Raw genomic sequence first — 55,119 nt, forward strand, 5'->3', positions numbered from 1 at the left:
AATATCCAACCAGAAGCCGTTGAAAATGCAATTTTAGAATTAAAACAAACTAACCCTAATTTCCACATGGATGGAGCCTCATGGACTAATCATATTAGTTGGATTAAGGGCTATGAAAATGTCTTATCTCCTATGTATGAATTAAGTAGTTCATTTCACGATCGGGTCGATAAGTTATTAGTTGATTCTCCAACTGCACTATCTCTGACTAAACAAGATAATTATCGCCAGTTACTATTACTTAATCTTCTATTACAAACTAGCTGTTTTCGCTATTGGGGACAGGGTACTTGGACTGATTACGCCAAAGAAATTTATCGTCGTGGTGAAAATTTATTGTCAGATAAATTGTAAATGTTCCCAACTTTAGGGGTGGGGTTTACCTGCTTTGATGATTTATACGTTTCTTAAACGCAAAGGTACGCTAAGGTTAACGCATTCGCCCTTAGGCGTTCCCGCAGGGTAGGTACGCAGAGTTTTTGCGGAAATTAGGATTCTTGTAAAAGGTATATTGATATGATTAAGGGTAAAATCACCAAATTTACTTTTAATCTTCAGAAAGAAATAACATTATGTTCAGGCAAAGGTGGCTGACTGGTTTAGGAATAACGCTAATATTTTTACCATTCGCTAGCGTTTATATAGGAGAAAAATATCTTAATATTTCTTTGTTAGCTACTGCAACAGCAGTTAAGATACCAAAAATTACAAGTAAGTTAACAAATATTAATCAAAATTTCCTGCTGAATTACAAGCAAAAAAACTTACTTGCACAAAATAATTCTAATATTCAACGCCAATATCGCACAGCATTGGTCATCGGTAATTCTAATTATAAATTAGCGACAGAATTAAACAACCCTATCAATGATGCAAACGCGATCGCTAACTCCCTACGCCAATTAGGCTTTGATGTCACACTGCTCAAGGATGCAGATTTGCGACAAATGGAACAGTCTATTGAAGATTTTAATCGCAAGTTGCGTCAGGGGGGAACAGGACTATTTTACTTTGCTGGACATGGAACCCAAGTAGATGGCGAAAATTATTTAATTCCTATAGATGCGCGTTTAGAACGAGAACAGGATGTGCGATATGAAACTTTACCTTTGGGCAAAGTTCTTAATATTATGGAAGATGCAGCTAATGATGTAAATATTATTATTTTAGATGCTTGTCGTAATAATCCCTTTGGCAGAAAATGGCGTTCTGTTTCAGGAGGTTTAGCCGCACCAACGCAAAGTGTTAAAGGTACTTTAATTGCTTATGCAACTTCGCCGGGTAAAGTTGCTTTAGATGGCAAAGGTAATAATAGTCCTTATACTACAGCTTTATTGCGCCACATTAAAACTCCTAATTTAGATGTGGAGCAAATGTTTAAGCAAGTACGTGCAGATGTGGTACAAGAAACCAAAGGTAAACAAACACCTTGGGAATCTTCCTCACTTATTGGTCAATTTGCTTTCAATTTCAAATCTAATGATAGTAGTAATTCTAGTAATAATGTAGCTACTACAGTCACTCAACCATCACCAATTCCTTCACCAATTCCTTCACCAATTCCTTCACCAATTCCTTCAGTTACACCAGCAGTTACTAAACCCTTACCAACTCCATCACCAGTTAACTCGCAAAAAATCACATATTTTACCCAACCTCCACGTTTAGTAAAAACTTCGACTAGCTACAATCGAGTCAATGAAGCAGCCGCAGTTTACTACTTTACAATTAACTTACCTGATAATTCTGGTGAGCCATTGGCAAAAATTACGATTCAACAACGACAAAGTGTAGAATCTATTCGCTTTAACCTAGATAAGAGTTTTGCCTATGAAGGTACATATTCGCGAGAAGGACAGAAGTTTGCCTTAAAAGATATTAACAGCGATCAAAAAACGCAAACTGTAACCCTAACTTTTAATCCCCCAATATCACCTGGTAAAGATATTACCATTGCTTTAAAACCAACACAAAATCCTCAAATTAGCGGGGTTTATCTTTTTGGGGTGACAGCATTTCCCCCAGGGGAGAAACCCCACGGACAGTTTCTCGGTTTTGGGAGATTACAAATTTATCCTATCTAGTTTAATTCGTAATTCGTAATTCGTAATTCGTAATTAATAGAGGGGAATGATATTTTCAAGAGATTCATTAAAGTAAAGGTAATAAGATTTCAAATTCTGTACCTTTACCAAGTTGCGATCGCAAATTTAATTTACCACCATGTTTAGCAGTAATAATGCGATAACTAACAGCTAAACTAGTTGCCTTATCAACCCTTTTTTCTGTAGAAAAAGATTCAATAATTTGCTGTTGTAAATCTAAAGACATACCAAGTCCATTGTCAGCAATACAAATACAAACCCAGCGAGAATCAGGCGCTTGTTCTTTAACTGCTACTTGAGAAATAATTTTGGTAGTAATTTCAATACGCGGTTTTTCTTTAAAATTGGCATTTTCTGGATGTAATTGATGGCGTACAACTTCATTCAACAAATTATCTATAGATTCTGTAAACAAATTCATGAAAACTTGGCTAAGTTGCCCCATAAAGCAATAAACTGGTGGCAAGTGACCATAGTTTTTAACTATTTCAATTTCTCCTTGAATCCGGCTGTTAATTAACAAGACAATACTATCTAAACAAGCGTGTAAATCTCCTGGTTTAGGATAAACCTCATCAATATGACAGAAATTTTGTAAACTAGTGACGAGTTTTTTTAATCTTTCCGCACCAGTCCGGATACTAGCTAGTGCTTTTGATAAATCTTCTTCTAAAAAATCAAATTCAATTTCTTCTTTGAAATTACTAATGTAATTGGAAGTAGGAGATAACTCTCGATCGTAAGCGGCTATGAGTTTGAGTAAATCCTGACTATAGCTAGAGACATAAGTTAAGTTACCCCAAATAAAACTCACAGGGTCTAAAATTTCGTGGGCGACTCCATCTACCAATCGTCCCAAACTCGCCATTTTATCATTTTGGATCATTTGGGTTTGGCTGCGTTCATAGCGTACTTGCGTTTCAATACCGCGAATTTGCCAAGATACAAGATTTAGTTCCGAGATATCTAACAACTTATAACTATCAGGTGCAGTTTCTACCACCACAGGTTCAGCGACAAGTTCCGGCGATCGCCTCAACGTCAGTTGCATCGCTGTTAAAATTGGTGTTGTCTCCGGCAACTGCAAAATAGGTATTTTGACATAGCTGTAAAGCATCGCCAGCGGTTCCCGGAAAAATAATTCCTTTCCATAGGGACGAATCCAAAATTCCAGCAATCGCCGCCGTGAAATCATCCCGATAAATTTCCCCTGTTCTCGTAAAATTGCACCAGGGAGCAAAGGGTATTTTTCAAAAATCCGTGCAACTTCCATCGCTGTACAGCTAAGTTCCACTTGAAAGTCGTACATTGACAGTTCTTGGAGAGTTGACTCTAAACCGAGATCGCGATCGCTACCCTGAGATAAAACTGGTGGTGATATTTGGTAACTGAAATCTTGTGACACTGGAAACTCGGAAATTGTATAAAAACTAGCAACTGATAAGTTATCATTTTAGCCCCTGCTCATCTTAGTTCAATACCTAGCTTGAGCTATCGATTATCAACGCTAGGGAACCTATAATGTTAAATCTTTGCCTAATAGCTAGATTTAGTCATAAAAATTGCCATAAACCCACACTCTTGGAGATCGCCGACTGCTCAAATTTCCCAATGTTTAAAAACTGTGAACTAAATCGGATTCTTATAGTACAGTAGGTGGTTACCCTAAATAATTGGAACCATTTATCAACTTCGATATTCTTAAGAATGGTAATAGTCAGTAAATTCACTCAAGTAAACATAACTATATTTGAGTATCTATGGATTTCTTGTGTGGAAGCGCTAATATAAATCCCATATCTAGTTTTGGTCAAAATGAGCTTAAATTATCCTTATCTGCTTTTGATCCCCATTCCGATAAAATGACTAGGCATAACTTAAAAACTCCAAACCGCTTTTGACTGCGACACTCATGAATCAACTGAACAATGGTTTTACGATATTTCTAAGTCTGCTAGTCGAGGCGATGCCTTTCTTGCTTCTAGGAGTGTTATTCTCCAGCGTGCTGCTGTTTTTTGTAGATGAGCGCAAACTGGTAGAAAAAATGCCCAGAAATCCATTACTAGGAGCTTTGGTTGGTAGCACAATCGGCTTTTTGTTTCCGGTGTGTGAGTGCGGTAATGTGCCGGTAGCACGGCGCTTACTGATGCAGGGAGTACCCACACCAGTAGCAATTGGTTTTTTGCTAGCAGCACCAACAATTAATCCAATTGTCATTTGGTCAACTTGGTCAGCATTTCGCGATCAGCCGGAAATAGTGGTATTGCGCGTCATCTTTTCTTTAGCGATCGCCACAATTATCGGTTACATATTCAGCTTTCAAAAAGACTTGAGTCCGATTGTTCAACCAGCGATCGCCCGTTACCTCAAGTTTAATCCGCCAGCGCCGCCAGAAACCACAAGCCGGGGGCGACGTTCGCCAACACAACAGAACAGCAAAAATTCTGGTTTATTGAAATCTGGAACTTATATCCTCGGTGGCAGATCCGGTATCACCACCAGAATCGATAATAATTTAATCCCCACAACCGCCCCATCATCTCCTAGCCAAAAACCCCTACCCGATAAATTACGGTTGTTATTAGATAACCTCGTCCAGGAATTACGGGAATTAGGCGCAGTCATGGTTATAGGAAGTGCGATCGCCGCAGCTATCCAAGTACTAGCACCCAGAGAATTAATTTTAAGTCTAGGCGCAGGCCCCATTAGCTCAATTGTCGCCATGCTGGTATTAGCAGCAGTAGTATCAATCTGTTCAACAGTTGATTCATTTTTTGCCCTATCTTTTGCTTCTACTTTTACCAGCGGTTCCTTGTTAGCTTTCCTCGTCTTTGGCCCCATGATTGACATCAAAGGTGTAGGTTTGATGTTATCAATTTTCAAACCTAAGGCTTTATTTTATTTATTCGCTTTAGCTGCATTATTAGCTTTCTTATTCACCCTGTTTTTGAATTTGCACATCATGTAAATCAATTAGTCATTAGTCATTGGTCATTGGTCATTGGTCATTAGTCAATATTCCAATAATCAAGTACAAATTGTGAGCGGAATATTTAGTCATACAAGCAAAGCATTATGGCTCAAGCATCATCAATTTTTAGGACAACTGACAACACCTCTTGTAGCTCTGGGTGCATCGCTGAGAACTGACAACTGACCCTTACGAGTTCGGCAGTTGCTACAAGTCGGGGAACCCGCCCAACACACTGCCTCACAACTGACAACTGACAATTGATAATTGACTCTTTACCCATGAAATCTAAACCTAAATCTAAACTTAGCAATCCCTTAGCACCTTGGCTAGATGTTATCGCTATTACAGCTTGGGGAATTTTAATCTTAAAATACTGGGTCACAGGCAAGCTAAATTTGTTAATTCATCCCGATTATTTTGGATTAGCAATTGCTGGTGGTATAGGCTTGCTAATTATCGGTTTTTTCAAAGCCAAGCAAGTTTGGCGACAGCGCCGCCAAGATAATAATGTCAGCAACCCGATGCATATTAATGTATTTCCGCCTGGCTGGGGTGCGACTTTGTTATTAATTACGGCGATTTTAGGTTTTATGATTACACCGCAAGTTTTCGCCAGTGATAAAGCACTCCAGCGTGGTGTCACCATTGATTCCTTGGGAAGTTCGCGCCTCAAACCCCAAGCATTTCGCACTACAGTTCGTCCAGAAGAGCGATCGCTTGTAGACTGGGTACGCACCCTGAATGTCTATCCCGAACCAGACTCATATACAGGACAAAAAGTCAAGGTGCAGGGATTTGTTATCCAACCCCCAGAGTTAGGAAAAGAATATATTTTCTTAGCTAGATTCGTTTTAAGTTGTTGTGCTGCGGATGCTTATCCTGTAGGCTTACCCGTCAAACTCCAAGCCGAACAAGAACGCTATGCAGCAGATACTTGGCTAGAAATCGAAGGACAAATGATCACAGAAACCCTTTCTGGAAAACGCCAACTCACCATCGCCGCTAGTTCCTTGAAAAAGATTCCCCAACCCAAAAATCCCTATGACTATTAGTCAGTGCTCATTAGTCATTAGTCATTAGTTTTCAACACAGGATATAGGACAACTGACAACTAACAACTGACACCTAACAGATGACTAATTCTAAATCATTTATTCAACCAATAGATCGAGTAGCGATCGCCTTTATGCTGGTGCTGAGTTTACTAATTGGTTTACTCATCTGGCATGGTGATGGCGTCAAATCGCGAGTCCGCAACTTTACCTGGGAAAATCAGCAAATAGGCTCGGAAGATTTATCCTTTTCCTTGACTTTTAGTCGGCCAATGGAACCGACAAGTGTAGAAGAAAACTTAAAAATCGATCCGCCCCTAGCAGGAAAAATCAGTTGGGCAGGGCGACGCATGGTATATACACTTTTGACCCCAGCGCCCTATGGTACTAATTATAAAGTCCAGTTAGAGACAGCCACAGATAAATTTTCCCAAAAAGAAGGTAAAAAGGGAGGAATACAGCCCTTTACAGGTAACTTTCGGACACGCGATCGCGCTATCCTTTATATAGGAGTCAATCCAGAAGAAAAAGGGCGGTTAATTCTCTATAACTTAACCCAAGAACAAAAAAAGATACTGACTCCCAAAGATTTAATTGTTATGGACTTTGAGCCATTTCCCGATGGCGATAAAATTGTCTTTTCAGCTCGCACTAATACAAATCCAGACTTACTTTCGTCTCAGTTATACACAGTTACCACAGGTATTTCTAATAACCCTGATAAAAAAGCCCAACCACCAGGTAAAGTTGACCTAATTTTAGATAGTAAAGAATACCAAAACCTGAAATTTGACTTATCCCCAGATGGAAAAACCATAGTCATTCAGCGCGGCAAAAGATCCAATCCTGGCGAATTTGGGCTGTGGATAATGTCACCAACTAGCGACAAACCTGGAGAACAACCCACTGCTAAACCCCTAAAAAGCCAGCCTGGGGGAGACTTTATGATTACACCAGACAGTAAAGCTGTAGCCATTGCTCAAGGACAGGGGGCAGCAATTGTCTCTCTAGAGGGAGATACTAACAAACCTTTAGACTTTCTACCACAGTTTGGTTTAGTCCAAGCTTTCTCGAAAGACGGCGCGCAAGCAGCAATGGTAAAATTTAATACAGATTACACGCGAGATTTATTTTTAGTCACCAACCAAGGCGTTCAAAAACCCTTGTTAAAAACCACCGGATCAATTCTTAACTGTCAATTCGATCCAGCTTCGCCTACCCTTTACTGTTTGCTAACCCAGTTAGTCTCTAAAGAAGAATATATAGAACAGCCTTATTTAGTCGCAATTGATCTAAAAACAGCACAACAAAAACCACTGTTACTATTGCCCATTGAACAGCGCAACGTCCAAATGAGCCTATCTCCAGATGGTTTAGGCTTATTATTTGACCAAGTAGTAGCCCAGCCACTTAATGCACCATCTGCCAATGTATTAAAAACTGACGATGGAGCGTCAATTAATAGTAGTAGCCTATGGTTAATGCCCTTACTGCCCATCGCTGACACCACTACTGCCCAAATTAAGCCAGAGAAGCTTCCCCTAGATGGATTTGCCCCTTATTGGTTACCGTAAGACAACAAGGACAAGGGAGACAAGGAAGACAATAAATAACTATTGACAACTGAGAACTGACAACTGACAACTGACAATTTGTCATACCACTTGCGTCTGAGGGTAGGGTGTTTGCTAAATTAGATACAGTGCTAACGCTTCCCTTGTGATGAGTTTCCGCCTATAACTGACTACTAATAACTATTTGATTAAAATCAAGCAAGAAAGCACCTAAAACCCGCATCTACGCTAGATTACGCCCTCATTCGCATATTGGCGGAGAATAACTTCATAATGTTATAACGTCATCAGTTATAGATGCAAAATGGGGAATACTGAATCAATGATTAACTACTCATCCTGGAGGAGGGCTACCCTTGGTTTTTAGAGTGACTCTCCCCACGGCTCAAACCAGGGGCTTGTCAGGTTTCCCCGAGCTACTTGCGTCAAACCCGATTCGGACACTGTCGATAAGCAATGCTAACGCCAGCACTGCTGAACATTCTTAAGCAGGTGGGTCAAGAGTGATGAATGAAGCTGAACCCTCAAACAATGGGGCTTTTATTGAATCCTTAAATTCTGCTAATTCGCCACAAGTTGAGCAGGCGAGTTGTCCGTTTTATTCTGTTGTCCCGCATGAGAATGTGGTAATTCGGCAATTACCACTTCTTCAGCCAGCAAAAGACGAACAGCCCGAAATTCAAGTCCAGGATATCCCTGAAGATGCAACCAAGCAGGACTGGGTAGTTGAACCAGATTTAGACAAACAAGTATTGGTAGATTCTGAATTTCAGAAACTGCTGACATTGAATGAGGAATTGCGTTCTGCTAATGATGGCTTGTATGAGCAGATAGAAAAGCTCCAAAATGACCTAGCTGCGTCAGATAAGGTGATACAGTGGCAAAAAAGACGAGCTAGCGTCACTGAGTCCATGCTTAACCAACAAACTCAGGAACTCACCGCAGCTCAAGAACAAATCAAATCTTTATTCCAAGAATTAGAAGCTGCTGTGCAAAACGTTCAGCGCCAAGAACTTTGCATTGAAACATATAAAGCACAGCTACAAATTAGTCAACAACGTCTCGCCCAGTTAGAACGGGAATGTTCCCTGCTGCAAACTAACTACAGCGAACAATCTCAGCAACTATTGCAATCAGAAAATTCCTGTCGCGAATTGCGTACCAGGCTGATGCGGCAACAACGCCAGACTCTACAATTTAAAGCAGCTCTGGAAAAATGTTTAGAAACTCCTGTTCCTGGTGATGATTCCTTAGATGATGCTGCAACTCCTAAGCGGGAGAAAATTACTAAGCAATCCAGATTTGCCAAAAAAGCTCGGTCTTTGTTCCCCAACGCGCAGCCAATTAAGCCTTGGTCAGCAGAAACAGATGCTTTGACTGATAATTTAGATAGTTCTTGGAGAGAATCAGCTTCAACTCCTGCTACTCCATCTTCCCCTTGGGATTGGTCAGACAAAGAAGAACAGCTAAAATCAGCAAAATCAGATATTTCTTTAAATTCATCACCTATCATTGATGATTCTTTAGCTACACCAGAAGTAGTTTCATATGTGGGAACTCCGAACATTGATGAGCAAATTGATAATCTCATGCAAATGTTCTTTAATGCCCAACCTGCATCTTCATCTTCTGTGTCTAAAATGGACAAAGATTTAGACAGCAATCAAGCTGATGTATCTGTTTGGGATACTTCTGCAACTACGATTACGGATGATGAATCAGAAGAAACTTTACCGGAAAGCAATACCCCTATTAGTTGGGTAGTAAATAACGCCACTGCATCAGCTAATCATTTACCGCTATCTCCGGCTGCGGCGATTGTACAAACAACCGAGCCAGCAGAAAATGAAGACTATTGGTCAGATATTTCCCAAGTTAATCAGGTGAATTTGTCTTTGTCAGATATAGCAGCAGACGCATCTGGTAACTCTACTACCGACGATAAATCACCTTCACCAGTAGTTTATCCCAAACGTCCACCAAAGGGGCGCAAGTCTTTAGCGTCTGTAGAGTTACCAAATTTCCGTCAGAATAAGAGTTAACAGCCAACAGTCATTAGTCATTAGTCATTAGTAAAAACAACTGACAACTGACAACTGACAACTGACTAATTCAAAATTTGCGCTTCTGAGTTTTGCATTGCTTCTTCTGGGTTAATATTAGCTATTTGATTAGGCGATCGCGGTTTGCCTGTGATAATAGCGTAGTTAATGGCTAATAGTCTTAACCACAATCCGGGATAGCGGGGTTCTAGCCAAGGTTCTATTTGATTGAGAAAGCGCTCAAACCAGCCACTCAGCAATGCACTCACAAGGGCATAACCACCAAAGTTAAGATAATTACTTACCCATCTGAGTAAATCTTTAGGCCCGGCTAGTTCCCAAATCCACAATAATAATGCTGGGTTTTTCTTGGCGGCTTTAATGGCGAGGCGATTAAAGGTGAACCAGTCGCAACGGTCTTTAATGAAATTATCTGCGACTTCTGGGGGTTCGTCGGCTAATAGCCCAAAGAAGGTATTCAACATGGCGTTGATTCTTTGGGGTGGTAAAAATTTACCTGTGGGAACCATCATCCCTTTGGAAAATAGCCAGGTGATAGATACGTTACTTTGGTAGGCGCGAATTTGGTTGAGGTGGCGAAAACTTAAGAGATTATGCTTGAGGGCGATATCTAAAAGTTTAGTAAGGCGTTCTAGGTTGCGTACCAGGGAACCAAAGCCAGTAAATACCAACGGTGACTGTAACGATGCAGCATCACCGATCGCAATTAATCTATCAAAAGCTATGGTGCGATCGCTACTGCTGACGCTAAAATGTCCGGGAATATAGCCAAAGGTGGGTTTTTTCCACACCAAATTATCTACATCACAGCGCCGATATTCTGGCAAAATCGTGAAAAAGTCCTCGTACATCTCTAACAAGGAACCGGGATTTTGCGGATGGACTTCGTGATAATGAAACAAATAAATTGTTAATTCTTCGCCAATTCCGGGGAATAATTCCCAAATTAGTTGTCTGCCGCGAGAAATATCGCCGTGGCTATACAGAACGTCGCCATACTGGGAATCCCAAACTTGGGGTTCAAATCCCTTGTCTATGACCGCCCCTACTGTTGGACAGACGCTATCAAAAGCGCGACCGCCATTTAATTGCCAAGCAATGGGGGAAGCTGTACCCATCGCATCCACTAGCAACCTCCCAGTTACACGTTTCTCAGATTGGCTGGGTAAATGCTTGACATTAACTTCAACTTGTGATAAATAAATATCTGCGCACAGAAACTCTGTTTCATCCCAGATTTCACCACCTGCGGCACGGAGCTTTTGCCCGCACATTTGCAGCCATTTATCGGAGTCAAGAGCGATATTCAGCACTGTGGGAGTATGTAAAACAGGCGATCGCAATCTCACCGGATTATTGGCATCAAAAAATTTATTGAAACCGTCTTTGTACTCACGAGCGATAACGGTTTCTAGCTCGCTACTTGTCACTAAACCGAGATTAATTAAGCTTTGCAGTTCATCACGAGAAATATTCCATTCTCGATTCATTCGTCCAAAAGGCATTCGCTCTATCAGTAGCACTTTATAGCCTAATTTCGCCATCACTGCGGCATGAATGGCTCCTAATGCACCACCGATATAGATGATGTCGTAGGTGGCGGATGAGGACGCTGCGGGGACGCGAGGACGCGGGGACGCGGAGAGTTTTTTCTCGGTGTCTTTTCTAAAAACCACTTGACGGGGTTGTTGGGGATTGCGTACACCCTCACGCCATCGTTGCTCCCACCAATAAGCCCTGGTTAAATCGTATTCCCCATTGGGCATTTTCTGGAAATACTTTACCGTTTGGGGGTAATAGGGTGCTAAAGCCGCAAATATTGATTGTTGGGATAAATCAATAGCTGGGGGTTCAGGATATTTATAAGGAAAGCTGTTTCTGATATCCACAGTCAGGCGTTGTAAAATTTGTCCTTCTTGGGGAAAGGGCTGATTTCCCCAACGGAAGACTTTTACATAGGTAGTACGCTGCACCGACCAAACAAATATGGAAAGTTCTCTCGGTAAATTTTCGGAAATAGCGGCCTCAGCATTTGTAGTTTCAGCAGTTACTCTGAGGCGAAATCCGTCAGGAGTGATTATTTTTTCACCAGTTCCCGGTTGAAATTCTGTTTGCAGCCAACTGCAAACAGATTGTGTATCTGAAGTCGGAATTTCTAAATAAAGTAGTTCTTTCATGGTTTTCTGACATCTCCGCTAAATCTACTCACTAAGACAGATTTCAAGAAGGTATGAAATACGCTAAACTCCGCCCTATCAGTTACATAAAGATTTGGTGAAGAAAGTTTAATAATTTATCAAACTTATTGTTCATTCTGAATTTCTGTAAACCCACGCCATGAATTATCCCATCCCAGACAGCCCCCAAGATATTGTTGCCCTGCAACAAAGACCTGTTGATGAAGAATTGGTTGCATCTGCGATCGCCGGAGTCATTAAAATTGTCCGCGCTCAAGGTCAATCCTTGGAAGAATTAACCGCCCAGGTGCTAGCTGATGACCACATGCTGGATCAACAGCAGCGACGCTGGCTGAGTAAATTGGTTGCTCAAGCCTGGGATAGTTTCTCATAACAGCAGTGCGAGTAAAAATAAGTAGCTATATTTCGTGTTTCCCCAAATTGCCAATCGGATTTATTTGGTGTGGGAAGTAAAATGATGCTTGATTGAGATTGGCAATTACGCTGCTGTTAATAGAAATAATTCTGGGCAGCTAAAATCTTTTTTAAGACAGCAAATATTAGGATTCAGAAACCGTTGTGTTCTGAGATTTTAACTTTTCACTAGAGATAAACAAAGCTTTTGGTTGCGAGTACAGCAGCAAACCATACTCCAACCCTGCAACTACAGCTTGATAGGAAGCTTCCAAAATATTTGTGGAAACGCCTAAAGTAGTCCAGCGTTGATGTCCATTACCTGATTGTACCAAAGCTCGCGTCTTGGCGGTTGTGCCGGTATTGCCGTTAAGAATGCGGACTTTATAATCTGTGAGTTCAAACTCTGCTATTTGGGGATAAAACTTGACTAAAGCCTTGCGTAAAGCTGCGTCTAAAGCTGCTACCGGGCCTATACCTTCCGCAGCTTCTAAAATATTTTCCCCATTTACAGATACTTTAATTGTCGCTAAAGAATTTGTCGTTTCTTTGCCGGCGATTAAATCGCAGTGTACCTGAAAGCCGTTAATTTCAAAGAATTGCCGGCGTTTTCCCAAGGCTTCATACATTAACAAAGCAAAACTAGCTTCTGCGGCTTCAAATTGGTAGCCTTCACTCTCCAAATCTTTCATTTTTTGGAGAATTTGTCTGGCTTCTGGTTGACGTTGATCTAATTCAATTCCTAAAGTCCGGGCTTTGGCTAAGACATTACTCAGTCCAGACTGTTCGGAAATAACGATGCGGCGACGATTTCCTACTTGTTCTGGCTGAATGTGTTCATAAGTCAGGGGATTGCGTTCGACTGCGGAGACATGAATACCACCTTTGTGTGCAAATGCTGACATCCCCACAAAGGGCGCATGTTCATCAGGGGCGAGGTTGACTACTTCACTGACAAAGCGACTGGCTTCTGTAAGTTGGGCTAGCTCGTCTTCACCGATACAGCTATAACCTAACTTCAATTGTAAATTAGGAATCAAAGAACAAAGATTGGCATTGCCACAACGTTCACCGTAACCGTTGATTGTACCTTGTACCATCCTCGCCCCAGCCATGACAGCAGCTAAAGCATTCGCCACGGCTAAATCGGAGTCATTATGGGTATGAATCCCAATTTGGGGAATTTCCATCTGGGCTTTGTCAGCAACCAATGACGAATGACGATTGACTGCTTGGACAATTTCCGTAACTTCATGGGGTAAAGTTCCGCCATTGGTATCGCAGAGAACTAGCCATTCTGCACCAGAGGCGATCGCGGCTGCTAATGTTTTTAACGCATAATCGGGATTATGCTTGTAACCATCAAACCAATGTTCTGCATCGTAGATTACCCGCCTCCCTTGGCTACCAAGGTACTCAATGGTATCGCGGATCATCGCCAAATTCTCTTCTAAGGTCGTTTTTAGCCCTGTGGTGACATGTAAATCCCAGGATTTACCAAATACTGTCACCCAGCGCGTACCCGCCGCGAGAATGGCTTGCAGCATCGGCTCTGATGCAGCATTGGTGTGAGGGCGACGGGTAGAACAAAAAGCGACAATTTCGGAATGTTTCAGCGGATCTTCCTGTAATTGCCAGAAAAATTGTACATCCTTAGGATTGGCACCAGGCCAACCCCCTTCAATAAAGGGAATTCCTAGTTGATCTAGTCTTCTGACGATGCGTAACTTATCTTCTATAGACACCGATAGTCCTTCGCGTTGAGTACCATCCCGTAGCGTAGTGTCATAGAGCCAAAGTTGAGGTGAAGAATTTGTAGTCATATTTTTAGGCATGTGCCAAGATACAACAAAAAGCCAGTTTACTAATTCCCAAATGTCCACACAACTAGCTTTAAATAGCAACTGAGATTGTATGCGATCGCCACAGCAGTTATATTACTCAACAACCGAGGCAAAATAGTGTCCATTAGACAGCCGATTTCCGCGAAACTTTGGTGCAAAATGGTATTGACCTCTACAATGGCGGTGTTAAGGTAATAAACTATCACTCTGTTGGCAGATGTGGTAACTGAGTAGTTAAGGTAAAAGGCGAAGTTTTTTCTGCGATCGCTTCTGCTTATTCTCCTACAGCAGACCTACATCTCGCCTGACAAACCAATTGAGGTTTTAGACAAACAATAGTATGAAATAAAAAATTTGCTGAATTTCACCAAATTCGCAAATCAACACAAAAACACAAACTTAATGAGGAGCAAAGCAACATGGGTAGATGGACACCGCTAATTCTGATGGCTGGAGGCTTGGCTATATTGCTAGGTACATTACTAGGCATTAACTTTCCAATGGGGGGACAAAGCGCTAGTGTCCCAACAAATAGCAAAACTTCAAAAGTCCTCCCAGCTAATATTAACGTTAATAGCACAGAAGCGGGCAGAAATAACGGTTCTGCCAGCGAAAGCAGAAGCAATGTGGCACAAAATAATAATTCCACTGGTGATTCAGCCACAGATACCGAAAATTCCGACACAACTACTACAGATACTCAATCTACAGATAGTCAATCTACTGAAGAAAATTCAACTTCACAACCCATTCGTGCCTTGTGGTAGAGGTTGCTAGTCAATGGTTACGAGTTATAAGTTATAAGTTATGAGTGATGAGTTATTAGTTATGAGTTGTTAGTTATGTACTAATGATAAATGGCTAATAATGTATGACTAATGACTAATGACTAGTGACATTTTAATTATTGGCGGCGGCGTTATTGGTTTGGCGATCGCCGTAGAACTCAAACTGCGCGGGGCAAATGTCACCGTGCTTTGCCGTGATTTTAACGCCGCTGCTACCCATGCGGCGGCTGGGATGTTGGCACCAGATGCGGAAAAATTGACAGATGAGGCAATGTATGATTTATGCTGGCGATCGCGTGTTTTATATCCCGAATGGACTCACAAACTTGAAGAACTTGCTGGTTTACCCACACTTTATTGGCCTTGTGGCAGTTTAGCACCTGTTTATCAACCGCAAGAGCAGAAAAATCCCCTTTTGTCACCATCAGCGCGGGAATCACCTGCTTATTGGTTAGATAAAACCGCAATCCAGCAACATCAGCCAGGATTAGCATCTGAAGTAGTTGGGGGTTGGTGGTATCCCGAAGACGGACAAGTGGATAATCGCGCCTTAGCAAGGGTGCTGTGGACGGTGGCTGAGTCCTTGGGTGTGGAAATCAAAAACGGCGTTAGGGTTGAAGCCTTGTTACAACAGCAAGGTAAAGTATTGGGCGTACAAACTAGCGCTGGCGTTTTTCGCGCTAGCCATTATGTATTAGCCACTGGTGCTTGGTCAAATGAATTACTACCATTTCCCGTGTGTCCTGTCAAGGGGCAAATGTTGCGGCTGCGCGTACCGGAATCTTTACCAGAATTGCCCCTCAAACGGATTTTATTTGGCGAGAATACTTACATAGTACCCAGACGCGATCGCACAATTATTATTGGTGCAACAAAGGAAGATGTTGGTTTTACCCCAAACAATACCCCAGCCGGAATCCAAACATTACTCCAACAAGCTACCCGCCTTTATCCCCAATTACAAGATTACCCAATTGAGGAATTTTGGTGGGGATTTCGTCCCGGTACACCTGATGAATTACCAATTTTGGGAACTAGTCCCTGTGCAAATTTAACTTTAGCGGTAGGACATTATCGCAATGGGATTTTGCTAGCACCCATCACCGCAGTTATCATTGCTGATTTAATTACCCAAGAGAAATCAGATCCTTTATTATCTCACTTCCATTATTCGCGCTTCCTGCCGCAATCTACCCCCATGTTTACTCACTCTGCGAATTTCACCAACGGGCATCGTCCTGTTGCGACTTTAGATAACTTAGATCACAATGTCATTACCACCGAAGACTCACCATTAATCATTGCAGGTAAAACCTTCCGTTCTCGCCTAATGACTGGTACTGGTAAATATCGCAGCATTGCAGAAATGCAGCAAAGTATTGTTGCTAGTGAATGTCAAATTGTTACCGTCGCCGTGCGTCGAGTCCAAAGCAAAGCTGCGGGACATGAAGGTTTAGCCGAAGCACTCGATTGGCAGAAAATTTGGATGTTACCGAACACAGCCGGCTGTCAAACCGCAGAAGACGCGATTCGGGTAGCGCGGTTAGGGCGAGAAATGGCAAAACTTTTGGGACAGGAAGATAATAATTTCGTCAAATTAGAAGTTATCCCCGATCCTAAATATTTATTACCAGATCCCATTGGTACATTGCAAGCCGCAGAACAATTAGTTAAAGAAGGCTTTGCTGTATTGCCATATATCAATGCTGACCCGATGTTAGCCAAGCACTTAGAAGAAGCTGGCTGCGCCACAGTGATGCCCTTAGCCTCGCCCATCGGCTCCGGACAAGGCTTGAAGACTACAGCGAATATTCAAATCATCATTGAAAACTCCAAGATTCCCGTCGTAGTCGATGCGGGGATTGGTGCGCCATCAGAAGCAGCCCAAGCAATGGAACTAGGTGCAGATGCTTTATTAATTAATAGTGCGATCGCCTTGGCAAAAAATCCAGCTGCAATGGCACGCGCCATGAATCTAGCCGCCGTCGCTGGTCGTCTCGCCTACCTCGCCGGGAGAATGCCAATTAAAGACTACGCTAGTGCTAGTTCCCCACTCACAGGGACGATTAGTAGTTAGTCAGTGGTCAGTGGTCAGTTGTCTATTGACTATTGACTATTGATTCTGGACTATACCGAAAGTAACAATTATTTACTTTTTGTGAATAGGTACTATAAAGTTTATGCAACAATTAAACAAACGATAAGAACAAGGAATTAGTTCATGCCGTATACAAATGAAGAAGGCGGTCTTCTGAATAATTTTGCTCGCGAACCCAAGATTTATGCAGCAGAACCTCCAAATGCTGGACAAAAGCGAACCTATGTTGTTCTAGGAGTTGTCGCTACCGTCTTGGTTGGTGGTCTGATTTTTGTCGCCTTCTCTGTTTCGTAACCTCAGGTAAACGAAAAGAATTTTAATAAAATTTAATCTTTTCTGCTTTCAGGTGTCCATTTGCTAGGAGCCTGATTTTTTATTACAACAAGATAATTAAGTGATACCAATTCAAATTTATTTGAAAAGTCTCTGTTCTGCAATATTTATATCTTAACTATACAATAAATCAGGATTTTTTTACGTATAAATATTTAATTTGTGCGTGTTATCTATAAACTGTATACAAAAATCTCATCAAAAATGCCTGTGGCTTTGGCGATCGCTGTCAAAAATATAAAAAAATTATAAACTTAAAGTAAGTTAAGCAAAAAGCGGCGTGGAGGATGCTCTTACCAGCTTTTGAGTCTTAATAGCCAGAATGCGTTATCATGCTCAGTTAATGCGTGATTGCGTATATAGGCTGAAACTTGGTAAATCAGGGAATGTAGAGCGATCGCATTCACCAAGTAACCAGCAGTATCATTTATTTAGGGGATTGTAATTTTGGACTTTGAATTCCCCTAAGGGGTTGAGTACTTAGATGTACCCTTAAAGAGAATGTAAACTGTGTATTGGCTTTGTAGCCGCTATGAGCGTGAATGATACTGCACACACAGACAATTTTGCTTGGAATCGGCAAGTATATCACCGATTAAAACTTGCTTTGAGTCTGAACTTACGAAGACAACTGTTTCTCGCTGTTTGTGATGATTTACACTTAAGAAATCAAATAGCAGCGCGGTTGCATTCTACCTTGGCTTATCCGGTTGGGCAAGTGTTATATCAGCCAGATGATAGCCTAGAAAGTAGTACACCAGCCTATCCACGCCTAGCAACCTTACGTTTAAATCTCAGCGATCCTAATCCGATAGCCCAGATAAATCAATGGTTGGCGAATTATCCACCGCCGATTATTGGAGCATCAAAAGATACCCCAGGTAGACCTTTACCCGTACCGGCGTTTCAAATTGTCGGTGTAGAACTACTCACTAGACAGCCAGTAGCTATCCAGCGGATGTTTTTACACCATCTGCGCTTAACTGAGGAATTTTTATCTAGTCAACAAGCCAGCAACTTTTTAGAAGCGAGCATACTTTTATGGGTACCACGTCCTTGGTTATCGGCAATTCAGCAGTCAGCACCAGAGTTTTGGCATAGCCGTACTGGTGTATTTTTCTTTGTTGGAGATCCTACACCAACTGTACAAAATCCAGAATACTCAGAGCGATTTGCAGACTCTAGAAATTTAGATTTTGATGATTTTCAAGCCTCTATTTTAGAAGAAGCACCTATCCCCGCGGAACTAGAAGCCGCAGATGACAGTAAACTCGACTTGGAAGAGGATTTTGAATTTCCTACAGATGAACCAGTAAATAAGCAACAGCCACCACAGGAAGATTCTCTCCCAGCGGAATTACTAAAAGTCGAGGTACAGCAGGAATCAACCACGGTAAATACCAGCGAAAATTATTTTGAATCGCTGCCATCTTTGGCTCATATTAGTAAACAGTTATCCGATCTGGTATTAACAACAATTAATACCAAAATAATTGAGGATGATGAAGAGATTTCCCAAGCTCAGAAAATGCTAGCGGAAATTGAGCGATTACACTCACAAAACGCTTCGGGAGAATTGTTAGCCGCTGCTTATCATAAGTTAGGAAATTTTTATCGCCTGCGAATTGAACAAGGACAGGTAACTGTAGAAAATCTCATGGTAGCTATTATTGCTTATCAAGAGTCAATCACTTTTGATGATACTTCACCTCAGTTACCAGATATTTTGAATGATTTGGGTACGCTTTATTGGATGTTATACCGGACTCCATCGGCAGCGGAAGAGGGACAAACTTATATTGAGCAGGGAATTGAATTTTATAAGTTAGCTTTAAAGCTGATATCACCACAAACGCACCCAGAAACCTATGCGCGGGTGCAAAATAATTTAGGCACAGCTTATGGAGATTTAGCTCGGTTTGCTAACCCACCAGATTGTTGGCAACAAGCAGTTATAGCTTATAACGAAGCTTTGCGCTATCGTACAGTGGCGATGGAGCCGTTAAAGTATGCAGCTTGTCAGAATAATTTGGGTACGGCTTACTGGCACTTGGGGCAATACAATCAACCAGTTGTGAATTTAAAGAAAGCGATCGCATCTTACAACCTGGCGTTGGCTCACTACAACCCTCAAGATGAACCGCTCAAGTATGGCATGATTCAAAATAACATCGGCACAGCTTATTGGAATCTGGCACAATACGAACAACCCGCACACAATCTGCGGATGGCGATTGATGTTTATTGTGATGCGCTCAAATATCGCACAGCCGCCATTGTTCCTAGTGGCTGCGCTGCAACCCAAAATAACCTAGGTACGGCTTATTGGCATTTAGCTAACCTTTCACAAACACCGAAAGAAGATAGATATAATTATTTGCGATTGTGCATTACTGCGTATGATGAAGCTTTAGCTTTAGCACATTCACTTAATCCTGCTGCTTTAAGTTTTGATGTGTTATCTACTCACAATAATTTGGGTTTAGCCCATTATCAAATAGCCACAGATCAATATTTCAATGGTGATAAAACAAAGCGTTCTCAGCATTTAGAAGCAGCATTAAATAATCATTTACAAGCTTTAAATGGACTGAGCAAACAACCAGAAGCTTATCAAACTACATTTTCTTATGTGGTAAAAACTGTTCGCGCTTTCCACAGCGAATTAGGAATTCAAGGACAAAATTTCGCTTTATCCAAAGTTCCTGCTCAGATGTTACCGGAAATTTTACCTAAGTTGTAGATCCAGCAATTTGCTAGCGCTAATGTAAGGGTTTAACCATTGCTAAACCCCTACATTAGCTATGTTTGTCTATAATTCATATTTTGGATTAATTGTCAATAATTAAAAATTACTTTATAACTTATCTCTTAACCATGTCTTACCCATTTATTAAAACTAAATTACTATTTTTATGGAATTATAAAAAAAAATACCAATTATAAAAATTCACAGCTAAAGCAGGGAAGACAAATTTAGATTAATTCTGCAATTTATGGTTCATAATTCAATTTCTTCAAGTGCTTCTCCACAGAATTTGACTAATCATCAAGCTGATAATGCTCCTTTAGAAGTAGATGCGGTTGATTGGGAATTAAAAATAGCAAAATTAGTCGGTTTTGCGGAAGAATCTTTAGCTGATGATACCGAATTCTTAGAAAAATCAGCTAATCAAGAACCATCCCCGCCTCAACCAACAGAAGAGAAAACGGAACAGCCATTATCAACAAATCCCTTTGCAAAGTTAGGTTTGGTAGGTACTGCAACTTTAGCTGTAATTTTATTTGCTGGTGGGTTTTTAACTCAGATTATGAGCAGTAATGAACAACAACCCAGAAATAAGCAAATTGCAATTCAACCAACCCAATCACCCAATACACAACAATCCACAGAAGCAGAATTAGAGACAAAAGTCGAGACTTTGAAAACAAAATTAGCCTTGACTGAACAAGCACAGGCAGTGAAATTAGCACAACAACAACTCAGAAATGGAAAACAGATAGCATCTGCTGAGTTGGATGGTTCTAGTTCTAGACGAAGTACGAGCATCCAAACACCGATACCAACATCAACAGTTTACGTACCTCGGACAGTGACAGTTGAGCGGATTGTCAAATCTCCCTCTGTACCCATAGCTGCAATACCACCATCCCCACCAATCATTGCTAACCCACAAACTCCACCAATAGTGAGCGTCATTCCTTCAGCATCACCAAACCCAATGCAAATTTGGCAAGGTTTAGCAAAGTTAGGGAGCTATGGCGAAGTAGGTAATAGCGATCGCAATTATGAAAATACAACACCTCAACCACCAGCAAACAGCGATCGCGAGGAACAACAAGCAACCAACCCCGAACCGGAAGCAACACCAAAGCAGCAAGCGCCTAGAGTCAGTCAAGCAGTACGCCAAAGTCCCAAAACTCTAGCTATTGGGAGTCATGCAAAGGCTGTGTTGGCGACAGCTGTATTTGGCGAAACCTCTGAATCCGCAGATAAAGATAATGCAAATATTTTTGTAGTGCGGTTGCAAGAACCATTAAAAGGCGTAGATGGTGCGATCGCTATTCCTGCAAATACGGAACTCTTAACGCAAATGAGTTCTTTATCTGAGCAAGGTTTAGTCAAGCTAGAGGTAATGAAGGTAATTGTACCAGTTCAAGGACAACTGACAGAAAGAACTATACCGCAAAATGCCTTAATGATTCGTGCGCCTCAAGGTAAACCTCTCATCGCTAACCAATTTCCTAACCGAGGATCGTCTATTGCGAGTATGGATGTCGGATTATTTATCTTAGGCGGTCTTGGTAAAGCAGCCGAGTTAATGAATCGTACTGATTCGCAAATTGTGACTACAACTGGTTCTACTACTATTGTTAACAGTAACAATCCCGATCGTAACATTTTGGCTGGAGTTTTTGAAGGTGGGATGAATACTGTAGTACCGCAAATTGCCCAACGCAATCAACAAGCCATTTCCCAAATGTCGCAACGCAGTAATGTTTGGTTTCTCCCAGCAGGTACAGCAGTAGAAATTTATGTTAATCAATCTATACAATTTTAGTTTTTGATTAAGAAAAAAGCATCCATAGTTAGGATGCCTTAATAATATTTATTATTTATGTATCACACATTTTGCTAATGCGCCGATAGATCTGTTATCGGTCATAGCGATCGTATCTGTCATATCTGTCTCGTCTATCGTAGCGATCGTATCTGTCGTATCTGTCTCGTCTGTCATTTCTTCTGTTATATCTCTCGTATCGGTTGAATCGGTTGAATCCGCGATCGCCCATAACAAACTGAGCGCGACAACCATTTCTCACCCAAATACGATTTCTGTTGAAACCCCAATTGTCTCGACAACTGGCGTTAGATAACTGCCTAATTAACCTGACTCTACCTCTTGTGGGTATGGCACAACTATTACCCCGATTATTGTAGCTTTCACAAGTGATTACCTGTTGTGCTGAAGCTGGAGTAGGAACGCCCAGAATTGTACCAATAGTAATACTGGCAGCTATGAAGCTGGCAGCTATTAATGGAAACCGGGTAACCATATTAAATGTTAAATCTTTGGGTTGGAAATTTTTTATTTTTATAGATAAGCTTTATTTTAATTTGAATTTTGTAATTAAAAATCTATCTAAAGGTCAGACTTTTGGTAGATGCTTACTAACAATCAGGTTGTCTTTCCTAAAACAGAAAAAAATCCCATAAAAGCCAGATTTTGAGATAATTATTCAGCAAATTGCAACATATCGCTGGTAAACTCAATTTCAGTCATTGAGAAAGTTGTAATGAGATACAAACTTTTAGGTAAAAGTGGGTTAAGAGTTTCGGAACTCTGCTTAGGAACAATGACCTTTGGGGAAGATTGGGGTTGGGGTGCTTCTAAAGATGAAAGTCGGCAAATTTTTGATACCTTTGTGGAAGCTGGCGGTAATTTCATCGACACCGCTAATGGTTATACAGATGGTACCAGTGAAAAAATTGTGGGTGAATTAATCGCCAAGGATCGAGAACGTTTTGTGGTGGCGACTAAATATTCCTTTCCTTTGCGAATGAACGACAATAGAAACGATCCAAATGGTAGTGGAAACCATCGAAAAAATCTCATTCAATCTTTAGAAGGCAGCTTAAAACGGCTGAATACTGACTATATTGATTTATTTTGGCTGCACGCTTGGGATTTTACTACACCAGTAGAAGAAGTGATGCGATCGCTTGATGATGTCGTGCATCAAGGAAAGGTACTTTATGTAGGTATTTCTGATGTACCAGCTTGGATTATTGCTCAAGCTAATACTATCGCCCAGTATCAAGGTTGGACACCATTTGTCGCTTTGCAAGTAGAATATAGTTTAATTCAGCGCACGCCAGAACGGGATTTAATTCCAATGGCGAAAGCTTTAGATTTAGCCGTCACACCTTGGTCACCTTTAGGCGGTGGTGTCCTCACAGGTAAGTATAACAAGTCACCTCAACCAGGGGAAGAAGCAGGAAGATTAGCCAATCCCGCAACTGGGAATATTTCTGAACGCAGTTTAGCGATCGCAGAAGTAGTAACTCAAGTAGCAGGAGAAATCGGCCGCACCCCTTCTCAAGTGGCGATCGCTTGGTTACGCGCTCAAAGTGGTGTCATCATCCCGATTGTTGGCGCACGCAAGCTCAGTCAGTTTCAAGATAACTTAGAAGCTTTAGATGTCACCTTATCACCAGAACATCTGCAACGCCTGAATGAAGTTAGTCAAATTGAACTCGGATTTCCCCATGACTTCTTGCAAAATAATGTCATTCGTGATCGCTTATTTGGCGGCACATTTAGTGCCATAGATAACCATCGAGTTTGAGTGAGCTATTTTGCTTATGAGAAAGATAATAATTGATGAATGCTGAAAATCCCTCTATCTCTGGGAAGTTCCCCAGACTAAAGCACTATTTGTAGACTTGTTGTGACAAGCCAAGCAGATACGACAAATGAGCGACAATAAACTTGCATCCCGTCTTTATCCCACCCGCATTGATATTCCTGCTGAAGTGCGATCGCAAATTGTGGTACTTCTCAACCAAACTTTAGCAGCTACTTTAGATTTAAAAACCCACGCCAAACAAGCCCATTGGAATGTTAAAGGGACTGATTTTTATCAGCTACACGAGTTGTTTGATGAAATCGCTGGCGAACTCGAAGAATATATCGATATGTTTGCAGAACGTGTCACCGCTTTAGGTGGTTACGCCGTAGGTACAGCTCGCGCTGCTGCTAGCAATTCAATTCTTCCAGAATATCCCTTTGATATTTTAGATGGCAAAGACCATGTCACTGCTTTAGCAGATCGCTTTGCACCTTATGCGAAACATCTGCGCCAAGCGATCGCCAAAACTGATGATTTAGGTGACGCTGATACCGCTGACCTTTATACTGAAGTATCTCGTACCATTGATAAACGTCTCTGGTTCTTAGAAGCTCATCTGCAAGTAGCAGAAATTAAAGCGGAAAATGGCGCAGCTGGTGTTAAAGCTAATAAACAGCCCGCAACCGTCAAGTAATCTTCAAAGGCGATGGGAAACCCACTCTTTCAAAGGGTGGTAAGCTTGTTCTCACCATCGCCGTCAGTAGTCAGTAGCCAAAACAACTAGCTGCCAACTACTGCCCAACTAAAGTAAAATTTTACCTTCTATCCACCTTTTGACAGCGAGTAGTAACTTTTTGGTAAGTACGCCACTTTCAAGTGCGTACTTTTCATTTTGTATTTATATACCTTACTATTTAAATAGTTCACCAGCAAACTTGAAATAAAACAACAAAACTATAAGTCCTGAAATTTATTGATGGACTTTTAATTTTGAATTTTGCATACTTCTCCTGGCGGAGAGGCTACGCCAACGACAAGCAGAGTAAAAGTCTTGAATTTTTAATTCCCCCCAGAAGTTGACAAGGGTATTGGCAGTTTGATTTCTGGCAAAATCTATAATGATTACGCTAGATAAATTAGATATTTAATTCCAACTCTCTTGCAGACAAAGCTAAAGAATAATCATTATTTAGCATTGAATTTACTAGATTTCAAAACTCAGAAAATCAACTAAAAACGAGGTAAATTTATGTCTCAAAATACCAAAACTCTTGTTGTTCATCATGGCAAATCACGCGGTCATACTAAAATTAGTTGGCTCGATAGCTATCACACATTTTCTTTTGGAAATTTTTACGATCCTAACTACATGGGATTTCGTTCTCTCCGCGTAATTAACGACGATACAGTAGTTCCTGGTGCTGGATTTGGCACTCACGGACATCGTGATATGGAAATTCTTACCTATGTTTTGTCTGGCGCTTTAGAGCATAAAGATAGCCTAGGTACGGGTTCGGTGATTCGTCCTGGTGACGCACAGATCATGAGTGCGGGTACTGGTATTACCCACAGTGAGTATAATCATTCGCAAACTGAACCAGTACACTTTTTGCAAATCTGGATGCTACCCAATCAGCAAGGATTAAAACCCAGATACGAGCAGAAAAATTTCTCAGCCGAAGAAAAGCGGGGAAAACTACGTCTAATTGCGGCTAAAGATGCCCGTGATGGTGCGGTAAAAGTTTACCAAGATTTGGATTTATACGCATCTATTCTGGAAAAGGGTGATGTTGTGAATTTTTCAGTCAAGAGCGATCGCTATGCTTGGTTACATGTAGCTCAAGGTGTAGCCACTGTTAATGGCAAAGAACTCACAGCAGGTGATGCAGTACAAGTCAGTGGTGAAGAAACACTCGAAATCAGCACCAACGCCAGTGGGGAAATCTTGTTGTTTGATTTAGCTTAATGTCAATTTTGGCTCATATCAAGCAATCAAGTTCAAATTGAGAGCGTTTTAGCAGACAGCAATACAATCGTTTAATTTAGCTCTGTGATTGACTCACAGGGCTATTTTTTTCAAAAAAAATACCAAATTAGCCTAAGTATTATTATTAGATAATCTGTTAATCCTTTTTGATAAAGGATTTGATATTTTTCCTACTAAATATTCATGTGACAAATAACACAATTAGAAGATTAAAATCAGTCTTTCCAGTGCCCCATAATCAATGACGGCAGTTGCTTTAAGCCGGGAGACCCGTCCAACGCACTGCCTCCCCCATGCCCAAAAATATTTATAAACTAGATTTTATCACTGACCTTTCGGTAGATTAGCGTAAGTTATAAAAGCAGTATATTTATAAGTGGGATATTACATAATTTTTCAACAAGCGTCATGCTCAATCAGTAAATTAATGAAGCCAGCTTTTATTGTTCTAACTCACTTGTAGTTAAATTCTTCATAGGTTGCCTGCATACCATGACATCCCCTGAACACCAAACTGATTTTGACGAACGCCTTCCAGATTCGTCCTTTGAGCCACCCCCACAACAACGGCGGTGGCTTCGGTTATTACTAGCCGGAATATTATTGCTGGGTGGTGGCGCAGCTGTAGTCTGGCGTCTAGTCACTCCTCAACAACAAGCAGTTGCACCTGCTGCACCCAGCGGAGTAAGAGTGAAGATAGCACCAGTAGAAGCAGGCACAATTGAGGAAAGTTCTGACTTTATTGCCAATCTAGAATCTCGGCGTTCAGTTAGGTTACAACCGAGAATTGAAGGACAAGTGACGCAAATATTTGTGCGATCGGGAGATACCATTACTCAGGGAACGCCAATCATTCAAGTAGATCCCAGACAGCAACAAGCTACTGTGAGTGGGTTAAACGCTGGGGCTGAAGCAGCACAAGCACAACTGCAAAATGCTCTAGCAACACTCAAATCGCTACAAGCCGATCGCTTATCTAATGTTGCTGATGTGCGATTGAACCAGCAGGAATACGATCGCTATACTAGTCTAGCCGAGCAAGGAGCCGTATCGCGGCAAACTAAAGATCAGTATGCGAATCGACTGGCGATCGCCAAATCTCAACTCGCCGCCATCGATTCCAAAATTCAAGCACAGCAAGCAACCATATCCCAAACAGAAAAAGCTTTACAGCAAGCCCAAGCCAATACCAAGCAACAAGTAGTTGAGCTGCAATACTACAAAATTGCTGCGCCTTTTGCTGGTACAGTTGGTGATATACCCGTCAAAGTAGGTGATTTTGTTAATACTTCCACACAACTAGCGACAATCACTCAAAACCAACCTTTAGAAGTTAACATCTCTGTACCCCTAGAACGGGGCGCGCAATTGCGAAAAGGATTACCAGTGGAGGTTATGGATGCCCAAGGACAGCCCTTAGGTACGAGTAGAGTGTTTTTCATTTCTCCTAATGCCAGTAATGGTACTCAGTCAATCCAAATCAAAGCACTGTTAAGCAACCCACAAGGTAAGCTCCGGGCAGATCAATTAGTGCGAGCTAGAGTAATTTGGAATCGCAAACAAGGAGTGTTAATCCCAACAACAGCAGTATCGCGGATAGCTGGGGAAACATTTGTCTATGTAGCTCAAACAGAAAATTCCCCACAAGGTACACCTCAATTAATAGCGCGACAAAAACGGGTGAAATTAGGCAATATCCAAGGTAATAATTACCAAATTATCGAAGGATTGCAACCAGAAGAAAAAATCATCGTCTCAGGCTTGCTCAATCTGCGAGATGGTATTCCAGTTACACCGGAGTAGGGGCTAGGAGGGGGACAAGTGGGACAAGAAATTTTAGATTCGCAATCCAAAATCGCAAATCTAAAATCGCAAATCTAAAATCCAAAATTGTTTTCCATGCCCAATGCCCAATGCCCCATGCCCCATGCCCACAACTTAAGCAACCATTTACATGTTTGTTGACTTTTTTATCAGGCGACCAGTATTTACCAGTGTCTGCTCCATTATCATCCTTTTGGTAGGAGCCATCAGCATCCCCACGCTGCCCACGGCACAGTATCCAGAAATTAGCCCCACGCAGATTACTGTAACTGCAAACTATGTTGGTGCTAGTGCTGAAGTTGTAGAAAATACTGTCACAACTGTATTAGAACGCGAAATTAACGGTGTGGAAGGCTTGAAGTATATGACTTCAAGCAGTAGTAACAATGGTACTAGTACAATTACAGTCACTTTTGACCCCGCACGAGACAAAGATATTGCTGCCGTTGATGTGCAAAATCGGGTTTCTCTAGCTGAACCTCTGTTACCAGAGGTGGTGCAGCAAACTGGCGTCACTGTGAGAAAACAATCTAACAATATTCTGTTGGCGATCGGCTTGTATGCCGATAACAAAGAGTATGACAACGTTTTTTTAAGTAATTATGCTGACCTTTACTTAATCGATGCTATCAAAAGAATTAGGGGTGTAGGAGAGGCGCAGATTTTTGGCGAACGCCGTTATGCGATGCGGTTGTGGCTCGATCCTAACCGTCTTGCTAGTCGCAACCTCACCGCCCAAGATGTGATTGATGCCATCAACGAACAAAACTTACAGGTGGGTGCGGGGCAAATTGGTCAGCAGCCAGCTTTACCAGACCAAATGTATCAAATAGACCTGCAAGCCATCGGCAGACTTACGGAAGCCAGCGAATTTGCTGATATGGTCATCAAGACAGGTACAGATGGTACTTTGATCAAGCTGAAAGATGTGGGGCGGGCAGAACTGGGAGCAGAAAACTATAACTCTTTTCTGCGATTTCGCGGCAATGAAGGTGTGGGTGTAGGGATATTTGCTAGTCCTGGAAGTAATGCCCTAGAAGTTGCGCAGGCAGTGAAAGCCGAAATGGCGCGCTTGGCGCAAAGCTTTCCCAGAGGCATGAAATATCAAGTAGCCTTTGATACAACATTATTTGTTGAAGCGTCTTTAGCAGAAGTGGTGAAGACACTCATAGAAGCGATCGCACTTGTAGTCTTGGTAATTTTCCTCTTCTTGCAGGATTGGCGAACTACCTTGATTCCGGTAATTGTGATTCCGTTAACTTTGGTAGGGACATTTGCCTTTATCAAAGTTTTTGGCTTCTCTATCAACACCTTAACCATGTTTGGTTTAACTTTGGCAACAGGGTTGGTGGTGGATGACGCAATTATTGTTGTGGAGAATATCTCGCGATTAATTGAGGATGAAGGCTTAGCGCCGCGTCAGGCGGCGTCTCAGTCGATGCACGAGTTATTTGGGGCAGTAATTGCCACTTCGCTAGTACTGATGGCTGTATTTGTCCCTGTCGCCTTCTTCCCAGGCTCCACAGGACAGATATATAAACAATTTGCCCTTACCATCGCCTTTTCGATGGTGATTTCGACCTTTTTGGCGCTGACACTGACGCCTTCCCTTTCAGCTTTACTGCTGCGTCGCGGACAACGACCGCGCGGTTGGTTGGGTCGGATTTTTGTGCAGATTAATCGCTTTATTGATTGGACGCGCCGCGGCTATGAGCGATCGCTCCAACGTTTAAACCGGATAAAAGCGATCGTTGTCCTGTTATTCGTCCTTTCCTTAGGGTTTACAGCTTGGCTTTACACCCGCGTACCCACAGCATTTATCCCCGACGATGACCAAGGCTATTTCATCACCATTATCCAAGGGCCAGAAGGAGTTTCCCTAAACTACACCAGCAAAGTCATGGCTCAGGTAGAAAAAGAAATTCTTAAATTACCAGAAGTTACAGGTACCTTTGCGATCGGTGGATTTGGTTTTAGTGGTAACTCCGCTAATAGTGGAGCGATTTTCAGTACCCTGAAACCTTGGGAAGAACGTCACGAATCAGGACAGTCAGCACAAGCCATCATTGGTAAGTTAGCAGGAGTATTCTCTACCATTCCCGAAGCCAGAATTTTTCCAGTTAACCCCCCATCAATTCAAGGTTTAGGTAGTTTTGGCGGCTTCCAATTTCAACTGCAAGACAGAGCCGGTAACAGTGGTTTAAACAATCTTTTGCAAGTCATGGGTCAGTTACTCGAACGTGGTAATCAGACACCAGGACTACAAGGCGTATTCAGCACATTTAACGCGAATACACCGCAAATGCTGATTGAAGTAGACCGCAACAAAGCCAAAGCACTGCAAGTTAATGTAGACGATATCTTTAATACCCTCCAGAGTTACTTGGGTTCGCGGTATGTCAACGACTTTAACCTACTACAACGAACTTACCGCGTATATGTGCAAGCAGACGCACAATTTCGCTCCAATCCTGAAGATATCACCAAGTTATACGTCCGTTCTGAGAATAATCAAATGATTGCTCTCAGTAATTTGGTAAAAGTAACTCCAACAATTGGCGCACAAACAATTAACCACTATAACTTGTTCCGTTCCATTGAAATTAACGGTGCAGCTGCACCAGGTTATAGTTCTGGACAAGCAACCCAAGCAATGGAGCAATTAGCCAAACAAATTCTTCCCGCCAGTATGGGCTACGAATGGTCGGGAATCGCCGCCGAAGAACAACAATCAGGTGGTTTAGCACCCTTAATTTTTATCTTGGGACTTGTCTTTGTGTTCTTAGTACTGGCTGCTCAGTATGAGAACTACGTTGACCCCTTAACTATTATGCTTTCCGTACCCCTAGCAATCTTGGGTGCATTGTTAGCCCAGTCGATGCGTGGTCTAGCCAACGATGTGTTTTGCCAAGTGGGTTTAGTGATGCTGATTGGTTTGGCAAGTAAAAACGCCATTTTGATTGTAGAATTTGCCAACCAACTGCGGGAGCAAGGTCTACCACTAGCCAAAGCAGCTATTCAAGCATCTCAAGAACGGTTGCGACCGATTTTGATGACATCTCTATCTTTTATTTTGGGTATTTGGCCGTTAGTCAATCCCGAAGGAGCCGGTGCAGCCAGTAGGAGATCTCTGGGTACAGCGGTGGCTGGTGGGATGCTTGTCTCTACTTTCTTGAGCTTGTTTGTGGTGCCCATCTTATATATTGTGATTGGCAAAATTCGCGATCGCTTTCGCCGCCATCCTCAGGAGCCACAACTACCAGAACCTACCCAAGATGGCAAGGTTCACCACTCAACTCACCACTAAATTTAACCTCCCTAGATTAGAGTTGGTAAATTAGCGGTGTTATCGTAGCCAGGGCTTTAGTCCTGGCTATGAAATTTAACAACTCTTCTCGCCAGTGATGAAGTCAGATAGATTACTCGACAAAATATTCGCCGCAAGGGCGGAATTGCCTAATCTGAAAATGAAGAATAATTAGTACCCAACATTTTCACTAGTCACAGTTACTCAACAGGCAACTAGCGATGAATATTTAAATAGCACAACTAGGGTACTAATAACTAATTACTCATACCCAATGCCCAATCCCCCATGCCCCATGCCCAATCTCATAAATCAAAGATATAATTTGGAAGCTGAAAAATCTTTCAGTTCTATAATGTCCTCAAGCCGCTAATAAAATGGGCGAGCAAATATGGGCTAGAAAGCGTTTTATCAAACGTTTCTAGTTCTAGATAAACATGCTCATTCACTCTCTTTTGGCTTCTGTTTTAGCTCAGTAAATATCATTTTCCCAACATCCCAAAATTATGGATTTGTCAAACTTTACTACTCTTCAAAACTTAGAAGCTGCTTTTGGTGGCGAATCGATGGCAAACAGAAAGTATCTGTTTTTTGCTGAAGTAGCAAATAAGCTTGGGTTTAAAGACTTAGCAAAACTGTTTAAAGAAACAGCAGAACAAGAAACAGCTCATGCTTTTGCACATTTTGTTTTGCTGCATCCAGAACTGGTAGTAAAAGATCCAGATGCTTTAACAGACGAACAAAAGCGGGCAATTGTTTCTCGTTGTTTATCTTTAGCAATTGAAGGTGAAACTTACGAATACACTACCATGTATCCAGAGTTCGCCGCCGCCGCCGAACGCGATCGAGACAATCCAGCCGCGGAAGAATTTACTAAACAAGCGCAAGAATCTAGCGAACATGCTAATACATTCCGCGAAGCAGCACATCGTTTTGGATTGTTAAAATTCATCGAAAATTATCACGCTGATCGCTACGCCGAAGCTTTAGAAGTTTTAAATGGTGGACAAGCTGCAACCAGAGTTGCTGGTGAAGATCCCAAAACTCGGAAATGGATTTGCAGACAATGCAGCATGATTTACGATCCGGTGACTGGCGATCCTGATTCTGGTATTGCTCCAGGTACTCCATTTGAAGAAATTCCTGATGATTGGCGTTGTCCCATTTGTGGCGCTACCAAGAAAACCTTTAAACCACTTGAAGAAAAAGTTGCTGCATAAAATTTAATATAGCAGTTCTCTATTGAATGGGACACTTTGTAAGGACACAACTTTAGTTGTGTCCTTATTATTTATCAGGGTAACTATCGTGAATTCTGAAGAAAAACCCAATCAATTAGAAACCCAAAAACCTGTTCATTTAGATCTAAATTTTCAAATAGTTTGTGCTATTAGTTTAATTGCTGTCTTGGGAGTGTCTAGCATTACTCCTGCTTTTCCCAGTTTAGCCAAATCCTTGAATATTAAACCACAAAATTTAGGTTTATTAGTGACAGCATTTACATTACCATCTCTAATTTTAGGCCCAGTTATTGGTGTGCTTGCTGATAGAATTGGCAGAAAAAAAATTATTGTTCCATCCTTGATTTTATTTGGTATCGCTGGTACAGCTTGCGGTTTAGTTCGCGACTTTAATTTATTACTATTTTTGCGTTTGCTGCAAGGAATTGGTGCTGCACCTTTGCTGTCTTTGAGTACTACCCTCATTGGTGATTTATACACAGGGGCAAAACGTATGACGGCAATGGGTTACAATGCAAGTGTGAGCAGTATAGGTACAGCAAGCTATCCCACCATTGGCGGTGCATTGGCAACATTAGGTTGGTTTTATCCGTTTCTGTTGCCGATTTTAGCAATTCCTATTGGTTTATTCGTATTCTTTGGACTCAATAATCCAGAACCAAAAGGCGATCGCAATCTCAAAGAATATTTAACAAATGCTGCCAAAATTCTCAAAAATCGCAGATTATTTGGATTATTTATCGCTAGTGCAGCTAACTTTGTTCTCCTTTATGGAGCTTATGTTACTTATTTTCCCCAATTAATTAACGATACTTTTAAAGCCCCAGCATCCGTAATTGGCATTCTACTCTCTAGTGTTTCTGTCGCTATTATTATCTCATCTTCCCAATTAGGCAGATTAGCTAGAACCTATCCAGCAACACATTTAATTCAAGCATCCTTTATTTTATATGCCCTAGCTCTGATTATTGTTCCCTTGATGCCAAGTATTTGGTTTTTATTAATTCCTACCACAATTTTTGGTATAGGTTTAGGGCTGGGTTTTCCTAGTATTCAAACACTGTTAGCAGATTTAGCACCAAAAGAATATTTGGCAACAATCTTATCAGTAAATGGCACATTTTTTGGATTAGGGCAAACATTAGGGCCTGTTTTGATGGGTTTCGCCTTTGGTATTGGTGGCATAAATAGTGTATTTTATGCTGGAGTAGGATTCGCAATTTTAGTGTTTTTTATCTTTAGATATTTGACTTGTAATCGGGGTTAGGAATTATAATGTGGAAAATAAAAATAGCAGCATTACTTATTGTTTATTAGCCTAGAATTAAGTGATTGCTTCTTAAGCAGAGTAATCCGGCTTTAAAATCCCTAAAATTATTTTTAGAGGCACAAAGTTTGGTGCCTCTAATCATTTATTTATGGCTGTATTTAGTATATGTTTTAGCACGTAAGTACGTAGGAAAAATAATCAAAATTCATGTGGTAACTACTAAACTCTAATCATAAACCTGCGCTTAAGATGGTGTGAGTTTTTGGGCACCTGATGTGACAGACAATCACCAACAGCAACGAAAGATAATTACTGTATTCGCGATCGCTTTTTCCGTAACAGCTTGTAGTTTGACTGCGGGTATTACCCCACAATTAAAAACTAACCATCTACCAACTCAAATTAATCCTATTCAAGTTCCCCAAAAAAACTTAACTAGTCAAATTAATAGCCAATCACAGCCGCCAACTAAACCAACTAAAGTAGAAAACTTAAATTTTACAGTCCCAGCGACATTTCAGGGAAAAACTATTTACCATGTCCAACCTCAAAATAGCGAGAAAGTTATTGCCCTAAGCATTGATGATGGCCCCTGGCCAAATACCACAATCCAAATGCTAGATATTCTCAAACAAAATGATGTGAAAGCCACATTTTTTTGGGTAGGACAAGCCATACAAGCTAATCCCGAAATTGCTAAGCGAGTGGTAGCCGAAGGACACGCTATTGGTAATCATACTTGGCATCATTGGTATCGCCGTATGGATATAGCCACAGCTAAAAGTGAAATTGAACGTACAAACGAACTTATATATAAAACCACAGGAGTCAAAACAAGTTTGTTTCGTCCTCCTGGAGGCGTTTTAAATAATGGATTAGCAGCTTATGCCAAAAGCCAAAATTATGCAGTAGTTATGTGGTCGCAAACTTCTGCTGATACCGATCCGCGTGCTAAATCTCAAGTATTCGTTAAGAATGTCTTAAGAGATGCTAAACCAGGATCTATAGTATTGATGCACGATGGCGGAGGCGATCGCACAAGAACTGTACAAGCCTTACCAGAAATCATTACCAGACTCAAACAGCAAGGCTATCGATTTGTCACAGTTCCCGAACTCTTAAAAATTGAACAGTCAACAATCAACCGTTAACTGTCAACTGTCCCTCATTCACTCATCGCTGAGGCGCAAGCTTGCGCTTCTTGCCAAATTTTATGCAAGAAGAACTCGGTGCGATCGCTCATGGTGGTGACAAACACACCTACAGCGTCCTCCGAACCATTAGATAGCCAAGAACCCTGTAAGGTAACTTCTAAATATTCGCTATCACAGGTACACAGTGCCATAATCTCACTGTCATTGCGTTTCACCTCAGATTTGAGCCTTTCTACTCCTGGTAAATCAACAGGAAGCAAAAAGGAAGCTGTACTGGGTTCAACACAAAGAGATTGACCGACTCGCAATGCTAAAATCACTCGCTGTGCTACCCATTCTTCCAGCGAGAGACTCAAGCACTCTAAATAAAAGCTCCTTTCGGTGTAAGTTAATTTCAGCATTCCTTCTGCTCTCCTGTTATTCCAGGTTTGCTTGCAAATTGATCCAGAACTGTTTGTGTACAAAAATCGGCTTCAGTTGGGTATGCAGTCGCATACCAGCCTCTGTTTTCTGGCGATTTCTGTTGCGGTAGTTATTCCCTATATAAGAAGCACCAGGCGATCGCAAACTGACATGCTCTAGTGTTAGATTTTGGTTACTATCGCCATATTGGCAACTGTTATTGTCTGGCCGCAACATTTCTCGCCTATTGGGAGAAACTTTACCCTTGCGTCCACCAACTGCCATCTTTAAACCAATGTGTCTCAACGCGTCGAATATTAATCCGCCTTTGACAGGAAACAGTGGTAAGTAATTTTCAGGAAATACCACTACATATTGCTCTAACACTTGCATCGCGATCGTCACAGCTTGACTCCTTATGAAAAAACCCCCGCTTCTTGTTTCTCTGAAGCGGGGGTGGGAAATTGACCTTAAGGTTTTCTGGTCTATATCGGTACAGTATGACTTTTGCGCCTGTACCTCCCGCTTCTTATGTCTAGTTGTGGTTTTGCATTCAGCCCATGAATGCTGATATTTCTCAAATCATAATTACTGTCTGTGAATTGCCCATACTGGTGGCCACCATTACCCATAAAAAAATACTCCACTCCCAACAGTGCTGATTCCCGACTGGATCGGCAGTTGTTAGCACTTAAAGAAGTAGAGATGGGGAAAATGGATTTCACAGAAAATTTCACCTATTGAACATTCCTTTAAACATACTACACTTGTATTACTATCCTGTCCATACCTTAAAGGAGAAAAAGTCATGCATACAATCGCTCGCACCCCAACCACCGATATGGAAGTTACCAGCATCCGTCTAGAACGCGAACTTAAAGAAAAACTCAAAGATATAGCTGGCAATCAGGGATATCAAGCCTTAATTCGCGATATCCTCTGGAATTATGTACAGCAAAAATCAGGTGAGTGGAAACCGCGATTTTCGCGAACTGATATCCGAGCGAGCATAGCAGCCACGGCGCAACAAGAAGAACGTTGTGTACTCACAGGTCAAGTCATTCAACCACAACAGCCGATGCTTTTAGGACTAACAAGAAATGGCGATATGGTTCCTCTAAGCATCGACAGTTTGGCTGGATAGTTTTACTGCATCTGAATGCAGCCTAGTTACCACTGATTCGGGAAACTAGGCTGCATTCAGCATTAAATTTTATCTAAATTATAAATAAATCTTATATCAAATTTGTGAGATATCTTGTTAGACATCTATATAGTCCTTAAATTTTCTCGATAATCGCCCTGAGTATTAGACTCTATGAGCAAAATCGAACTGTACCCCCTAGGGGGTTTCACATCACTTGACAGATAAGAATCATCAGCATATTAAGTAAATGATTATTGAGCGTAGGAGTGAAGCAACAATACCCATCTATACTTGGCTACTAAAATCAAGCAGGTATCTACATTGTTTCTGAAGCTCTACCTAAATCGGATTTTATTTTCAGTTAGACCTATAAAGGGTTAATTTACTGAGAACAGGAATTGTGAAAAAAATATAATGATTTTTGGGTTGGTTCTCCGTGTTAACACGGGGGACACTATCAGACTTTTGGCTGCAATTCCAGAGAAATTACGGTTTATGTATAGTTACAGACAGGATATTCTATGTCCAAGTTAGTAAATTAACCGAACCTGAGCGAGTTAAACATAATCTAGCAAGGGTGTTTTAGTATATCCTTAGGTATCTGATTACTTGTGTAAAAAATCGTTTAATATACCAAATACTTAGTCATCTGCCATAGAAAGGGGCTATAACAGGTGAGAGAAGTCTTCATTAAAGATATGCAATTCATCAGGGTGCACCAAACATAAGAAAAGGTGAACAACTAAGCCAATGAGGTTGGGTGCAAAACAATGGGGTCGTTATCCAAGAGCGTACCAGGAATGAAAAAGCGTTTATCATCGCCGCCACAGTGCCCAGATGACGTAGATCGACTACAATCATACCCAGTCAAGCTGATGCAGCATCCGCAAGAACCAGCCCACCAGTTGTTACAACAGATTAATCAACTCATCGCTACCACACCAGCGACGATATTAATGCTGCAAGAACTGGCAAAATTGCTGGGAATTACCTTTGGGGTAGATTGCTGCTTAGTGACAGTGATGAGCGAGCCATCTACTGAAGCAACTATTGCTAATTGGTGTCATGAAGAATATCTAGGGTTACCACACTCAGACGAAATCTTCTCAATGGAACAGTTGCTCATGGAACTGAATGTAGTTCAATGTGCAGCCGAACCTTTAAATATTGAGGACATTTCCACCATTCAAAAAAGTCTGGAAATTGGTTGTCAATCTTTGCCACTACCAATTAAAGCTGTTTTGGCAATACCTACCCGCTTTCGGGGTAAAAATAATGGTGTAATTAGCCTAATTAAATTTCACCCCCATAATTGGACTCCATCAGAACAGCAACTATTAAAAACTGTTGAGTCTTCTTGTGCGATCGCACTATCGCAAGTCGCACAATCACAGTTAATAGCGTCTCAACAGCAGCATTTACAAAAGAATGATCAATATCAAAGCCTGATCAAGCAATTAACTATACTCAGCCGCAGCAACTTAGAGTTAAATCAAATGCTGCAATTAGCGATCGCTTCAGCGGCGGAATCGCTACAGGCAGATCGAGGCCTGTTTATTATGTTGAAGTATACAGATCCCCTATTCCGCACTCGATCAAAAAAACAAATTCCTAATGCTAAAGCCACCGTAGTCAGACAGTGGACTAAGGATATTCAAAATCTTTCTAGCAGTACATCAGATATTTTAAATGACCAGTCTTTTGTGGTTGCCGAGTGTGGTTTATGCCAACACATCTTCACCGACTCCGGAAAACCAGTAGTTATTAATGACTATGCACAACAGAAAGATATTGTAGCAGCAGCTCCACTGTTCGCCTTAGAGCAGTACCCAGCAATGCTGTTAATGCCATTAGAGAGTCAAGGCAGAATCTTAGGATTTTTGGTGTTACAGCAAGCAGCCGCTCGTACTTGGCAAGCAGCAGAATTAAATCTGGTAGAAATGGTTTGTGCCCAAGTCAGCAATGCAATTATTCAGTCACAGACATTGCGACAAGTACAAAATTTAGTCGATGAGCGCACAGCCAAACTCCAAAGCAGCCTGGAATTGCAAGCGAAATTGCACGAACGCACAAGGCAATATGTAGAGCAGTTGCGAGAACTCAACGAACTCAAAGATGAATTTTTGAGCAATATGAGCGATCGCTTGCGCTATCCATTGACAAATATGATGATGTCAATTAAAAATTTGCGCTTACCAGGGATCACCGCAGATCGTCAAAATCGCTATCTCGATATTTTAGAGCAGGAATGTAGCAAAGAAATCAACTTGATTAATGACTTGCTTACACTCCAGAAACTAGAGTCACAACAAGCAACTCCACTATTTAAAACTATTGATTTAAATACCAGAGTTCAAGATTTAGCAGCTTCCTTCGAGACAAAACTAGCGGAAAAATCACTCAGCATTAATCTCGATTTACCAGCAGAGTCCTTAAAATTACAAACAGAAATCGAAAGTTTTGACCGCATCCTCCAAGAGTTGTTGACTAATGCTTGTAAATACTCAGAGCATGACACCTTTGTAGAATTACAAGCCACTCACGAAGTTAACCAACTGGTCGATCAAGTTATTATTAAAGTGACTAATACAGGGCGTGGAATCTCTTCTGAAGAAGCGACTTACATCTTCGATAAGTTCCGTCGTGGTAAAGGACGCTGGACTCCTGGGACTGGTTTAGGTTTAGCTTTAGCCAAGTCTCTTGTGCAGCATTTAAATGGGACAATTGCCGTTGAGAGTACAAAAATTGCAGATTCCGATCTGAGCAAAATTTGTTTTACCTTGACGCTACCCCAGTTCTCTGACGAAAGCAAACTATATTCCGAAAGTGACTGAACAACCTAACACTACAGCGGACATGAATTTCGACACTGCTAGTGACGAAACCAACCTCGAACAAAATTTGACTTTTGATACAGGTGTTGAGCCATCTGTAGATGTTCAAATTGAAAAAATCGCCGATCGACAACGACAAATCACCGCGAAAATCCAGATACCCCAACCAGTAGAGCAAATCTGGAACGTACTCACCGATTACGAAGCTTTAGCCGATTTCATTCCTAATTTGGCTAAAAGTCGTCTGCTAGACCATCCTGATGGTGGTATTCGCCTAGAACAGGTAGGCTCGCAACGCTTACTCAACTTTAACTTTTGTGCCCGTGTAGTGCTTGATTTACAAGAATCGTTCCTGCAAGAAATCAAATTCTGCATGGTAGAAGGAGATTTCAAAGGCTTTTCTGGGAGTTGGTGTTTAGAGCCTTATTCCGGCGGTGAGATGACAGGTACAAATCTCTGCTACACAATTCAAGTTTGGCCTAAGCTCACTATGCCCATCACAATTATTGAAAATCGCCTCAGCAAAGATCTGCGGTTAAATCTTTTAGCTATTTACCAACGTGTCCAACAATTAGCTAATCATTAGCTCATCAATTAAGGTGAATATCAAAAACCCATCCTGAATCCACGTCAAAGATTTAGGATGGGTTTTGAATTTAAGACTTAAACTAAAAACAAAACTACTTATTGCAGTTCATTCTTATTTTTAATACCCCCAGGGGAATTCGAATCCCCGTTACCTCCGTGAAAGGGAGGTGTCCTAGGCCTCTAGACGATGGGGGCGCGTCGGACTCAAGCCTTTTATAAATTAACCAATTTTCCAGAAGTTGTCAACAGTCTCTGCCAAAGTTTTTTTGAGATACTCAATCGTCAAAACTTCCGTTTCCTCTGCCCAATGCCCAACCGTCCTTTTTGCCAATCCCATGAAAATACAGTATTATGGAAAACTAAGTATGGAAAAAAGTTTGATTTTAACAAGGAAAAAGGGTGTGATGTTGTACCCTTTAGAGGTAATATTTACTCTTCTTTACAAAAGATTTTGATATTTATCGCTCAAAATCTACAACATGGAAGCATCTTTTGAAATCACCTTACAGATGGTGACTGCTGTCGTTGCAGGTATTAGCGCCCAAGTCCTGGCTGCCTATCTCCGGGTACCTAGCATTGTGCTATTGCTGCTGTTGGGCATTTTGCTGGGTTCTGATGGTATTGGTTTATTGCACCCGCATATGCTAGGCATGGGTTTGGAAGTGATTGTCGCTCTCGCAACGGCAATAATTTTGTTTGAGGGTGGACTCAACTTGGATTTGCGTGAGTTGGGTAGGGTTTCTGTCAGCCTACAATTACTCGTTACTTTAGGAACTCTGGTGACGCTGCTGGGTGGAAGTATGGCGGCTCACTGGTTGGGTGAGTTTCCCTGGAATATTGCGTTTCTCTACGCCTCGATAATTGTGGTAACAGGCCCCACAGTCATTAATCCTCTGCTGAAACAAATCAACGTCGATCGCCAAGTAGCCACCCTACTAGAAGGCGAAGGGGTATTAATTGACCCAGTGGGAGCAATTCTGGCTTTTGTGGTTTTGGATACGATTTTAAACGGCGATGCAGACCCGTTAAATGCCATCTTCGGTTTGCTGATGCGTCTGGGTGTGGGTGGAACTATTGGCGCGGCTGGTGGTTATTTAATGAGTTTGATTTTCAAACGGGCTAATTTTCTGTCGTTTGAACTGAAAAATTTGGTGGTATTAGCCATACTTTGGGGTCTGTTTACCCTAGCGCAGACTATTCGCAGCGAATCGGGTGTGATGACTACGGTTATTGCTGGGGCTGTATTTGCTAACTCTTCGGTACCGGAAGAGAGACTTTTACGCCATTTTAAAGGTCAATTGACGATTCTTAGCGTTTCTGTACTGTTTATCTTGCTTGCAGCTGATTTATCAATTGCGAGTGTGTTTGCTTTGGGTTGGGGTAGTTTACTCACGGTTTTGGTGCTGATGTTTGTCGTAAGACCGATTAACATCCTGTTATGTACCTGGAATAGTGACTTAAATTGGCGACAGAAATTATTTTTAAGCTGGGTTGCACCTAGAGGAATTGTGGCGGCTTCTGTGGCGTCTTTGTTTGCCATTTCCTTGACGCAGCGCGGTATTAATGGAGGCGATGCGATTAAAGCCCTGGTTTTCCTGACTATTATCATGACGGTTGTCTGCCAAGGGCTTACAGCTGGACAAATTGCCAAGTGGCTGCAAATTACTTCAAAAGAGGCTACTGGGGCGGTAATTGTGGGTTGCAATCCCTTGAGTCTGTTGATTGCCCGATTCTTCCAAGAACGGGGCGAAAATGTCGTGATGATTGATACAGATCCAGATTGCTTTGCTCAAGCTGAAGCCCAGAATTTGCGGGTAATTGCTAGTAGTGCCTTAGATACCGCTGTGTTAGAAGAGGCAGGATTAGCCTCGATGGGCACTTTTTTGGCCATGACTAGTAATGGTGAGGTAAATTTTGTTTTGGCACAACGGGCGGCTGAGGAGTTTAGTCCGCCGCGGGTGTTAGCTGTTTATCCGCGCGATCCCCAAGCTAATAGTTCTGTAACGAGTAAAGTTAACCAAGCTTTTGTTTCTGACTTAGCGATTAAAACTTGGAATGAGTATTTGAATGATGGGCGGGTAAAGTTAGGAACGACGACGCTGAATGAATTGGAATTTGCAAGTCAGCAAGATCACATCCAAGAAAAAATTCGGACTGGGATTTTAGTACCGCTGTTGTTGGAAAGAGAACAACGTTTACAGGTAATGCCTGTTAATCAAGAATGGGAAGTAGGCGATCGCATTATCTACCTGTTACATGACCCCAGACCAAATCTTCTCAAACGCTTATCTGGTGGGAGTAAATCTACTCGTCTACCCCTGGAAACCTTACCTGAGGTAGAAGAGGTTCCTTTAGCAAAACTGGCTCAACTTTCCACTAGTGAAGCTGCTGGAAGTTGATCCAAGTTGCTGTACATTTCCTTCTCTTGCCACAGTAAAGCAGCTAAATGCACTATAGCTAGAAGTAAAGCAATGGGGGAAATAATATAACTGTTTAATGCGTAAAGGTGCTGGACTGTGATGGTATTAATTGTGCCGCCACCGGTGAGGATGTCTCGCAACTGTCCGCCAATCAGAGGAATGGCTTCGATGGTTCCTAGTTCAATACTAAAACGCCAGTATCCTTCCTGAGTCCAGTCTAGAAGCATGGCTGTCCAATCTAACGCGATCGCACTGAGGGTCAAGAAAATCCCACTAATCCAAGCTGTCAACCAACTCTTGCGAAATTGGCGAGCTAAAAACATCACCACAAGTTGAATTAAGGCGATCGCAATTAAACTATTACCAGAAAAATCATGTGCTTTATGAAATAACCAACCATAAGGCACCGTGCTATTAATCATTTTCAACGATCGATAAGCACCACCTGCTGTTGGTTCGTAATAAAAAGACAGTAAAACTCCCGTAGTGAGGTCAATCAAGCACAAGGTCAAAATTACGACTGATAGTATGGTCGCTAGTCGCCGCAAAATCCTATCGAACTGGGTACTTTGCATGGCTGACACCTCTTTACATGATGTAAATGTGTATTAATATTACAATTTTAACTAAGAAATATTAAAAAATCTAATTAAAGTAAAATCTATGCTTATGGTAGATAAATTTCTATTTTGCAAAAATTAGGAATTAAGCCAAATATTTTGCCCAATTTGGGAGAATTTCTGATGAGCCATACCAAATACCAGGGCTTCTGGGCGAATGTCTAGCGCCTTCGATGACTAAGTTTTCTGCACCATCAAGATGACCAGCGACAATGGGTGTGATGCCATCTCCCCAAGTATTACCTTGACCGCAAGTTAATTGGTAGCTACTGTAAGCTAACCAACTACCGGGTCGCCTGACACCAAAAATAGTTTTACCAGCTACACATACGTAACGAATATTTGGATAAAAAGCTCCAGGGTAGTTGTTGCTGACAAAATCTAGATTCCAGCGCGTCCAGCGTTCTTGAATAATATGAGGTGTCCCCAAGATGACCAAAGTAGCGACTAAAGGGTGAGCTTGCCAAACAGAAGATGAAACTGCTTCCCTTCCATAAGGTTTCTCGCCTAAATAAATCCGCGATATCCAAGCACCTGCTGAATGACCAATCAAGTTGATTTGAGAACTGTTATATTGATGTAATATCTGCTTAACAGTAAAATCGAGTTGCTGGACAATTGGCGTTACAGGTCTACCGCCAAGCAAGGCAAACCAGTCTCGCCGACGCAAGGGAACTGTGACTGCGGAAAAACCCAACTGCTGTAGAGATTGTTCGAGTTGGCGGTAAGCGATGTCTAACGACAAGCCGCTTTGCTTCTACGCGCTTTCTAAATATCCAGGTAAAATAACAGTGCGTAGAGGCATTTGATTTATTGGGAAGTTTGACAAGAATCTATGCAAGTCATAAGAAAATGACGCGATCGTTTCTGGCTTGCTCAATCAGCAAATGCCACTGTGAAGTACAATATTACTTTATTAGAAAAAATAAAACTTAAAAAAATCGCAATTTAGCCGTTTTGTGCTCAACAGAGAAAGCTATTATTTTTAGAGGGAAGCATCCATATCCTACTAGAGTACAACCGGATCAATAATTTAGAGCTTGAAAAATAATTTATTGATAGTCAACTGCAATTGAGCTGAGTGAACGATAACTGCTATGTCTTACGTCTCCCTACTGAAAAATCTACCAGAAATTTTATCCCAGCCAACTGGGATAGCAGCAATAGCATCTGTTGGCATTCACGGTGCTATTGCATTGATTGTGCCATTAGTACCTGTAGACTCCAATAAAACTAAAGAATCAGCATCATCTAAAACCGTTGGAGTGATGGAATTAAGTCAGGCTGACCAACAACGGCTGCCAGAAATTCCCGGTTCGTCACCAATTCTTCCCCAATCTCCAGTTCAGCTCCAACAATCTCAAATTCCCCAGATGAATTTGGGTGGACAAACCAATTTATCGGCATTTCCACCACCACCACCGGCTCCTAATCCTAGTCAGATGATGTTGGAACCCATCCCCGCATCACCTACGAATTACGGTATTTCTGCCCTGCCAAAACAGCAGCCTTTGCGGACATACTCTAAAAAAGATTTAGGATTAGACACCTCGGATTTAAATACTAGAAGCAAATTCTCTTCATCAATTGCCCGCTTCAGTAACAAGGACATAGCATTTGGACAATCCAAGCCTTTGGTAAGAAGCGGTTTACCAGTATTCCCCGCTGGGAAATTACCAGATGGGTTACCAACTTCTCCAGGGCCACTTCCTGTTGATGCGACTCCGGTTACACCAGGAAATACAACTACTACTACTACACAAGCTACCCCAACAGGAGTTAATGCAGCTTCTGGTTCTCAAGATGGACAGGTATTAGCGCGGATTAATACGACGACACCCGCTGGGAATAACTTACCTATAGCTACACCAATCCAACAGGGAACCACACCAAATCTCTTTAATTCACCTGGATCGGGAACCCAAAAGGCGATCGCTCAGATAAAATCTTACGAAGAACTGAGAAAAACAATCCAACAACAGTATCCCAATGCTGTAGAAAAAAGTGTTATCCGTGACACTATTACTACAGATAAATCCGATGTAGCAGGTCTAGTTTTAGGACGATTAGTAGTAGGGCCTGAAGGCGTAATAGATATTAAATTTGAAGACTCTTCCAACCGTACACTGCAAGTAAAAGCACAAGAGTATTTTAAGGCGAATCCACCAAAGAGAGATGCGCAAATTGCTCATTACCCCTTTAGTTTAGAGTTCAAAAATAATAGTAATAACGCTGCTGAAGATAATCAAAAGCCAGCATCAGCGACTCTCGCGCCCTTATTGACTCCCACAGTTAATAACAATAACAATCAGCCTGCGCCTGCAACGGGAACAAGCCCTAAGCCAGTATTAAATCTGCCAATCAATAACAATCAGCCTGCGCCTGCAACGGGAACCAGTCCTAAACCAGTATTAAATCTGCCAATCAATAACAATCAGCCTGCGCCTGCAACGGGAACCAGTCCTAAACCAGTATTAAATCTGCCAGTCAATAACAATCAGTCTGTGCCTGCACCTGATAATACTGGCAAACCCTTATCCAATTCATTAATTAATAGAATTAAGCCTGTACCTGCACCAAGAGTCACAGTCTCACCATCTCCCAATCCTCTAGTGAATACCATTAAACCTGTAGCTACACCAGCAGCTACAACTCAGCCATCACCTACACCAGAGAACAACAACCAGCCCAATCAAACTGTGGAATCTGGCAAGAAACTGATACAACAGTTGCGTGAATTGAGAGAAGAAAGACAAGAGAAATAGAGGCTAGGGGCCAGGGGTAAAAGAAGATGGAAATAACCATATAATGCCCCATAACGCCACTTGACGGCAGTTGCTACAACGGGGGGAACCCCCGCAACGCACTGCCTCCTTTAAGCCGGGAGAGCAGTCCAACGCAGTGGCTCCCCATGCCTATTTACCAACCTGTTTCCGCTTTCTGAAAAACGTAAGCAGCTACTTCCAAAATTTCCTCATTACTTAACTTATTTTTAAAGGCAGGCATAGCGTTTTTGCCGTTCTGTACCTGGTGGATAATTGCTTTAATACCTTCTTGATTATAGTTTTCTAGGTAATCTGATAATGCCTCCTTTTTCAGAGTTTTATGGCTAATGAGGATGTTACCGCCACCTATATGGCAAGAAGAACAGTTGGCATCAAAGATTTTGGCTCCTGCTGATGCTTCGATAGCAAATGCTGGCAAAATGAATGTGAATTTCAAAAAGGCGATCGCCAACAGCAGTATAAATAAAATTATTCTCAAGATATTCTCCTCGCAACAACCATTCGGCAACTGCAAAACCTTCTCCAGTAAGTTTTCTATGGCTGCTAGAAGCCTGAGAGATTACCAAATGCTATGTGTACTCTACCCTATGAAGCGCTGATTTCTGTACTGTACAAACAGTATTAAGGGCATAAATATTTAATTTATCTATGATTTAGCATTGAAAAATTTCAATACTCAACTGATGGGCGTCTATATGGGAAATTTTTCCATTCAGGCTGTTATTTGTTTTGACAGGACAACCTTGGAGTCACAGCTTATCCCTAGATCTAAATTAGCGGTGTCAAGGTATCTCCTTTCCCTCCATTACCAAACCTGTGCATTTAGCATTCTAGGCAGGGATGATACTCAACACCGCTGATTATCTATATAGTTTAATCACTCTCAGATGATCATTGATTGCTCTGTGCTAATTTCACCAGCGAAGCAAATAAATCATCTAGTATCTAACTATTCAACAACAACTTTGCCAACCATACCAGCGCCACGGTGGGGTTCACAGTAGAAGGTGTATTCACCAGTAGGCGCGTCTGCGGCGAAGGTGGTGGTTTGTTTTTGACCAGGATTCATCAACAAGTTCTTGTGCGATAAAGATTTGGCTAAATCACCGCTTTTAGCTGGGTTGAGAGCAGCATCAAAGACTATGTTATGGGGAGGAACTTTGTTGTTCACCCATTCAATTGTATCGCCTGGTTTAACTGTGATCTTTTTAGGTTCAAATGCTAGTTGTCCCTTATCTGTACCTAGTTTGACTTGATAAGTTTCAGCTGATGCGCTGGGAGTAAAAATAGCAAAGCTGCTAACAACTAAAAGAATTGTCAATACAGCTAGGCCAAAGCGCCGCAAGCTAGCCGAAATTAATTTCATGGCTTCTCCTACACAAATGGTTTTTATTTTCCCTTTCCCATTTTAAATAAAAAATACGCCAAATATGACAATCTGTCGTAGATGAATTTTTTTTTAATAGTGGACAAAATTTATCTATTATAAATTTAGGCAATCTGGAATAAATACTAGACTGTGTCGCCCCAAAATTATCTAGAGTTTTTAGGCAATAAAAGTAAATTTATAGTATAATCTCAAAACCAAAGTTCTCCTGATGGTGGAAAACGGCTCTCTAGGCGTTCAAAAATCTTGAGTACCCCAACCTGGAGCTTTCTTGGCTGCGGTGAGAACAAAAGCCGCTAAATTTTCCACTTGCTGTTGGGAAAGAAAATCTGGGGTTAACTGACGACACCAGTAAGTTTCTTGACTACCATCATAGGTCATGGGCTGGCGCATAAAGTTTACTAGAGCGTTAATGCGATCGCGCGGTGGATTAGCAGCTTGCAGTGTTTTCAGCGCTAGAGATACTTGGGGATCGGGTAAAGTCGCACCACCAACATGACAATTAATGCAGTTAGTTTCAAACAGTTTTTTTCCAGCAGATAACTCTGTTGGTGAAAACAGACGAGTATTCCCTTCACCATCGATATCTAGTGCAATTGGCTCAGTAACGTGTAAATACCGTCCGATATAAGGATCGATATTGGCAGCTTGAGCGGGTAAAGTACTGCTGTGATAGACCAATAAAACAACGAGCAGAACAAAGAATAGATAACGCGCAAAGAATCGATACAGCATTAGCAGCTAGTTGAAATATTGTGAATGCAGCCAAATGTACTGAGTGCCCAGTTCTGAGTTCTGAGTTTTCTGGAATTGGGGATCGGAGAGTGGATATTCCCAAATCCCCAGTTCTTTGACTCAGAACCCAGACCTCAGCCCTCAGTAATAATTACTGGCTTTAGTAGTAAATTTTGCCACCTCCCCACTTACTGCCAACAACTTTGGGTTGTAGGAGAATATGACCAGCGATCGCTTTTAAGTCGTCATCGGTCAAATTTCTCATTTCTGTGAAAATATCTGCACTCTTGGTGCTGGGGTGTAATTCTGAGATATCCTCTTCACCATCATAGGTAGTAGGATTTTTCATGTAGTCAACCAAACCTTCAATATTGTTACGGTTTGGTGTAGCCAGTGCTAATGCTTCTGGTTCCAATCCTACGTTTTGGTTAGTCTTGGTAACACCCCCAACGTGACATTGAGCGCAAGCGTACTGAAATAAGCGCTTACCTTCTTTAACTTGTTTCAAGCTGAGGACAACTGTATCACCATCAGCATTTAATGTTACGGTTCGGATAGCCTCATCCAATTCTACGGCTGTCGCGCTACCGACAATCAGCTGAAACGTTAGTAAAACAGTAGCCACAACAACGCCAATTAATCTTCTAAACATGTTTCCCCTTAAAGATTTTGACACTCAACACAGCTAGTTAGCGTTACTCAATCTCTATGTTGTTAATTGTTTTTTGCCATGAGTCAAAGCCTCGGATAGCCCTTGAGGTGGCTTTGGGAGCACCTAAAAGGTGCTAGTACCTTTTGGGTATTTCTCAGACAATAATTGCGAAATAATTGCCTTTGCAGCCGCCAACGCCAAACGGGTCTTTTGGTGTTTATCGGCAATTAAGAGGTGGTTGTACAGAGAAAACCCTTTGTCCACAGGAATACTGTAGTCTGCTGCTATCTCTGCGATCGATAGGTCTGCAAAACCCATAATGTTTTGTTAACTGATATATAGAGATTAAGTCGCTGTAATACCAATATCACGTTAAGAGTGCAATTTGTCGCTCAAAATACTGTTCTAGTTCCAGTGGGGATCGTAGAGGTTGGGAAAGACTGTTGACTGCTGACTGTTACCCTTTACCTCCAGTAAATGTGACACTTTGAATAAAGTAGCGGTTGAAAAAGGCATATATTCCTAAAGCTGGTAGGGTAAAGACCATTGAAGCAGCCATGATGTAGTTCCAATAGCTGATGTATTGACCTTTGAAGGTGTTTAGTCCTAAGGGGAGGGTAAACATTTCTGGGTCAAATAAAATTACTACAGGTAGCAAAAAATTATTCCAGCTACCCATGAAGACAAAAACTGCTTGGGCTGCTAGGGCTGGTTTGGCTAAGGGTAAGACAATATAACGAAAAATTCCTAGGGTATTTAAACCATCAAGTTGGGCGGCTTCTTCTAATTCTTGGGGAAAATTGATGAAAAACTGCCGCATCATGAAAATAAAGGTGGCATTGACCATACTTGGTACGATCGCGCCTTGGTATGTATTTAGCCAACCGATCGCTTTTAAAATCAAAAAGGTAGGAATCAAGGTAATCTGAGCAGGAACGGCTAAAACTGCTAAAATCAGCAAAAACCAATATCTTTTGCCTCTAAATTTCAGTCTAGCTAAGGCATAGCCCGCCATTGAGTTGAGGAGTAAATTTAAAATAGTTACACAAAAGGCAATGAGTACGCTGTTAAATAACCAACGCCAAAATAGCGGCTCTTGTAAGAATATTTGCTTATAGTTGTCAAAAGTGAAGTTTTGTGGTATTAAATTAGGCTCGCCACTGACAATTTCTGAGAGGGGCTTAAATGATGCCGAGAGTGCCCATAAAAAGGGAATGATAGTGATGACGGCATAGGTAATGAGTAAGGCATATAGCAGTACTCTGAGCCAGGAAAAGCGAGAGATGGGAGTCACAGTCTGTCACCTCCAAAAATTCGCCGCTGAATCAAAGCGATCGCGATAATGATGGCTGCTAATAAAAAAGCGATCGCAGCAGCATAACCCATCTGTAAATTCCGAAATACAGCTTGGTAAATTAGTAGTACCACCGTCAACGTCGCATTATTGGGGCCGCCAGTACCACCAGAAAAGATATAAGATTGGTCAAATAATTGAAAAGTCCCAATTACTCCCATCGCCACCACAAAGAAGGTTACAGGGTGAATTATGGGGATGGTAACATGAATAAACTTTTGCCAGCCATTTGCCCCATCAAGTTCGGCAGCTTCGTAAAGCGACTGGGGGATATCTTGCAACGCTGCTAGGTAAATTACCATATAAAACGGCGCTGTTGACCAAATATTCATAATCATAATCCCTTTAAGGGCAACGCCTGGATCTCCTAACCAGTTATATCTAGGTAACCCCACAGCAGCGAGAAAATCATTCAGCAGCCCATCGGTATTATAAATCCACATGAAAATCAGTGTCAGCACCGCTGAAGAGGTGACTGTAGGCAAAAAGAATAGGATGCGCCACCAATTTTGCCCGCGAATCCCAGAATTTAGGGTGACGGCGAGAATTAAGGCGAGGATGGTTTGGCTGGGTACAACTATCGCAACATATTCGGCGGTATTTTTCAACGCAATCCAAACCCGTTCATCTTCAAGCAAGCGCGTGAAATTACCCAAGCCAATGAACTGATACTCAATACCGCCGAGAAGCTGAACTTTGTGTAGAGAAAGAAAGACAGCATAAAGAATTGGGAGTACGACAAAAGTCCCTAAAACCAAAATGGCAGGCATCATAAATAGATATCCAGCCATGTTTTCTGAGATACTCCATCTGGAGTTTCTGTGTCGCCTGCTAATTTCCAACACAATTACTAAGGGGTTAGGGGTTAGTGGCTAGGGGCTAGCTAGTTGTGGGAATAAGAATATCAACAAAATAAACCGATAGCAGCTTGTCGTTAGTAGCCCATATGCAAGTAGAGAGGCTTACTTACTAAAGTTAACTATAGCTGTAGCTTAGGGAATTATATTATTGCTCCCTATAGGGATACTCACTTAGTTAGATAAATCACACAATACATAATGTCATATACAGCTTACTTACGCGCCATCAAAAATGAACTTCAGCGAACTGGGAGAAGTAAAAAAAGTCTGCGAGTCAAAACAATTATGGAGCATTTTGGCTATCAGCGTCGCAGTCAAGCTTTTGTAGATAATTTTAATACAGCTTTAGATGAGTTGGAACTTAATACAGAGCCAGTATTTGATTTGAATACTCCTTTAGATACTAAATTAGCTATTTCTATTAAAGGTGTCACCCCAGAGAATATATTAGCTAATTCGGCAACAATTTTAGCTAAATTAAGTGCCGCTCTGCCAGTCAAACATGATTTTTTCTATTACTTATTTGATTTTGGTTCTGAGCAAGAATACGAACGCTTTCAGGTTTGTTTAGATTCTAATCAACCTGTGGGCATCTTTCTCATACCACAAAAAGAAGATTTCTTTTCTGATATTGTTGGCAAAATTTTAAATTATGAATTAATTAGAAAATATCAATATAAAGGTAGCGGGTTTATTCCGAAATCTTCTAATCAAAAATTTACAACTAATATTACTAATGATGATAGCGATGATGAAAAAGAATATTTGCTCTCTGATGCCAATATTTATCATTTTTATTTGTCAACTATGACCAGCGTCATCCTAGGTAATACTGCTTTAGATTTACTAGATTGTGAAAAATTTGATGAGCAGTTTGAGCAGATATCTTTATATGCCAATAAATATAATTCCGAACAATTTTTTATTGTATTTCATTGTCCATCAGCATTAGAGATCCAAGCACAGCAGCAAGAAGATGCTTTAGGATACCTGGTAGACAGAGTAGCTAGTAAAATTCCTTTTACCTTCACTCTGAGATGTAAATATCCAAATGAAGTGGCAATTCAGGATAAAGAAGAAATTTATGCTCATTTTCGTCTACTTTTGGAACTTCCATATTATCAAATGGAGGAAGATGAAGCCTCTTTATTGAATTACTTTTTAGAACTGCAAAAAGCGCAAATATTTGCCGAATCTCAGTTACTACTGAGAATGAAAGCCGAACATTTTTATAAGTTGAAGTGGCAACAAGAAAGTACAGAATATATCTACCTCAAGTATTTTGCCATTAAAACTTTAGAAAATTTAGGTTATGATTTGTCTCAAATTCACTGTGAATTTGAATTAACTTCTAGAGATCAAGAAGCAAATGATGATGATGAAATATCAGATTATGATGAAGAATATCAAAGCGAAATTATTCAAGTTTATGTAGAAAATAAAGTAATTGTTGAAATAGAAACCCTCAAGTATCAAGAGTTTCAAGATAATAATTTATTTTTAGATTCGATTAAGCGAATTTTACACAAATCCAAAGTATGGCCGAATCAATTGGAGACTTTTTGGCTAGTAGTCCCTGGTTTTGAAATTGCTCGTAACTATTACCAAATTAAGAAGGCAAAAGAAGTTTTAGAATATAAACTAGCTGGGTATTATAACAATAATTTACAGATTGTAGTTATGGCTCCTGATTATGAAAATCATCAGTTAGTTCCCGTATCATTTGACTCAATTAATTACCCATCTTTTGATTATGGCGTTAAAAAACAAAGTTTAGGACAAACATATTTACTTTCCCATCGCGTCCCCGAAAGCAAGCTTAATTTTAGTCAAGTTAAAGGATTGAAAGAGGAAAAAGAGAAATTAAGTAAACTCCTAAAATTACAAAATAAAGGTTATCAAGATGCTATTAGTGGAATTCTGTTTTATGGCTTACCTGGATGTGGTAAAACTCTGTTAGCGAATGCGTTTGCTAACGAATCGGGAAGATATTTCTTTAAGTTTTCACCAGCAGATATTATTAGTGTATGGATAGGACAAAGTCAAAAAAATATTCGAGATATCTTTGCACAAGCTAAAAAGAAATCTCCCTCGGTGTTATTTATCGATGAATTAGATAGTATTGGCTTTAACCGGAATGAAGATAACGCCCACACAGATCAAAAAGCCACTATTAATCAATTGTTAATTGAATTGAATAATCTTAGAAATAGTAATGTAATTGTAATTGCTGCTACTAATTATTTAAGTGGAATTGATAGTGCTTTAAAGCGTTCTGGAAGATTAGATTGGAAGATACCTATTTTTCCTCCAGATAAATGGGAAAGAATAGAGATATTTCAACATTACCTAGGAAAAATTGATTTTCAACAGATTATCAATTTTGAGATTTTAGCAGAAAAAAGTGTCAGGTTTACCTCATCTGACATTGAATTAGTATGCAGAGAAGTGAGAAATGCTATCTTGCTTGAAGAAATTAGCTCATCACTAACAACTGCTGATATCATCACATATATTCATAACCTGCAAGAGGGTGGTTTAACTCTTAGTGAAGAACAGGTAAAAGGATTTTTGGATGAATGTCACAGCTTAAGCGTGAAAAATCCAAAACTGGAAACCTTAAAGTTGGAATGGGATTTGAGTTAATAGTAGAATAAATCAGGCGATCGCGCCTTGGAAAATTTTTGTAAATCAATATCTGTGCGGAATCTGAAGACTGATAACTGAAGAAAATGAGGGAGTGTAAAAAATTAACTTTCTGGAAACTTAATTGTGTCAAAAAGGTTGAAACTACACCGATATTATCGCAAACTACTGCTAATGGTTATAGGAGTAATACCTAACTATAGGTATTGAAAATTCTTGGCGTAAATAAACATTTTATAATTAATTAAAAAAATGAATGATGCGCAGATACAAAAGCAGCTTACATTAGGAACTCAGTATTATCAGTCTGGACAATTGCAAGCAGCAAAAGGTTGTTTTCAGTATATATTACAGCAACAAGCAGATCATGCTAATGCTTGGCATTTTTTAGGATTAATCGCTGAACAAGAAAATCAATACCGAGATGCGATCGCATTTATTATAAAATCTCTAAAAATTCAGCCTGACTCAGCTATATTTCACATTAACTTAGGTAATATTTATCAAAAACAAGGAGATGTTCAGCAAGCAGTTTTACTTTATCAACAAGCATTGAGACTGCAACCAAATAATGTCAATGCTTACTATAATCTTGGATTTATTTATCACGAACAAGGAAAATTAACTGAAGCGATCGCAGCCTATGAAAAAGCTATTGAATTACAACCTGACTTGGCAGAAGCACACAGTAATTTAGGAATTATATTACTATCTTGTGGTAGATTTATAGAAGGTTTTGCTGAATTTGAATGGAGATTTCAAACAGAGACATTTCTCCCTATCAAACCAAAAAACCCCATGTGGGATAGTGTAGATATTCAAGGTAAATCTATTGTTCTCTGGAATGAACAAGGATTAGGCGATGCGATTCAATTTTCTCGCTATGCTATATTACTGCGAGAACGAGGCGCTAAGGTTATATTTAGCATTGAATCACCGTTAATGAAGCTGTTTCAAGAACATTTACTAGAAAAATTTGCAGTAATTCACAAAAATTATTGTAACTTTGATGACTATGATTATCATGCCTCATTGATGAGCTTACCACGAATTTTTCATACTACCCTTGATACTATTCCTCAGTCTATCCCTTATATATTGGCACCAAATAATTTACCTGCTGGGTATATTCTGCCGGCATCTAATGACTATAAAATTGGTATTGTTTGGTCAGCAGCAAAACTTAATCTTGAGTTTCATCAAAAAAAGTCATGTTCGCCAGAATTATTGATAGACTTACTGCAAATAGGGAATGTATCTCTCTATAGCTTGCAAGTTGGGGAAGATGCACCGCAAATTCAACCTTGGTTAAATAGAGATCGCATTCAGGATTTGAGTTATTTATTAAATGATTTTGTCGATACAGCTAGCATCATTCATCAACTAGATTTAGTTATTACCGTCGATACAGCCGTAGCACACTTAGCTGGTGCAATGGGTAAACCTGTATGGGTTTTACTACCTTTCATCCCTGATTGGCGTTGGCAATTACAGGGTGAAAATACACCTTGGTATCCTACAATGTGTTTATTTCGCCAAACGAGGCGAGGCGATTGGGAAAGCGTTATGCATCGGGTGAAACAAAGACTAGCAAGTGTTATATCTAATCGCTAAGCATTGATTTTTGTTGAATTTAAGTAAGTTGGTAAAGTAGGCGATCGCTCACAAAAGTTATCCTAGAAATTACATCAAGAAATCTCACCATTGCTTCACCTTGAGGTTTTAAATATGGTTGCTTCACCGGATATCTACCTCACCCCTGAGGAATACCTGCAAATGGAAGAACACAGCGACATCAAACATGAATACATCGACGGCTACATTTATCCAATGGCTGGTGCGCTTGATTCCCATGTGACGATTGCGGGGAACTTATTTGCGCTTCTCCGTAACCATCTACGCGGTTCAGGTTGTCGTGTTTACATCGCTGACATGAAAGCATTTATCGAAGCTTTAAATCGATATTATTACCCTGATGTCATGGTAACTTGTGACCCACGCGATCGCGAAACTCCTGCTTATAAAAAATGGTTCTTCAGTAGCTATTATGCCAAATTATTAGTTATAGCACTCATATAAACACAAAAAAAGCATCTTTATTTTGCCAAAAGCCTTATATGTATTGACAT

43 protein-coding genes, 1 tRNA gene and 1 pseudogene (1 of these 45 cut by a window edge) are annotated in these 55,119 nt (G+C 40.9%); 29 read left to right on the top strand and 16 right to left on the bottom strand.

Annotated elements, in window-relative coordinates:
- Nucleotides 1-354, top strand: the 3' end of a protein-coding gene (locus tag H6G41_RS17180; RefSeq protein ID WP_190747438.1) for a glycosyl hydrolase family 57. The gene continues 1,149 nt to the left of window position 1, outside the view; the window shows 354 of its 1,503 coding nt (coding positions 1,150-1,503); its start codon lies beyond the left edge, outside the window; the stop codon is at nucleotides 352-354.
- Between the two features lie 218 nt (nucleotides 355-572).
- A complete protein-coding gene (locus tag H6G41_RS36000) occupies nucleotides 573-2,084 on the top strand; it encodes a DUF2808 domain-containing protein (protein ID WP_306790434.1) in 1,512 nt (503 codons plus the stop codon).
- A gap of 67 nt (nucleotides 2,085-2,151) precedes the next feature.
- On the opposite strand, the gene H6G41_RS17190 is transcribed toward H6G41_RS36000, so the two are convergent.
- Nucleotides 2,152-3,510, bottom strand: a complete 1,359-nt coding sequence (locus tag H6G41_RS17190; RefSeq protein ID WP_190747399.1) for a sensor histidine kinase — start codon at nucleotides 3,508-3,510, stop codon at nucleotides 2,152-2,154.
- Nucleotides 3,511-4,017: 507 nt separating this feature from the next.
- On the opposite strand from H6G41_RS17190, the gene H6G41_RS17195 reads away from it, so the two are divergent.
- From H6G41_RS17195 to H6G41_RS17210, 4 genes are all read left to right on the top strand, one after another.
- Nucleotides 4,018-5,073, top strand: coding sequence for a permease (locus tag H6G41_RS17195; protein ID WP_190747400.1), 1,056 nt, complete (start codon nucleotides 4,018-4,020; stop codon nucleotides 5,071-5,073).
- Nucleotides 5,074-5,357: 284 nt separating this feature from the next.
- Nucleotides 5,358-6,131: a TIGR03943 family putative permease subunit gene (locus tag H6G41_RS17200; protein WP_190747401.1), complete on the top strand. Its 774-nt coding sequence runs from the start codon at nucleotides 5,358-5,360 to the stop codon at nucleotides 6,129-6,131.
- 80 nt (nucleotides 6,132-6,211) lie between these two features.
- Entirely contained in the window at nucleotides 6,212-7,705 is a 1,494-nt protein-coding gene (locus H6G41_RS17205) for a hypothetical protein (protein ID WP_190747402.1), read from the top strand.
- A gap of 506 nt (nucleotides 7,706-8,211) precedes the next feature.
- Nucleotides 8,212-9,747 (top strand): hypothetical protein, encoded by a 1,536-nt coding sequence (locus H6G41_RS17210; RefSeq protein ID WP_190747403.1) that lies wholly within the window; start codon nucleotides 8,212-8,214, stop codon nucleotides 9,745-9,747.
- Between the two features lie 65 nt (nucleotides 9,748-9,812).
- On the opposite strand, the gene H6G41_RS17215 is transcribed toward H6G41_RS17210, so the two are convergent.
- The gene (locus H6G41_RS17215; protein ID WP_190747404.1) at nucleotides 9,813-11,945 is read right to left on the bottom strand and encodes an NAD(P)/FAD-dependent oxidoreductase; all 2,133 of its coding nucleotides are present in this window, start codon (nucleotides 11,943-11,945) and stop codon (nucleotides 9,813-9,815) included.
- A 160-nt stretch (nucleotides 11,946-12,105) separates the two neighbouring features.
- On the opposite strand from H6G41_RS17215, the gene H6G41_RS17220 reads away from it, so the two are divergent.
- Nucleotides 12,106-12,339 carry a hypothetical protein gene (locus H6G41_RS17220; protein WP_096645671.1) on the top strand — a complete coding sequence of 78 codons (234 nt, stop codon included), beginning with the start codon at nucleotides 12,106-12,108 and terminating at the stop codon, nucleotides 12,337-12,339.
- Between the two features lie 166 nt (nucleotides 12,340-12,505).
- Here the strand turns inward: H6G41_RS17220 and cimA are convergent, their stop codons facing one another.
- The gene (cimA, locus tag H6G41_RS17225) at nucleotides 12,506-14,182 is read right to left on the bottom strand and encodes a citramalate synthase (RefSeq protein WP_190747405.1); all 1,677 of its coding nucleotides are present in this window, start codon (nucleotides 14,180-14,182) and stop codon (nucleotides 12,506-12,508) included.
- 440 nt (nucleotides 14,183-14,622) lie between these two features.
- On the opposite strand from cimA, the gene H6G41_RS17230 reads away from it, so the two are divergent.
- The 5 genes from H6G41_RS17230 to H6G41_RS17250 all read left to right on the top strand — a co-directional run bounded on the left by H6G41_RS17230 (nucleotide 14,623) and on the right by H6G41_RS17250 (nucleotide 21,984).
- Entirely contained in the window at nucleotides 14,623-14,970 is a 348-nt protein-coding gene (locus H6G41_RS17230) for a hypothetical protein (protein ID WP_190747406.1), read from the top strand.
- A gap of 118 nt (nucleotides 14,971-15,088) precedes the next feature.
- Nucleotides 15,089-17,068 (top strand): glycine oxidase ThiO, encoded by a 1,980-nt coding sequence (gene thiO, locus H6G41_RS35785; protein WP_190747407.1) that lies wholly within the window; start codon nucleotides 15,089-15,091, stop codon nucleotides 17,066-17,068.
- A 144-nt stretch (nucleotides 17,069-17,212) separates the two neighbouring features.
- Nucleotides 17,213-17,383 carry a photosystem II assembly protein Psb34 gene (psb34, locus tag H6G41_RS17240; RefSeq protein WP_190541079.1) on the top strand — a complete coding sequence of 57 codons (171 nt, stop codon included), beginning with the start codon at nucleotides 17,213-17,215 and terminating at the stop codon, nucleotides 17,381-17,383.
- Between the two features lie 571 nt (nucleotides 17,384-17,954).
- Nucleotides 17,955-20,165 carry a tetratricopeptide repeat protein gene (locus H6G41_RS17245; protein WP_190747408.1) on the top strand — a complete coding sequence of 737 codons (2,211 nt, stop codon included), beginning with the start codon at nucleotides 17,955-17,957 and terminating at the stop codon, nucleotides 20,163-20,165.
- A gap of 253 nt (nucleotides 20,166-20,418) precedes the next feature.
- Nucleotides 20,419-21,984, top strand: a complete 1,566-nt coding sequence (locus H6G41_RS17250; protein WP_190747409.1) for a TrbI/VirB10 family protein — start codon at nucleotides 20,419-20,421, stop codon at nucleotides 21,982-21,984.
- Nucleotides 21,985-22,078: 94 nt separating this feature from the next.
- On the opposite strand, the gene H6G41_RS17255 is transcribed toward H6G41_RS17250, so the two are convergent.
- Nucleotides 22,079-22,480, bottom strand: a complete 402-nt coding sequence (locus H6G41_RS17255) for a DUF3011 domain-containing protein (protein ID WP_190747410.1) — start codon at nucleotides 22,478-22,480, stop codon at nucleotides 22,079-22,081.
- 240 nt (nucleotides 22,481-22,720) lie between these two features.
- On the opposite strand from H6G41_RS17255, the gene H6G41_RS17260 reads away from it, so the two are divergent.
- From H6G41_RS17260 to H6G41_RS17295, 8 genes are all read left to right on the top strand, one after another.
- Nucleotides 22,721-23,773, top strand: a complete 1,053-nt coding sequence (locus H6G41_RS17260; RefSeq protein ID WP_190747411.1) for an aldo/keto reductase — start codon at nucleotides 22,721-22,723, stop codon at nucleotides 23,771-23,773.
- 127 nt (nucleotides 23,774-23,900) lie between these two features.
- Nucleotides 23,901-24,470, top strand: a complete 570-nt coding sequence (gene dps, locus H6G41_RS17265) for a DNA starvation/stationary phase protection protein Dps (RefSeq protein ID WP_190747412.1) — start codon at nucleotides 23,901-23,903, stop codon at nucleotides 24,468-24,470.
- 555 nt (nucleotides 24,471-25,025) lie between these two features.
- Nucleotides 25,026-25,742, top strand: coding sequence for a pirin family protein (locus H6G41_RS17270; RefSeq protein WP_190747413.1), 717 nt, complete (start codon nucleotides 25,026-25,028; stop codon nucleotides 25,740-25,742).
- A 513-nt stretch (nucleotides 25,743-26,255) separates the two neighbouring features.
- Nucleotides 26,256-27,566 carry an efflux RND transporter periplasmic adaptor subunit gene (locus H6G41_RS17275; RefSeq protein WP_190747414.1) on the top strand — a complete coding sequence of 437 codons (1,311 nt, stop codon included), beginning with the start codon at nucleotides 26,256-26,258 and terminating at the stop codon, nucleotides 27,564-27,566.
- A gap of 151 nt (nucleotides 27,567-27,717) precedes the next feature.
- A complete protein-coding gene (locus tag H6G41_RS17280; protein WP_190747415.1) occupies nucleotides 27,718-30,894 on the top strand; it encodes an efflux RND transporter permease subunit in 3,177 nt (1,058 codons plus the stop codon).
- Between the two features lie 506 nt (nucleotides 30,895-31,400).
- Complete coding sequence (locus H6G41_RS17285) at nucleotides 31,401-32,114, top strand: rubrerythrin family protein (RefSeq protein ID WP_190747416.1); 714 nt, start codon at nucleotides 31,401-31,403, stop codon at nucleotides 32,112-32,114.
- An 88-nt stretch (nucleotides 32,115-32,202) separates the two neighbouring features.
- Nucleotides 32,203-33,402 (top strand): MFS transporter, encoded by a 1,200-nt coding sequence (locus tag H6G41_RS17290; protein ID WP_190747417.1) that lies wholly within the window; start codon nucleotides 32,203-32,205, stop codon nucleotides 33,400-33,402.
- Between the two features lie 278 nt (nucleotides 33,403-33,680).
- Nucleotides 33,681-34,556, top strand: coding sequence for a polysaccharide deacetylase family protein (locus H6G41_RS17295; protein WP_308796217.1), 876 nt, complete (start codon nucleotides 33,681-33,683; stop codon nucleotides 34,554-34,556).
- Between the two features lie 14 nt (nucleotides 34,557-34,570).
- Here H6G41_RS17295 and H6G41_RS17300 read toward each other — a convergent pair whose 3' ends face one another.
- On the bottom strand, nucleotides 34,571-34,960 hold the full coding sequence (locus tag H6G41_RS17300; protein ID WP_190747419.1) for an alr0857 family protein: 390 nt from the start codon (nucleotides 34,958-34,960) through the stop codon (nucleotides 34,571-34,573).
- Between the two features lie 16 nt (nucleotides 34,961-34,976).
- Nucleotides 34,977-35,366: an HNH endonuclease gene (locus tag H6G41_RS17305; RefSeq protein ID WP_190747420.1), complete on the bottom strand. Its 390-nt coding sequence runs from the start codon at nucleotides 35,364-35,366 to the stop codon at nucleotides 34,977-34,979.
- Between the two features lie 403 nt (nucleotides 35,367-35,769).
- Between H6G41_RS17305 and H6G41_RS17310 the strand changes: the two genes are divergently transcribed.
- From H6G41_RS17310 to H6G41_RS17320, 3 genes are all read left to right on the top strand, one after another.
- Nucleotides 35,770-36,105: a hypothetical protein gene (locus H6G41_RS17310; protein ID WP_096606695.1), complete on the top strand. Its 336-nt coding sequence runs from the start codon at nucleotides 35,770-35,772 to the stop codon at nucleotides 36,103-36,105.
- An 803-nt stretch (nucleotides 36,106-36,908) separates the two neighbouring features.
- Nucleotides 36,909-38,942 carry a GAF domain-containing protein gene (locus H6G41_RS17315; protein WP_190747440.1) on the top strand — a complete coding sequence of 678 codons (2,034 nt, stop codon included), beginning with the start codon at nucleotides 36,909-36,911 and terminating at the stop codon, nucleotides 38,940-38,942.
- Nucleotides 38,943-38,964: 22 nt separating this feature from the next.
- Nucleotides 38,965-39,528 carry an SRPBCC family protein gene (locus H6G41_RS17320; RefSeq protein ID WP_190747441.1) on the top strand — a complete coding sequence of 188 codons (564 nt, stop codon included), beginning with the start codon at nucleotides 38,965-38,967 and terminating at the stop codon, nucleotides 39,526-39,528.
- A gap of 124 nt (nucleotides 39,529-39,652) precedes the next feature.
- Here the strand turns inward: H6G41_RS17320 and H6G41_RS17325 are convergent.
- Nucleotides 39,653-39,725, bottom strand: a tRNA-Glu gene (locus H6G41_RS17325).
- Nucleotides 39,726-39,837: 112 nt separating this feature from the next.
- Here H6G41_RS17325 and H6G41_RS34790 point away from each other — a divergent pair.
- Both H6G41_RS34790 and H6G41_RS17335 read left to right on the top strand, forming a co-directional pair.
- A complete protein-coding gene (locus tag H6G41_RS34790) occupies nucleotides 39,838-40,026 on the top strand; it encodes a hypothetical protein (protein WP_206756944.1) in 189 nt (62 codons plus the stop codon).
- Nucleotides 40,010-41,929, top strand: a complete 1,920-nt coding sequence (locus tag H6G41_RS17335) for a sodium:proton antiporter (protein ID WP_190747422.1) — start codon at nucleotides 40,010-40,012, stop codon at nucleotides 41,927-41,929. The genes H6G41_RS34790 and H6G41_RS17335 overlap by 17 nt, the downstream gene beginning before the upstream one ends.
- Here H6G41_RS17335 and H6G41_RS17340 read toward each other — a convergent pair.
- Together H6G41_RS17340 and H6G41_RS17345 are read right to left on the bottom strand one after the other, a co-directional pair.
- Nucleotides 41,896-42,525: a cytochrome b N-terminal domain-containing protein gene (locus H6G41_RS17340; protein ID WP_190747423.1), complete on the bottom strand. Its 630-nt coding sequence runs from the start codon at nucleotides 42,523-42,525 to the stop codon at nucleotides 41,896-41,898. The genes H6G41_RS17335 and H6G41_RS17340 overlap by 34 nt on opposite strands.
- A gap of 130 nt (nucleotides 42,526-42,655) precedes the next feature.
- Nucleotides 42,656-43,315: a triacylglycerol lipase gene (locus tag H6G41_RS17345; protein WP_242037955.1), complete on the bottom strand. Its 660-nt coding sequence runs from the start codon at nucleotides 43,313-43,315 to the stop codon at nucleotides 42,656-42,658.
- 352 nt (nucleotides 43,316-43,667) lie between these two features.
- On the opposite strand from H6G41_RS17345, the gene H6G41_RS17350 reads away from it, so the two are divergent.
- On the top strand, nucleotides 43,668-45,335 hold the full coding sequence (locus H6G41_RS17350) for a hypothetical protein (protein WP_190747424.1): 1,668 nt from the start codon (nucleotides 43,668-43,670) through the stop codon (nucleotides 45,333-45,335).
- A gap of 154 nt (nucleotides 45,336-45,489) precedes the next feature.
- Here the strand turns inward: H6G41_RS17350 and petJ are convergent, their stop codons facing one another.
- The 7 genes from petJ to H6G41_RS17385 form a co-directional block, all read right to left on the bottom strand.
- The gene (gene petJ / locus H6G41_RS17355; protein WP_190747425.1) at nucleotides 45,490-45,834 is read right to left on the bottom strand and encodes a cytochrome c6 PetJ; all 345 of its coding nucleotides are present in this window, start codon (nucleotides 45,832-45,834) and stop codon (nucleotides 45,490-45,492) included.
- 471 nt (nucleotides 45,835-46,305) lie between these two features.
- Nucleotides 46,306-46,722, bottom strand: a complete 417-nt coding sequence (petE, locus tag H6G41_RS17360; protein ID WP_190747426.1) for a plastocyanin — start codon at nucleotides 46,720-46,722, stop codon at nucleotides 46,306-46,308.
- 258 nt (nucleotides 46,723-46,980) lie between these two features.
- On the bottom strand, nucleotides 46,981-47,478 hold the full coding sequence (psbV2, locus tag H6G41_RS17365) for a photosystem II cytochrome PsbV2 (RefSeq protein WP_190747427.1): 498 nt from the start codon (nucleotides 47,476-47,478) through the stop codon (nucleotides 46,981-46,983).
- Between the two features lie 160 nt (nucleotides 47,479-47,638).
- On the bottom strand, nucleotides 47,639-48,130 hold the full coding sequence (gene psbV, locus H6G41_RS17370; protein WP_190747428.1) for a photosystem II cytochrome c-550: 492 nt from the start codon (nucleotides 48,128-48,130) through the stop codon (nucleotides 47,639-47,641).
- A gap of 123 nt (nucleotides 48,131-48,253) precedes the next feature.
- Nucleotides 48,254-48,448 (bottom strand): hypothetical protein, encoded by a 195-nt coding sequence (locus H6G41_RS17375; protein WP_190747429.1) that lies wholly within the window; start codon nucleotides 48,446-48,448, stop codon nucleotides 48,254-48,256.
- Between the two features lie 139 nt (nucleotides 48,449-48,587).
- On the bottom strand, nucleotides 48,588-49,424 hold the full coding sequence (locus H6G41_RS17380) for a carbohydrate ABC transporter permease (protein ID WP_190747430.1): 837 nt from the start codon (nucleotides 49,422-49,424) through the stop codon (nucleotides 48,588-48,590).
- Nucleotides 49,421-50,275, bottom strand: coding sequence for a carbohydrate ABC transporter permease (locus H6G41_RS17385; protein WP_199316204.1), 855 nt, complete (start codon nucleotides 50,273-50,275; stop codon nucleotides 49,421-49,423). The genes H6G41_RS17380 and H6G41_RS17385 overlap by 4 nt, the downstream gene beginning before the upstream one ends.
- 267 nt (nucleotides 50,276-50,542) lie before the next feature.
- Between H6G41_RS17385 and H6G41_RS17390 the strand changes: the two genes are divergently transcribed.
- The 3 genes and pseudogenes from H6G41_RS17390 to H6G41_RS17400 form a co-directional block, all read left to right on the top strand.
- Complete coding sequence (locus tag H6G41_RS17390) at nucleotides 50,543-52,990, top strand: 26S protease regulatory subunit (RefSeq protein WP_190747432.1); 2,448 nt, start codon at nucleotides 50,543-50,545, stop codon at nucleotides 52,988-52,990.
- Nucleotides 52,991-53,242: 252 nt separating this feature from the next.
- Entirely contained in the window at nucleotides 53,243-54,604 is a 1,362-nt protein-coding gene (locus H6G41_RS17395) for a tetratricopeptide repeat protein (protein WP_190747433.1), read from the top strand.
- A 114-nt stretch (nucleotides 54,605-54,718) separates the two neighbouring features.
- Nucleotides 54,719-55,021: pseudogene (locus tag H6G41_RS17400) on the top strand (Uma2 family endonuclease); the annotation flags it as partial.
- Between the last annotated feature and the right edge of the window lie 98 nt (nucleotides 55,022-55,119).

Source organism: Tolypothrix sp. FACHB-123 (assembly GCF_014697075.1).
GTDB lineage: Bacteria > Cyanobacteriota > Cyanobacteriia > Cyanobacteriales > Nostocaceae > Aulosira.

Excerpts from the sequence above, each read along its gene's own strand:
- H6G41_RS17270 (WP_190747413.1), top strand. The coding sequence starts at position 25,026 with ATGTCTCAAAATACCAAAACTCTTGTTGTTCATCATGGCAAATCACGC.
- H6G41_RS17245 (WP_190747408.1), top strand. The coding sequence starts at position 17,955 with ATGAGCGTGAATGATACTGCACACACAGACAATTTTGCTTGGAATCGG.
- H6G41_RS17335 (WP_190747422.1), top strand. The coding sequence starts at position 40,010 with ATGGAAGCATCTTTTGAAATCACCTTACAGATGGTGACTGCTGTCGTT.
- H6G41_RS17195 (WP_190747400.1), top strand. The coding sequence starts at position 4,018 with ATGAATCAACTGAACAATGGTTTTACGATATTTCTAAGTCTGCTAGTC.
- H6G41_RS17250 (WP_190747409.1), top strand. The coding sequence starts at position 20,419 with ATGGTTCATAATTCAATTTCTTCAAGTGCTTCTCCACAGAATTTGACT.
- H6G41_RS17395 (WP_190747433.1), top strand. The coding sequence starts at position 53,243 with ATGAATGATGCGCAGATACAAAAGCAGCTTACATTAGGAACTCAGTAT.
- H6G41_RS17310 (WP_096606695.1), top strand. The coding sequence starts at position 35,770 with ATGCATACAATCGCTCGCACCCCAACCACCGATATGGAAGTTACCAGC.
- H6G41_RS17280 (WP_190747415.1), top strand. The coding sequence starts at position 27,718 with ATGTTTGTTGACTTTTTTATCAGGCGACCAGTATTTACCAGTGTCTGC.
- H6G41_RS17340 (WP_190747423.1), bottom strand. The coding sequence starts at position 42,525 with ATGCAAAGTACCCAGTTCGATAGGATTTTGCGGCGACTAGCGACCATA.
- H6G41_RS17220 (WP_096645671.1), top strand. The coding sequence starts at position 12,106 with ATGAATTATCCCATCCCAGACAGCCCCCAAGATATTGTTGCCCTGCAA.
- thiO (WP_190747407.1), top strand. The coding sequence starts at position 15,089 with ATGACTAGTGACATTTTAATTATTGGCGGCGGCGTTATTGGTTTGGCG.
- psb34 (WP_190541079.1), top strand. The coding sequence starts at position 17,213 with ATGCCGTATACAAATGAAGAAGGCGGTCTTCTGAATAATTTTGCTCGC.
- H6G41_RS17210 (WP_190747403.1), top strand. The coding sequence starts at position 8,212 with ATGAATGAAGCTGAACCCTCAAACAATGGGGCTTTTATTGAATCCTTA.
- cimA (WP_190747405.1), bottom strand. The coding sequence starts at position 14,182 with ATGACTACAAATTCTTCACCTCAACTTTGGCTCTATGACACTACGCTA.
- H6G41_RS17255 (WP_190747410.1), bottom strand. The coding sequence starts at position 22,480 with ATGGTTACCCGGTTTCCATTAATAGCTGCCAGCTTCATAGCTGCCAGT.
- H6G41_RS17315 (WP_190747440.1), top strand. The coding sequence starts at position 36,909 with ATGAAAAAGCGTTTATCATCGCCGCCACAGTGCCCAGATGACGTAGAT.
- H6G41_RS17215 (WP_190747404.1), bottom strand. The coding sequence starts at position 11,945 with ATGAAAGAACTACTTTATTTAGAAATTCCGACTTCAGATACACAATCT.
- H6G41_RS17260 (WP_190747411.1), top strand. The coding sequence starts at position 22,721 with ATGAGATACAAACTTTTAGGTAAAAGTGGGTTAAGAGTTTCGGAACTC.
- H6G41_RS17205 (WP_190747402.1), top strand. The coding sequence starts at position 6,212 with ATGACTAATTCTAAATCATTTATTCAACCAATAGATCGAGTAGCGATC.
- dps (WP_190747412.1), top strand. The coding sequence starts at position 23,901 with ATGAGCGACAATAAACTTGCATCCCGTCTTTATCCCACCCGCATTGAT.
- H6G41_RS17230 (WP_190747406.1), top strand. The coding sequence starts at position 14,623 with ATGGGTAGATGGACACCGCTAATTCTGATGGCTGGAGGCTTGGCTATA.
- H6G41_RS17300 (WP_190747419.1), bottom strand. The coding sequence starts at position 34,960 with ATGCTGAAATTAACTTACACCGAAAGGAGCTTTTATTTAGAGTGCTTG.
- H6G41_RS17385 (WP_199316204.1), bottom strand. The coding sequence starts at position 50,275 with ATGGCTGGATATCTATTTATGATGCCTGCCATTTTGGTTTTAGGGACT.
- H6G41_RS17285 (WP_190747416.1), top strand. The coding sequence starts at position 31,401 with ATGGATTTGTCAAACTTTACTACTCTTCAAAACTTAGAAGCTGCTTTT.
- H6G41_RS17375 (WP_190747429.1), bottom strand. The coding sequence starts at position 48,448 with ATGGGTTTTGCAGACCTATCGATCGCAGAGATAGCAGCAGACTACAGT.
- psbV2 (WP_190747427.1), bottom strand. The coding sequence starts at position 47,478 with ATGCTGTATCGATTCTTTGCGCGTTATCTATTCTTTGTTCTGCTCGTT.
- H6G41_RS17200 (WP_190747401.1), top strand. The coding sequence starts at position 5,358 with ATGAAATCTAAACCTAAATCTAAACTTAGCAATCCCTTAGCACCTTGG.
- H6G41_RS17350 (WP_190747424.1), top strand. The coding sequence starts at position 43,668 with ATGTCTTACGTCTCCCTACTGAAAAATCTACCAGAAATTTTATCCCAG.
- H6G41_RS17320 (WP_190747441.1), top strand. The coding sequence starts at position 38,965 with ATGAATTTCGACACTGCTAGTGACGAAACCAACCTCGAACAAAATTTG.
- H6G41_RS17390 (WP_190747432.1), top strand. The coding sequence starts at position 50,543 with ATGTCATATACAGCTTACTTACGCGCCATCAAAAATGAACTTCAGCGA.
- H6G41_RS36000 (WP_306790434.1), top strand. The coding sequence starts at position 573 with ATGTTCAGGCAAAGGTGGCTGACTGGTTTAGGAATAACGCTAATATTT.
- H6G41_RS17275 (WP_190747414.1), top strand. The coding sequence starts at position 26,256 with ATGACATCCCCTGAACACCAAACTGATTTTGACGAACGCCTTCCAGAT.
- petE (WP_190747426.1), bottom strand. The coding sequence starts at position 46,722 with ATGAAATTAATTTCGGCTAGCTTGCGGCGCTTTGGCCTAGCTGTATTG.
- psbV (WP_190747428.1), bottom strand. The coding sequence starts at position 48,130 with ATGTTTAGAAGATTAATTGGCGTTGTTGTGGCTACTGTTTTACTAACG.
- H6G41_RS34790 (WP_206756944.1), top strand. The coding sequence starts at position 39,838 with ATGCCCAACCGTCCTTTTTGCCAATCCCATGAAAATACAGTATTATGG.